The organism is Sinorhizobium sp. 22678 (assembly GCF_052044265.1).
Lineage (GTDB): Bacteria > Pseudomonadota > Alphaproteobacteria > Rhizobiales > Rhizobiaceae > Sinorhizobium > Sinorhizobium meliloti_A.
Genome location: NZ_JBQEMS010000021.1, coordinates 1 through 55882 on the forward strand (window position 1 = coordinate 1; position 55882 = coordinate 55882).

Annotated in this window: 53 protein-coding genes, 1 tRNA gene and 1 pseudogene; 26 read left to right on the forward strand and 29 right to left on the reverse strand. The window is 63.6% G+C overall.

The features are described from left to right. Positions 1-431, reverse strand: a 431-nt coding sequence (locus tag ACTJKL_RS24675) for an IS110 family transposase (RefSeq protein WP_440854047.1), incomplete at its 3' end; no start/stop codon positions are given. Positions 432-612: 181 nt separating this feature from the next. Next, positions 613-1428, reverse strand: a complete 816-nt coding sequence (locus tag ACTJKL_RS24680; protein WP_440854048.1) for an alpha/beta hydrolase — start codon at positions 1426-1428, stop codon at positions 613-615. Positions 1429-1567: 139 nt separating this feature from the next. Here ACTJKL_RS24680 and ACTJKL_RS24685 point away from each other — a divergent pair, with 139 nt between their 5' ends. Continuing rightward, positions 1568-2476: a LysR family transcriptional regulator gene (locus ACTJKL_RS24685; protein WP_100669741.1), complete on the forward strand. Its 909-nt coding sequence runs from the start codon at positions 1568-1570 to the stop codon at positions 2474-2476. Between the two features lie 10 nt (positions 2477-2486). On the opposite strand, the gene ACTJKL_RS24690 is transcribed toward ACTJKL_RS24685, so the two are convergent. After that, entirely contained in the window at positions 2487-2891 is a 405-nt protein-coding gene (locus ACTJKL_RS24690; protein ID WP_198516588.1) for a winged helix-turn-helix transcriptional regulator, read from the reverse strand. Positions 2892-2978: 87 nt separating this feature from the next. Here ACTJKL_RS24690 and ACTJKL_RS24695 point away from each other — a divergent pair, with 87 nt between their 5' ends. After that, positions 2979-3296 (forward strand): DMT family transporter, encoded by a 318-nt coding sequence (locus ACTJKL_RS24695; protein WP_440854049.1) that lies wholly within the window; start codon positions 2979-2981, stop codon positions 3294-3296. A 64-nt stretch (positions 3297-3360) separates the two neighbouring features. Here the strand turns inward: ACTJKL_RS24695 and ACTJKL_RS24700 are convergent, their stop codons facing one another. The 3 genes from ACTJKL_RS24700 to dapD all read right to left on the reverse strand — a co-directional run bounded on the left by ACTJKL_RS24700 (position 3361) and on the right by dapD (position 6652). Beyond that, a complete protein-coding gene (locus ACTJKL_RS24700; RefSeq protein WP_440854050.1) occupies positions 3361-5253 on the reverse strand; it encodes a DEAD/DEAH box helicase in 1893 nt (630 codons plus the stop codon). 152 nt (positions 5254-5405) lie between these two features. Next, positions 5406-5792: a DUF805 domain-containing protein gene (locus tag ACTJKL_RS24705; RefSeq protein WP_440854051.1), complete on the reverse strand. Its 387-nt coding sequence runs from the start codon at positions 5790-5792 to the stop codon at positions 5406-5408. Positions 5793-5794: 2 nt separating this feature from the next. After that, positions 5795-6652: a 2,3,4,5-tetrahydropyridine-2,6-dicarboxylate N-succinyltransferase gene (gene dapD / locus ACTJKL_RS24710; protein WP_440854052.1), complete on the reverse strand. Its 858-nt coding sequence runs from the start codon at positions 6650-6652 to the stop codon at positions 5795-5797. Positions 6653-6946: 294 nt separating this feature from the next. On the opposite strand from dapD, the gene ACTJKL_RS24715 reads away from it, so the two are divergent. Then, complete coding sequence (locus ACTJKL_RS24715; RefSeq protein WP_440854053.1) at positions 6947-7846, forward strand: LOG family protein; 900 nt, start codon at positions 6947-6949, stop codon at positions 7844-7846. On the opposite strand, the gene ACTJKL_RS24720 is transcribed toward ACTJKL_RS24715, so the two are convergent. Continuing rightward, positions 7847-8560, reverse strand: a complete 714-nt coding sequence (locus ACTJKL_RS24720; RefSeq protein ID WP_100669737.1) for a pyrimidine 5'-nucleotidase — start codon at positions 8558-8560, stop codon at positions 7847-7849. A gap of 102 nt (positions 8561-8662) precedes the next feature. Between ACTJKL_RS24720 and ACTJKL_RS24725 the strand changes: the two genes are divergently transcribed. From ACTJKL_RS24725 to ACTJKL_RS24735, 3 genes are read left to right on the forward strand one after another with little or no spacing between them, the layout of a single operon-like run. Further along, positions 8663-9577, forward strand: coding sequence for an EamA family transporter (locus ACTJKL_RS24725; protein WP_411922640.1), 915 nt, complete (start codon positions 8663-8665; stop codon positions 9575-9577). A gap of 58 nt (positions 9578-9635) precedes the next feature. After that, positions 9636-10763, forward strand: a complete 1128-nt coding sequence (locus ACTJKL_RS24730) for a bifunctional transcriptional activator/DNA repair enzyme AdaA (RefSeq protein ID WP_440854054.1) — start codon at positions 9636-9638, stop codon at positions 10761-10763. 37 nt (positions 10764-10800) lie between these two features. Then, complete coding sequence (locus ACTJKL_RS24735) at positions 10801-11571, forward strand: isocitrate lyase/PEP mutase family protein (protein WP_324762805.1); 771 nt, start codon at positions 10801-10803, stop codon at positions 11569-11571. Positions 11572-11675: 104 nt separating this feature from the next. Here ACTJKL_RS24735 and argB read toward each other — a convergent pair whose 3' ends face one another. Further along, complete coding sequence (gene argB, locus ACTJKL_RS24740) at positions 11676-12563, reverse strand: acetylglutamate kinase (protein ID WP_018094040.1); 888 nt, start codon at positions 12561-12563, stop codon at positions 11676-11678. Positions 12564-12851: 288 nt separating this feature from the next. On the opposite strand from argB, the gene ACTJKL_RS24745 reads away from it, so the two are divergent. Continuing rightward, on the forward strand, positions 12852-13565 hold the full coding sequence (locus ACTJKL_RS24745) for an anti-sigma factor (RefSeq protein ID WP_275602590.1): 714 nt from the start codon (positions 12852-12854) through the stop codon (positions 13563-13565). Between the two features lie 419 nt (positions 13566-13984). Continuing rightward, on the forward strand, positions 13985-14479 hold the full coding sequence (gene msrB / locus ACTJKL_RS24750) for a peptide-methionine (R)-S-oxide reductase MsrB (RefSeq protein ID WP_411922637.1): 495 nt from the start codon (positions 13985-13987) through the stop codon (positions 14477-14479). Between the two features lie 73 nt (positions 14480-14552). Here the strand turns inward: msrB and ACTJKL_RS24755 are convergent, their stop codons facing one another. The 5 genes from ACTJKL_RS24755 to rpmH form a co-directional block, all read right to left on the reverse strand. After that, on the reverse strand, positions 14553-15092 hold the full coding sequence (locus ACTJKL_RS24755; RefSeq protein WP_100669731.1) for a DUF1269 domain-containing protein: 540 nt from the start codon (positions 15090-15092) through the stop codon (positions 14553-14555). A 127-nt stretch (positions 15093-15219) separates the two neighbouring features. Beyond that, positions 15220-15873: a ribosome biogenesis GTP-binding protein YihA/YsxC gene (yihA, locus tag ACTJKL_RS24760; RefSeq protein WP_440854055.1), complete on the reverse strand. Its 654-nt coding sequence runs from the start codon at positions 15871-15873 to the stop codon at positions 15220-15222. A 165-nt stretch (positions 15874-16038) separates the two neighbouring features. Beyond that, on the reverse strand, positions 16039-17823 hold the full coding sequence (gene yidC / locus ACTJKL_RS24765) for a membrane protein insertase YidC (RefSeq protein WP_198516586.1): 1785 nt from the start codon (positions 17821-17823) through the stop codon (positions 16039-16041). Beyond that, a complete protein-coding gene (gene rnpA, locus ACTJKL_RS24770) occupies positions 17823-18221 on the reverse strand; it encodes a ribonuclease P protein component (RefSeq protein ID WP_018094046.1) in 399 nt (132 codons plus the stop codon). Before rnpA ends, yidC begins: the two co-directional genes overlap by 1 nt. A 21-nt stretch (positions 18222-18242) precedes the next feature. Beyond that, the gene (rpmH, locus tag ACTJKL_RS24775) at positions 18243-18377 is read right to left on the reverse strand and encodes a 50S ribosomal protein L34 (RefSeq protein WP_003531576.1); all 135 of its coding nucleotides are present in this window, start codon (positions 18375-18377) and stop codon (positions 18243-18245) included. A 307-nt stretch (positions 18378-18684) separates the two neighbouring features. Here rpmH and ACTJKL_RS24780 point away from each other — a divergent pair, with 307 nt between their 5' ends. From ACTJKL_RS24780 to ACTJKL_RS24805, 6 genes are all read left to right on the forward strand, one after another. After that, a complete protein-coding gene (locus ACTJKL_RS24780) occupies positions 18685-20682 on the forward strand; it encodes a methyl-accepting chemotaxis protein (RefSeq protein ID WP_338277865.1) in 1998 nt (665 codons plus the stop codon). A 243-nt stretch (positions 20683-20925) separates the two neighbouring features. Further along, positions 20926-21726: a TVP38/TMEM64 family protein gene (locus tag ACTJKL_RS24785; RefSeq protein WP_100669728.1), complete on the forward strand. Its 801-nt coding sequence runs from the start codon at positions 20926-20928 to the stop codon at positions 21724-21726. A gap of 22 nt (positions 21727-21748) precedes the next feature. Then, positions 21749-23170, forward strand: a complete 1422-nt coding sequence (locus ACTJKL_RS24790; RefSeq protein WP_440854056.1) for a dihydrolipoyl dehydrogenase family protein — start codon at positions 21749-21751, stop codon at positions 23168-23170. A 21-nt stretch (positions 23171-23191) separates the two neighbouring features. Next, the gene (locus ACTJKL_RS24795) at positions 23192-24673 is read left to right on the forward strand and encodes a sensor histidine kinase (RefSeq protein WP_275596869.1); all 1482 of its coding nucleotides are present in this window, start codon (positions 23192-23194) and stop codon (positions 24671-24673) included. Between the two features lie 119 nt (positions 24674-24792). After that, a tRNA-Arg gene (locus tag ACTJKL_RS24800) sits at positions 24793-24869 on the forward strand. A gap of 58 nt (positions 24870-24927) precedes the next feature. Continuing rightward, a complete protein-coding gene (locus tag ACTJKL_RS24805; protein WP_440854057.1) occupies positions 24928-25296 on the forward strand; it encodes a VOC family protein in 369 nt (122 codons plus the stop codon). Positions 25297-25471: 175 nt separating this feature from the next. Here the strand turns inward: ACTJKL_RS24805 and ACTJKL_RS24810 are convergent, their stop codons facing one another. Beyond that, complete coding sequence (locus ACTJKL_RS24810) at positions 25472-26170, reverse strand: TetR/AcrR family transcriptional regulator (protein ID WP_440854058.1); 699 nt, start codon at positions 26168-26170, stop codon at positions 25472-25474. A 194-nt stretch (positions 26171-26364) separates the two neighbouring features. Here ACTJKL_RS24810 and ACTJKL_RS24815 point away from each other — a divergent pair, with 194 nt between their 5' ends. From ACTJKL_RS24815 to ACTJKL_RS24825, 3 genes and pseudogenes are all read left to right on the forward strand, one after another. Further along, complete coding sequence (locus tag ACTJKL_RS24815; protein WP_440854059.1) at positions 26365-26853, forward strand: RidA family protein; 489 nt, start codon at positions 26365-26367, stop codon at positions 26851-26853. A gap of 193 nt (positions 26854-27046) precedes the next feature. Further along, positions 27047-27664, forward strand: a complete 618-nt coding sequence (locus ACTJKL_RS24820) for a hypothetical protein (protein WP_275596862.1) — start codon at positions 27047-27049, stop codon at positions 27662-27664. 91 nt (positions 27665-27755) lie between these two features. After that, a pseudogene (locus ACTJKL_RS24825) lies at positions 27756-28896 on the forward strand (alpha-hydroxy acid oxidase). Positions 28897-29167: 271 nt separating this feature from the next. On the opposite strand, the gene ACTJKL_RS24830 reads toward ACTJKL_RS24825, so the two are convergent. From ACTJKL_RS24830 to ACTJKL_RS24870, 9 genes are all read right to left on the reverse strand, one after another. Further along, positions 29168-29638 (reverse strand): aminoacyl-tRNA deacylase, encoded by a 471-nt coding sequence (locus ACTJKL_RS24830; RefSeq protein ID WP_275596860.1) that lies wholly within the window; start codon positions 29636-29638, stop codon positions 29168-29170. A 183-nt stretch (positions 29639-29821) separates the two neighbouring features. Next, positions 29822-30499, reverse strand: a complete 678-nt coding sequence (locus ACTJKL_RS24835; RefSeq protein WP_100669712.1) for a methyltransferase family protein — start codon at positions 30497-30499, stop codon at positions 29822-29824. A 464-nt stretch (positions 30500-30963) separates the two neighbouring features. Beyond that, positions 30964-31395: a DUF1810 domain-containing protein gene (locus ACTJKL_RS24840; protein WP_379937044.1), complete on the reverse strand. Its 432-nt coding sequence runs from the start codon at positions 31393-31395 to the stop codon at positions 30964-30966. A 22-nt stretch (positions 31396-31417) separates the two neighbouring features. Then, positions 31418-32404: an aldo/keto reductase gene (locus ACTJKL_RS24845; RefSeq protein WP_440854060.1), complete on the reverse strand. Its 987-nt coding sequence runs from the start codon at positions 32402-32404 to the stop codon at positions 31418-31420. An 84-nt stretch (positions 32405-32488) separates the two neighbouring features. Further along, positions 32489-33073: an IMPACT family protein gene (locus ACTJKL_RS24850; RefSeq protein ID WP_379937043.1), complete on the reverse strand. Its 585-nt coding sequence runs from the start codon at positions 33071-33073 to the stop codon at positions 32489-32491. A gap of 194 nt (positions 33074-33267) precedes the next feature. Then, positions 33268-36969 carry a trifunctional transcriptional regulator/proline dehydrogenase/L-glutamate gamma-semialdehyde dehydrogenase gene (gene putA, locus ACTJKL_RS24855; RefSeq protein WP_440854061.1) on the reverse strand — a complete coding sequence of 1234 codons (3702 nt, stop codon included), beginning with the start codon at positions 36967-36969 and terminating at the stop codon, positions 33268-33270. A 182-nt stretch (positions 36970-37151) separates the two neighbouring features. After that, positions 37152-37466, reverse strand: coding sequence for a YkgJ family cysteine cluster protein (locus tag ACTJKL_RS24860; protein WP_440854062.1), 315 nt, complete (start codon positions 37464-37466; stop codon positions 37152-37154). A 58-nt stretch (positions 37467-37524) separates the two neighbouring features. Further along, on the reverse strand, positions 37525-38331 hold the full coding sequence (spdA, locus tag ACTJKL_RS24865) for a 2', 3'cyclic nucleotide phosphodiesterase SpdA (protein WP_440854087.1): 807 nt from the start codon (positions 38329-38331) through the stop codon (positions 37525-37527). Between the two features lie 111 nt (positions 38332-38442). Beyond that, on the reverse strand, positions 38443-38916 hold the full coding sequence (locus ACTJKL_RS24870; RefSeq protein WP_440854063.1) for a sel1 repeat family protein: 474 nt from the start codon (positions 38914-38916) through the stop codon (positions 38443-38445). 197 nt (positions 38917-39113) lie between these two features. On the opposite strand from ACTJKL_RS24870, the gene ACTJKL_RS24875 reads away from it, so the two are divergent. Further along, complete coding sequence (locus ACTJKL_RS24875; protein ID WP_440854064.1) at positions 39114-39728, forward strand: FecR family protein; 615 nt, start codon at positions 39114-39116, stop codon at positions 39726-39728. A 37-nt stretch (positions 39729-39765) separates the two neighbouring features. On the opposite strand, the gene cyaD1 is transcribed toward ACTJKL_RS24875, so the two are convergent. After that, positions 39766-41637: an adenylate cyclase CyaD1 gene (gene cyaD1 / locus ACTJKL_RS24880; RefSeq protein WP_440854065.1), complete on the reverse strand. Its 1872-nt coding sequence runs from the start codon at positions 41635-41637 to the stop codon at positions 39766-39768. Between the two features lie 61 nt (positions 41638-41698). Continuing rightward, positions 41699-42403, reverse strand: a complete 705-nt coding sequence (locus ACTJKL_RS24885; protein ID WP_018094076.1) for a Crp/Fnr family transcriptional regulator — start codon at positions 42401-42403, stop codon at positions 41699-41701. A 235-nt stretch (positions 42404-42638) separates the two neighbouring features. Here ACTJKL_RS24885 and ACTJKL_RS24890 point away from each other — a divergent pair, with 235 nt between their 5' ends. After that, entirely contained in the window at positions 42639-43076 is a 438-nt protein-coding gene (locus ACTJKL_RS24890; RefSeq protein ID WP_440854066.1) for a DoxX family protein, read from the forward strand. A 68-nt stretch (positions 43077-43144) separates the two neighbouring features. Here ACTJKL_RS24890 and ACTJKL_RS24895 read toward each other — a convergent pair whose 3' ends face one another. Then, positions 43145-43573: an RbsD/FucU family protein gene (locus ACTJKL_RS24895; protein ID WP_018094078.1), complete on the reverse strand. Its 429-nt coding sequence runs from the start codon at positions 43571-43573 to the stop codon at positions 43145-43147. 3 nt (positions 43574-43576) lie between these two features. After that, positions 43577-44806 (reverse strand): ROK family transcriptional regulator, encoded by a 1230-nt coding sequence (locus ACTJKL_RS24900; RefSeq protein ID WP_440854067.1) that lies wholly within the window; start codon positions 44804-44806, stop codon positions 43577-43579. A 358-nt stretch (positions 44807-45164) separates the two neighbouring features. On the opposite strand from ACTJKL_RS24900, the gene ACTJKL_RS24905 reads away from it, so the two are divergent. The 7 genes from ACTJKL_RS24905 to ACTJKL_RS24935 all read left to right on the forward strand — a co-directional run bounded on the left by ACTJKL_RS24905 (position 45165) and on the right by ACTJKL_RS24935 (position 51882). Continuing rightward, positions 45165-46190 (forward strand): sugar ABC transporter substrate-binding protein, encoded by a 1026-nt coding sequence (locus tag ACTJKL_RS24905; protein WP_018094081.1) that lies wholly within the window; start codon positions 45165-45167, stop codon positions 46188-46190. Between the two features lie 280 nt (positions 46191-46470). Further along, positions 46471-47553: an ABC transporter permease gene (locus ACTJKL_RS24910; protein ID WP_275596851.1), complete on the forward strand. Its 1083-nt coding sequence runs from the start codon at positions 46471-46473 to the stop codon at positions 47551-47553. Further along, positions 47553-48335 carry an ATP-binding cassette domain-containing protein gene (locus ACTJKL_RS24915; protein WP_411922615.1) on the forward strand — a complete coding sequence of 261 codons (783 nt, stop codon included), beginning with the start codon at positions 47553-47555 and terminating at the stop codon, positions 48333-48335. The genes ACTJKL_RS24910 and ACTJKL_RS24915 overlap by 1 nt, the downstream gene beginning before the upstream one ends. Further along, the gene (locus tag ACTJKL_RS24920) at positions 48332-48952 is read left to right on the forward strand and encodes a nucleoside triphosphate hydrolase (RefSeq protein ID WP_275596850.1); all 621 of its coding nucleotides are present in this window, start codon (positions 48332-48334) and stop codon (positions 48950-48952) included. Before ACTJKL_RS24915 ends, ACTJKL_RS24920 begins: the two co-directional genes overlap by 4 nt. Before the next feature lie 188 nt (positions 48953-49140). Next, positions 49141-50184, forward strand: a complete 1044-nt coding sequence (gene pyrC, locus ACTJKL_RS24925; RefSeq protein ID WP_411922614.1) for a dihydroorotase — start codon at positions 49141-49143, stop codon at positions 50182-50184. A gap of 17 nt (positions 50185-50201) precedes the next feature. After that, positions 50202-50900, forward strand: coding sequence for an orotate phosphoribosyltransferase (locus tag ACTJKL_RS24930; protein ID WP_100669699.1), 699 nt, complete (start codon positions 50202-50204; stop codon positions 50898-50900). A gap of 55 nt (positions 50901-50955) precedes the next feature. Then, positions 50956-51882, forward strand: coding sequence for a carbohydrate kinase family protein (locus ACTJKL_RS24935; RefSeq protein WP_440854068.1), 927 nt, complete (start codon positions 50956-50958; stop codon positions 51880-51882). A 137-nt stretch (positions 51883-52019) separates the two neighbouring features. On the opposite strand, the gene pgi is transcribed toward ACTJKL_RS24935, so the two are convergent. Together pgi and ACTJKL_RS24945 are read right to left on the reverse strand one after the other, a co-directional pair. Next, positions 52020-53645 (reverse strand): glucose-6-phosphate isomerase, encoded by a 1626-nt coding sequence (gene pgi / locus ACTJKL_RS24940; protein WP_440854069.1) that lies wholly within the window; start codon positions 53643-53645, stop codon positions 52020-52022. 316 nt (positions 53646-53961) lie between these two features. Continuing rightward, complete coding sequence (locus ACTJKL_RS24945) at positions 53962-55662, reverse strand: long-chain fatty acid--CoA ligase (RefSeq protein ID WP_440854070.1); 1701 nt, start codon at positions 55660-55662, stop codon at positions 53962-53964. Positions 55663-55882 lie beyond the last annotated feature (220 nt).

Genomic DNA, 55882 nt, shown 5'->3' on the forward strand with positions numbered 1-55882 from the left:
TTCTTTGTCATCGTGCGTAGCCGCACGTAGAACATCCGTTCGCGAAGGGCGACGCGAAGCTCTCGCGCCTTGTCTCCAGGAGCCCATGCCTCGGGCACGAGATCGGCCCGAAGAAGATGCGCCAGCACCGTCGCATCGACCTTGTCCGTCTTGATCTTCGCATCGGCGATCGCCTTCACTTTCAGCGGATGCGCCAGCACGACATCGTCACAGATGTCATCGAGCCAGTCGTACATCACCATCCAGTTGCGGGTGGCTTCCACCACCGCATGGCTGTTCTCCCGATAGCGCTCGAGAAACGACCCGAGCGACTGACGATCGTTCTTCACTCGCCCGGATCGTAGTGTCTTGCCGGTGGAATCTTGCACGACAAGGTGGCTGTAGCTTTTGTGGTAATCTACGCCAATGTGATAATCATAAGGTGCAGTCACGCTTTGCTCTCCTTCCATGAGTTCGCGAAAACCCAAGTAAGGTAGGCCAAACGGCGCAAGGCGTGACTGTCCCAAGATCATCTGCATCTCAGAAATCCGTTCTCTCAATGCTGGGCGCGGCCTCTTTCATGCCACCTCCTCGCCGGTTGGGAGCCCGGCTCTGTGCTTACTGTTTTATCTGTTACTCTTTGGCCGGCTTCGCTCCCGCCTGCTTGAAAAAGCGGGAAAAGATGCCGGATAGGATTTCTTCGTGCGATGGCAAGATTTCCTGCGCCGCACCGCCGACAGGCAGCCATGAGGCACGCCCCGGCAGCACATGCGTTTCCACCGGAACGCCGGCCTTGCGGAGACGCTCGGCATAGGCTTCGGCCTCGTCGCGCATCGGACACTCCTCGCTGGTGACGACGAGGGCCGGAACGAGACCGCCGAGCCGGCTGCAATGGCCCGGCGCCGCATAGGGATGCGTGAGCCCGCTGCGCTCGCCGAGATATTGTTGCCAGCCTTCGGCGATCGATTGCACCGAACTCTGCGGACAGAACTTGCGAAACGAAGCCGTTGCCAGGCATGGGTCGAGCAGCGGCGACAGCAGGATCTGGCCTTTGAGGTCGCTCAGAAACTGATCGCGCGCCATCAGCGCCAGGCCGGCCGCAAGATTGCCGCCCGCCTCTTCGCCGGCGACGAACAGCATCGACTTCTTGTGCGCGAACTGCGGACAGCGGCTGCGCATCGACGAAAGCATCGCATAGGCGCAGTCGAGTGCCGCCGGAAACGGGTTCATGCACGCGGAAGGATATTCCGGCGAGATGACGACCGCGCCCGCGGCCGCCAGGGAATTGGCCACGTTTTCGCCCGCCGCGATCGAATCGTCGACGAAGCCGCCGCCATGGAGATGCAGTACGATCGGCGGCGGCGCGAGCAGCGATGCGCCGCGGTAGACACGGGCGCGGCACGAGCCTTTGCTCGTCTGCATCGTCTCTTCCGTAAATTGCGCGTTCATCTCTCTTGTCTCCGCCACGGGTGAATCCCTAGATGAGGGACAACTCGCGATGTTTGCAGCATATCATTGTCTTTCGTCTGGAATAGTCCGCGGGTTGTGATTACACTATTCGGTATTTCGAACAATTCGGTTATTGAAAATGGACCAACTCACGGCCATGCGCGCCTTTCTTCGGGTTGTGGAGACCGGCAATTTTACCCGTGCCTCCGCCTCCCTCAACATGCCGAAGGCGACCGTCACCAATCTCATCCAGGGACTGGAGGCGCATTTGCGCACGAAACTGCTCAATCGTACCACGCGGCGCGTCCTGGTGACGCCGGACGGTGCGCTTTATTACGAACGCGCCGCACGGCTGCTTTCCGATCTCGACGAACTGGACGGTAGCCTCTCGACGGCCCAGAGCCTGCCGAAGGGCCGGCTGAGAGTCGAGACGGCAAGCGCCTTCGCCAATCTGGTAATCATTCCGGCGCTGCCCGAGTTCCACGAGAAGTACCCTGATATCCAGATCGATCTCGGGGTTTCCGACCGAACGATCGACTATCTCGCGGAGAACGTCGATTGCGCCATACGTGCCGGTACCCTGACGGATCAGTCGCTGATCGCCAGGCGCATCACGGAGATGAAGTTCGTCGCCTGCGCCTCGCGGGATTTTCTCGAGCGGCACCCGGTGCCGCAGCACCCTTCCGATCTGGAGAAGAATTGCTACGTGGTCGGCTATTTTCTGCCGAAGACCGGTCAGCAGATGCCGTTCCATTTCCGGCGCGGAAACGAGGAGATCGAGGTCAGTGGACGCTATACGGTGGCTGCGAACGAATCGACCACCTATCTTGCCGCCGCCCGGGCGGGATTGGGCGTCATCCAGGCGCCGCTCTTCATGGTGCGCGAGGACCTTCGCAGCGGGACGATGGTTCCGGTTCTGCCCGACTGGCAGGTCGAGCCGATGCCGATCTATCTCGTCTATCCGCCGAACCGTCATTTGAGCAGCCGTTTGCGCGTTTTCGCCGATTGGGTCGTGAAGGTCATGGCGCAGTCGCAGAACGGGGAGTGACGACCCGTTCTCACCTGTTCGTCTGCGCGTCGTAGCGCTCGCGCGCGGCGTCGAGCTTCCCGAAATGCGTCTCCGCCCAGCGGTCGAGCACGACCAGCGCTTCGCTCAGCGAGCGGCCCACCTCGCTCAGCCGATATTCGACATGCGGCGGCACGGTCCCCTTGTCCTCGCGGATCACCAGCCCGTTTCGCTCCAGTTCCTTCAGCGTCTGCGTCAGCATCTTCTGCGAGACGTCACCGAGCCTGCGCATGAGCGCGGCGTTGCGCATCGGGCCGGACTCCAGCGCGGAGATGATCAGCATCGCCCATTTGCTGGCCACGAGCTCCAGCGCGTGACGCGAGGAACATGTCGGATCGAAAACACTGGGCGTCGATTGCATGGCGGTCGGGGGCGTGGAAGCCGGGTTCGCAGACATTTTGACGGTTACCAAAAGGTGCGTAATTGCACTTCAGTGCCCATGCTACAAGATTGACGCCAGAGTTCAAATCATTGGAGAACAGGAATGGCGTGGATCATGCTTGTGGCGGCGAGCGCCGTCGAGATCGTCATGGGGCTTGCGCTCAAATATGCAGACGGCTGGACCCGGCCGGTTCCGAGCATCATCGGCGTGGGCGCAGCATTGGGCAGTGTCTATCTGCTCACCATCGCGATGCGCGACCTGCCTGCCGGCACGGCCTATGCCGCATGGACCGGCATCGGTGCGGTCGGCATCACCGTGCTCGGCATGGTTCTCTTCGGCGATCCGGTGTCCTGGCTCAGGCTTGCCTGCATTGCCATCATCATCGTCGCCGTCGCAGGTCTGCGCTTCCTGGAGGCCTGATCCGTAGGGGGTTCATCTCAAGGTTTCCCGCCGCGATGCCGATCACCCGGCGGGAAATGCCATCTCAAGGCTGGCGCTTCTTGGCGTTGTTGCGCTTGGCACCAGGCTTGAAGTCGCCGGTTTTCTGCGCTTCGGGCTTGCCCTTCTTCTTGCTCCAGGGCTTCGCGCCTCGGCTGTCCGGATGCGCATCCTGCGCGACGGGAGGCTGCTTGTCGAACTTGCGCTTCGGCTTGAAGTCCTTGTGCTCGCGCTCCGATGCGGCCGCCGGCGGCCGCTTCCTCTCGAAGTCCGGCTTGTCCTGCCGCGGCCGGGAGGTGTCCGGGGCACCGGGAAGGGTTTTGACGCGAATACCCTTTTCCAGCAGCCGGTTCGGGCCGATCGCGGCAAGAAGGCGTTCTGCGCCGTCGGCCGTCATCTCGACATAGGTTTCCTCGGGCTGCATGCGGATCGCGCCGATATCGCGCTTGCTCAGCTTGCCGTAACGGCAAAGCATCGGGATCAGCCAGCGGGGCTCGGCGTTCTGCTTGCGCCCGACGGAGAGGGAAAACCACTGGCCGTCGGCGAAGTCGGCTCGCGGAGCGGGTTCGCTGTCGGCCGTGAAAGCCGGGCCGTCGCGACGGGGTTTCCTGCGATCGTCGTAGACGGCGACCTCCACGAGTTCCTCCGGAGCGGAACGGTTCGAGCGGAATTGCCGGACGAAGGCCGCGGCGATCTTTTCCGCCCCGTACCGGCTGATCAGCGTTTCGACGATCGCCTGTTCATCCTCGCGAGGCGCTTCGGCAAGGGCCGGATCGGCGGCGATGCGCTCGTCGTCGCGGCGTGCCACCTCGTCGGCAGACGGGGGCTTTGCCCAGGCGGCGGTAATCCGTGCGTTTTCAAGCAGCCGCTCGGCCTTGCGGCGGGCATTCACGGGCACGATCAGCGCGCTCACGCCTTTCTGGCCGGCGCGACCGGTCCGGCCGCTGCGATGCAGCAGCGTGTCGGAGTTGGTCGGCAGGTCGGCATGGATCACGAGCTCGAGGCCCGGAAGGTCGATCCCGCGCGCCGCAACGTCGGTCGCGATGCACACGCGGGCGCGGCCGTCGCGCATGGCCTGCAGTGCGTGGGTGCGTTCGTTCTGGCTGAGCTCGCCGGAGAGCGCCACGACCGAAAAGCCGCGATTGTTGAAGCGGGCGGTCAGATGGTTGACCGCGGCGCGCGTCGAGCAGAAGACGATCGCATTCCTCGCTTCGTAAAAGCGCAGCACGTTGATAATGGCATTCTCACGGTCGCTCGGCGCCACGAGCAGCGAGCGGTACTCGATGTCGCCATGCTGCTTCTGCTCGGAGGTGACGCCTATGCGGACGGCGTCGCGCTGGTAATTCTTGGCGAGCGTCGCGATCGAGCGCGGCACGGTGGCAGAGAACATCAGCGTGCGGCGATCCGCCGGCGACGCCTCGAGAATGAACTCCAGGTCCTCGCGGAAACCGAGGTCCAGCATCTCGTCGGCCTCGTCGAGTACGACGGCCTTCAGTCCCGATATATCGAGCGATCCACGGCGGATATGGTCGCAAAGCCGCCCCGGCGTGCCGACGACGATATGGGCGCCGCGTTCCAGCGTGCGCCGTTCGCTGCGCATGTCCATGCCGCCCACGCAGGAGGCGATGGTGGCCCCCGTCATCTCGTAAAGCCAGTCGAGCTCGCGCATGACCTGCAGCGCCAATTCGCGCGTCGGCGCGATGACAAGTGCAAGCGGTGCGCCGGCCTGCGCGAATTTCCTTGCCGAACCGATGAGCGTCGGCGCCAGTGCGAGGCCGAAGGCCACGGTCTTGCCGGAGCCGGTCTGGGCGGAGACGAGAGCGTCGGCGGTGCCGAGCGACGGATCCAGCATGGCTTGCTGAACCGGCGTCAGCGTCTCGTAACCGCGTTTTGCCAACGCCTCGGCGATCGCCGGCGCGATCCCTGCGAATTCTGTCATGTCTCTTCTTTCGGATTTCGGTTGTCGTCGGCGGAAGAGCGGACCTCGGTGCAGGCCGTCATCAGGCGTCGATTGCCGCGGCCAACGTGGTCGCGGCCCTATTCAGTTGCCGCGCTACATACTTGGTGAGCGTTGAAATGTACAGGGCGGAATCAATCTCCGGCCGGCGCGTTGCGGCGGCTGCCATATTCGTTTGCCCTGTTTGCGCCCGGCCAGAGGCAGAGACCGATGAAAACGATCGGGCTCAGAACCGGGATGAAGAGGCAGAGCGCCAGCGGACCGGGATAGCCGATATCGTGCAGGCGCTTGATCGCCAGCATGGCGATGGAGACGGTCGAAAGCACGCCGGAGAGGATCAGAGCCAGCGTCGAGAACGCGAGCGCCGCGTCGTCCACCTCGTTCTTCATCATCTGCGCCAGGAAGATGGAGCCGACGGCGAACCAGAAGAGCCAGGCGAGGAGAAAAGGCAGGCGGCCGATACGGCCGGAGGGGCTGAAGAACAGCCACGTCATGCTCGGCTGCCGCCCCTCCTTGGCCATCGTCAGTCCCGGAGCAGTTCGTTGATGCCGGTCTTGGAGCGGGTCTTCTCGTCGACCCGCTTGACGATCACGGCGCAATAGAGGTTCGGCGCCGGCTGCCCATTGGCCATGGTGGAGCCGGAAGCCATGGAGCCGGCGACGACGACGGAGTAGGGCGGCACTTCGCCATACATCACCTCGCCCGTCGCGCGGTCGACGATTTTCGTCGACTTGCCGATGAAGACGCCCATGCCGAGCACCGAACCTTCGCGGACGATGCAGCCTTCGACCACCTCGGAGCGGGCGCCGATGAAGCAATTGTCCTCGATGATGGTCGGCCCGGCCTGCATCGGCTCCAACACGCCGCCGATGCCGACGCCGCCGGAAAGATGCACGTTCTTGCCGATATGCGCGCAGGAGCCGACGGTCGCCCAGGTGTCGACCATCGTACCCTCGCCGACATAGGCGCCGAGATTGACGAAGGAGGGCATCAGCACCGCATTGGGTGCGATATAGGCGGAGCGGCGGACCACGCAGTTCGGAACGGCGCGGAACCCGGCCTTCTCGAATTCGTTGACGCTCCAGCCGTCGAATTTGGAGGGGACCTTGTCCCACCAGACGGCTTCACCCGGGCCGCCCTTGACGAGTTCCATCGGATTGAGGCGGAAGGAGAGGAGCACCGCCTTCTTGAGCCACTGGTTGACCGTCCAGGTGCCGTCCTCACCCCGTTGCGCGACGCGTACCTTGCCGCTGTCGAGCAGATTCAGCGCCGTTTCCACCGCGTCGCGAACCGCGCCGCGGGTGCCGGTGTTGACGGCGTCGCGTCCTTCGAAAGCGGTCTCGATCGTCTGCGAAAGGGAGGCGAGGTCGTGGTTCGTCATCGGAATTCCTTCGAGTTCGGCGTTGTGCTGCAAGCTCTACTGCATAATTCCCCGAATCGGAACCAGCTTCACGGATTATGCAGCGATTCAAGATGTCGCGCGGCTTCGCCGAAACCTGGCGCCCATGGAGCATGATCCTCAAAAAGTTGAAGGCCTTTTCGGCTCGCGCTCCTCAACGGGACTTGGCAAGTCTCGACTAATCCGGCAGTAGGGACGCCTCTATGACCGAGAAAGACCCGAAGGGACGCGTCCGGACGAGGTCTCGGGTGTTCGAAACGCGACGGGAAACGAAACATGGCACGCATGAAGAAGCGGACTCTGCGCCGCAAGGATGGGGTCTGGGATCCGCTGGCAGACAGCTCCCAGAGCAGGCAACGTGCATCGAGCGTGCCTTTGACGCCGCAATCGGCTTCGCCCACCTACCGTCTCGCCTATATCGACGACGATTTCCTGTGTCGTGAGGAACTGAGGCCCGTCCGCCTGCAGCTCGAGCTCCTGAAGACCGAGATGATGCTCGAGGAGCGCGGCATCAACTCCACCGTGGTGATGTTCGGCGGGGCGCGCATTCCGGAGCCCGGCGGCGAAGCCTGGGCCGCCAAGAACGTCATCCAGCGCAAGAATCTCGAGGCTGCGTCGGTCTATTATGACGAGGCGCGCAAGTTCGCGCGATTGTGCTCGGAGCAGTCGGCAAAGCTCGATTACAAGGAATATGTGGTGGTCACGGGCGGCGGTCCCGGCGTCATGGAGGCGGGAAACCGCGGCGCAGCCGATGTCGGCGCACCTTCGATCGGCCTGAACATCGTGCTTCCGCACGAGCAGGCGCCGAACCAGTTCGTCACGCCGGACCTGTCCTTCAATTTCCACTATTTCGCCATCCGCAAGATGCATTTCCTGCTGCGCGCCAAGGCGGTCACGGTCTTCCCCGGCGGCTTCGGCACGCTCGACGAGTTGTTCGAAACCATGACGCTGATGCAGACCGGCCGGCTCGCCCTGGTGCCCCTCATCCTCTTCGGCGAGAAGTTCTGGCGCAGCATCATCAATTTCGAGGCGCTGGCCGAGTTCGGAACCATCGCGCCCAACGACATCGACCTGTTGCACTTCGTGGAGACGGCCGAAGAGGCATGGGAGATCATTGCCGGGTTCTACGAGAAGGTCGACCCCCGCTCGGTCCCGATGGCGTCCGGACGGCGGTAGTTACGCGGTCGAAACCACACCGCGCAGGAAAGCCGCCAGATCTTCCGTGACGTAGTCGATCTGATCGTCCGCGTCGCTCGACGTTTCCCAGGCCTCGGCAAATTCGTATTCGAGATTGCGCGGCACGAGCAGCACGGTCTTCATGCCGAGCGCCTTCGGGACGACCAGGTTGCGCGGCAGATCCTCGAACATGACCGCATTCGCCGTGTCGATGCGGTGAAGGCCCATGAATTTGTCGTAGGTGTCGCCGGCGGGCTTCGGTATGAAGCCGGCGGCGACGATGTCGAAGATATCGTTGAAATGGTCGAGGATGCCGAGCGCCCGCGCGGTCATCTCCGCATGGGCGACGCTGCCGTTGGTGAAGATGAACTTGCGTCCGGGCAGCGCCTTGATCGCCTCGCCGAGCGCCGGGTCGGCCGGCACCACGCTGTAGTCGATGGCGTGGGCTCTTTCGAGGAAATCGTTGGGGTCGATGCCGTGATGAAGCATCAGGCCCTGAAGCGTGGTGCCGTGGTCGCGGTAGTATTCCTTCTGCAGCTTCTTCGCCTCCGCAGGCTCCAGCGACAGGAGTTCGGCAACATAGGCCGTCATGTTGCGGTCGATCTGTGAGAACAGATTGACGTGATGCGGATAGAGCGTGTTGTCGAGGTCGAAGACCCAGTCGGTGACATGGGCGAATTCGGCGTGGGTCGGCAGGCGGTCGAGCTTCTTCATGGCGGGTTTATGACACGGGCGGTCTTGCGAAGCAAAACGGTTTGTTCACCTGTGCCCCGATTGGCGATGGATTGTTTTCGGCCTGCGTGCTAGCGGGCAAATATGGAAACCTGGGTTCTCATCACCGTCGCCGCGGCCTTCCTTCAGAATGTCCGCTCCGCCATGCAGAAGCACCTGAAGGGCGTCATGGGCACCACCGGCGCGACCTTCGTGCGCTTCGGCTTCGGACTGCCTTTCGCGCTCCTCTACCTCGTCCTGCTTTGGCGCGCCGGCGGGCATCAGCTGCCGGTGCCCAACGGCACTTTCTATCTCTGGGCGGTGGTCGGCGGAATGGCGCAGATCGCCGCGACCTTCCTGCTCGTCCATCTCTTCTCCTTCCGCAATTTCGCGGTCGGCACGGCCTATTCCCGCACCGAGCCCGCACAGGCGGCGCTCTTCGGGCTGATCTTCCTCGGCGAAAAGGCGAGCCAGGGAGCGTTGGTTGCGATCGCCATTTCGGTGGTGGGCGTCATGCTGATCTCCGTCGCCCGAACGACGCTCAGCGCGCGCTCGCTGCTTGCATCGGTCTTCAGCCGCACGGCGGGCATGGGGCTGCTTTCCGGTACCTTCTTCGGTCTCTCGGCGGTGTCCTACCGCTCGGCCTCGCTGGCGCTGGAGCCGAGTCTGCCTCAGCCGGACTATGTGATCCAGGCGAGCTTCACGCTCGGCTTCGTCATCCTGCTTCAGACGATCGTCATGCTTTTGTGGATCGTCGCGCGTGAACGCGACGAACTGAAACGCATAGGCGCCGCCTGGAAGCCCGCTTTCGTCGTGGGCTTCGTCGGCGCCTCGGCCTCCTTCGGCTGGTTCGCGGCGATGACGCTGCAGCAGGCGGCGATCGTCAAGGTGGTCGCTCAGGTGGAGATGCTGTTCACCTTCGCCTCTTCCTTCTTCATCTTCCGGGAGTGGATCAACCGGCTCGAACTGCTCGGCTGCCTGCTCATCGTGCTCGGCGTGGTCATGCTGCTCGTCTTGTGAGGGCTCGGCAAGCGGCACGAATAGATGCCCGAATTTCGGCGGACGGCGCGTGTGGCTGATGCTACAAAGCAATATGCTTTTCGATCTGCCGAACGACGATATCCTTTACGATGCGCTGCTGGCCCGCAGTTCCGATTATGAGGGTCAGGCCTTCGTTTGCGTCAAGAGCACCGGCATCTTCTGCCGGCTCTCATGTCCCGCCCGCAAGCCGAAGCGGGAGAACACTTTGTTCTTCGACAGCATTTCCGCCTGCATCAATTCCGGCTTCCGGCCGTGCCAACGTTGCCGCCCGCTGGAAGATGCATCCGGGAAAGATCCGCTCGTCAAGGAGCTTATCGAGCTGCTCGACCGCCGGCCGGAGCATCGCTGGACGGAGGGCGATCTCGTGCGGCGCGGCTTCGATCCGTCGACAGTGCGGCGCGCCTTCAAGCGATCCCTCGGCGTCACCTTTCTCGATCTCGCCCGCCAGCGGCGAATGGGCGAGGCCGCACGCCAGCTCTCCGGCGGCGCCAGTGTCATCGAGGCGCAGATCGACGCAGGCTATGAATCGCCGAGCGGTTTTCGCGCCGCCTTCGGGCGGCTGATCGGACAGGCTCCCGCGAAATCGCAGGGGCGCGTGCTGCTCTTTGCCGACTGGATAGAGACGCCGCTAGGCCCCATGGTGGCGGTTGCCGACCAGACGCATCTTCACCTCATCGAGTTCCATGATCGCAAGGCCCTCCCGGCCGAAATGGAGAGTCTCAAGCGAAAGACGCACTCTGCGGTGGTGCCCGGCAGAACGCCGCCCATCGATCAGGTGGAGCGCGAGCTCAACGCCTATTTCGCCGGGCGCTCGGCCGATTTTCGCACACCGCTCGCCCTCGACGGCAGTGCCTTCGAGCGTCAGGTATGGGCAGAACTCGTTGCGATACCCGTGGGCGAGACACGCTCCTACAGCGACATCGCGCGGAAGGTCGCCACCCCGCAGGCGGTGCGTGCCGTGGCCAGGGCCAACGGCTCCAACTGCCTCGCAATCGTCGTGCCATGCCACCGTTGCATCGGCGCTGACGGATCGCTGACGGGCTATGGGGGCGGGCTCCGGCGCAAGCAATGGCTGCTTCGCCACGAGGGCAGAATGCGTCCTGTGGGGCTTTTCGGAGAGTGGGACCGGGAGATGCCTGCCCGGGCCGCCGCTCCAACGATGTAACGGATACGTTCAACCTGACGGACTGGGAGAAGATACGATGAGCCAGGAAGAAAGAGCGCTCGCCTTCGGGGCACTGCACCGGAAAGGCGATCCGGTGGTTCTGTACAACATCTGGGATGCAGGCAGCGCCCGGTGCGTGGCCGAGGCCGGCGCCAAGGCCCTCGCCACCGGGAGCTGGTCGGTCGCGGCGGCGCATGGATACGGAGACGGGCAGAAGCTGCCGCTGCCTCTGCTGCTCGAGACCGTGCGCGAGATCGTCGCGGCAACGGACCTGCCGCTCTCGGTGGACTTCGAGGGCGCCTATTCGGAGGACCCGGCCCAGGCCGCGGCCAATGTCGCGCAAGTCATCGATGCGGGCGGGATCGGCATCAATTTCGAGGACCAGATGGTTGGCAGGGGCGGCGTCCATCCGATCGACAAGCAGGCGGCTCGCATCCGCGCGATCCGCGAGATGGCGGAGCGACAGGGCATCGCACTGTTCGTCAACGCCCGCACCGACCTCTTCCTGCAGGAAAGCGATGCGGCGCGCCACGCGGCCCTGATGGAGGATGCGATCGCCCGCGCCGAGGCCTATGCGGATGCGGGCGCGAGCGGCTTCTTCGCACCGGGTCTCGCCGATCGGGACCTCATCGCCAGGCTCTGTGCGGCATCACCTTTGCCGGTCAACGTGATGATGATGCCGGGGGCGCCGGACATTGCCACGCTGGCGGCCGCCGGCGTCGGGCGGGTGAGCTATGGGCCGTTCCCATACCGGGAGATGATCGCCCGGCTGCGCGGCGAGGCGGAGAATGTTTACGGGACAAGGTAAGAGATTGGTCCCTCATCCCGCTGCCGCGACCCTTTCCCCGTCATGACGCGTCAAGACGGGGAGAAGGTTAGGGTAAGGGGCAGATCACGCAAACAAGGCGCGCCTCACGGCACGATCAGCGTGCCTGCGCCGTGCTCGGTGAAGATTTCGAGCAGCACCGAATGTGCCGTTTTGCCGTTGAGGATGACGACGCCCTGGACTCCGGCCTTGATCGCCTCGATGCAGGTCTCCACCTTCGGGATCATGCCGCCCGAGATGGTGCCGTCGGCGATCAGCGCCCGCGCCTCGGCGACCGAGAGCTGTTTGATGAGTTCGCCCTTCTTGTTGAGAACGCCCGGAACGTCGGTCAGGAAGAGAAGGCGCGTCGCATTGAGCGCGCCGGCGATGGCGCCGGCAAAAGTGTCCGCGTTGATGTTGTAGGTGTGGCCGTCCCGTCCCGGCGCCACAGGCGCAATCACCGGTATCATCTCGGAGCGGGCGAGCAGATCGAGAAGGGTGCGGTCGACTTCGACGACATCGCCAACGAAGCCGAGGTCGAGCACGCGCTCGATGTTGGAATCCGGGTCGCGGAAGGTCTTCTTCGCCTTTTCCGCAAAGACCATGTTGCCGTCCTTGCCGCAAAGGCCGATCGCCCATTCGCCCGTCTGGTTTATGAGCGCGACGATCTCTTTGTTGATCGACCCGGCAAGCACCATTTCGACGATTTCGACGGTCTTTTCGTCTGTGACGCGGAGCCCGCCCTCGAATTTGGACTCGATGCCCATCCGGTTGAGCATGGCGCCGATCTGAGGGCCGCCGCCGTGAACGACGATCGGGTTGACGCCGGACTGCTTCAGAAGCGCGATGTCGCTGGCAAAGGCGCGCCCGAGGTCGGCATTGCCCATGGCGTGACCGCCGTATTTGACGACGATCGTCTTGTTCTCGTAGCGCTGCATGTAGGGCAGGGCCTGGGCGAGCAGGCGGGCCTGAATTTCACTTTCTGATGCGGACATGGCGGATCCTCGAAAAATACCGGCTGCTGTTTAGCGCAACTCTCTGACGGATGGAATGATCCGGGCGCAACATAAAGCCATTGTGACGGCGGTCGCCTGGCTGAGCCGAAGTGCTCGCCGCGTGCGCGGCATGGCCGAGAAGCCGATTGACGGCGCTGGCGATTTGACTGATCCTGCTTTGATCCGGAAAGGACCGCCGCAGTCCCGAGAATAGGCGCATCGACGCCTGCCTGGAAGAGATCAAGGGAATCGTGCCGGCCTTCTAAAGCTGAGAGAGTGCAGGAAGCCATGACGACGCAGAAGCCCGAAAGCGGAGATTCCCGCCGCGACGAGGTGATCGCGGGAGAGTACGTGCTCGGCGCGCTGTCTGCCGAGGACCGTCGCAAGGCCGAGGCGCGCATGGCAACGGACCGAAACTTCGCCGCCATGGTCATCCGCTGGCAGAACAATCTTGCGGCCTTCGGCGACGCCTATGAATCGGTCGCGCCGCGCCGCAGGTTTCGCTCCTCCGAGCACGCGGTCTTCGAAGCGGGCCGGGGCGCAGACGACCCCCGCGGTATCTGGGGCTCGCTTCCCCTTTGGCGCAGCGTCGCGCTGGTATCGCTTTCGGCTGTCGTCGTAATGGCAGGCGCGGTGGCCGGACTTTTCAGCGATCGCCGGGGCGGTACGCAACTCGTTGCGAGCCTCGAAGCGCAAGGCAGCGCCATCAACCTCGTCACGCACTTCGAACCGGCTACGGGGCGCCTCAGACTGTCGCCGGCCGCCGCCGGACAGATGGAGGAGAAATCGCTCGAACTCTGGCTGATCAAAGGTGACGATCCGCCGGTCTCGCTCGGCGTGCTGCCGCCGTCCGGCGAGGGGGAAATCGTGCTCGAGCCGGGAATGCGAAGCCGGATTGCCAGCGGCTCCAGGCTCTCCGTCAGTGTCGAGCCCCTGGGCGGCTCGGCGACCGGCTCGCCCACCGGTGCGGTCATCGCGCAAGGCACCGCGCGCGCTTTCTAAGTCTCGTTCCACGCGGGCCACGCAGTCACGGCAGGAATGCCGCGACCGCTTTGAGCGCCGTGCGCCCGAGTGGACGCACAAAGTTTGAGTTCATGACGGCTGCTGCAACTCTGGTCGGTTTGTCGGCACAGCGGCGCTGTGGGAAACTTTCGGAGGACTGCAATCTCCCCTCTTCCTCATCCTGTGACGAGCACAGGAATGAGGAAATCCAACCGGCCGTGGCGGGTATCCCGAATCTCAACAAGCCTTAATTCAATTTATCGTATCGACGCATCGTGCTTTCCGGAAATCGATACCGATTTTCGGGCCGATGCGGTAAATTACGATATCAGGCCGGACCGGCTGCGGGAGGACGAGGCACTTCCGCCTCTCGCTCCAGATTCGGCCAATGCCAGTTGCATCGCCCGATGGAGGTTCCGATGATCAGCCGGCGCGACTTGCTGATGGCGGGCGCGGCCCTGGCCGCGGTGATCACCCTGCGCGGTCTGGTATGGCCCATGCGCGCCGTCGCCGGCGAAGCCTTCGAAATCACCAGGACCGACGCGGAGTGGCGGGCGCTGCTCGGCGAGGACCGCTATCGCATTCTGCGGGAGGAGGGCACGGAGCCGCCGTTCAGCAGCCCGCTCGACGATGAAAAGCGAAACGGCCTCTTTCACTGCGCGGGATGCGCCTTGCCCGTCTATTCCTCCGAGGCGAAATATGACAGCGGTACCGGCTGGCCGAGCTTCTGGCAGGCGCTTCCCGGCGCGATCGGCACACGCGAGGACGATACCCTGTTCATGACGAGGACCGAATGCCACTGCCGCCGCTGCGGCGGCCATCTCGGCCACATCTTCGACGACGGTCCGCCGCCGACCGGCAAGCGGCACTGCATCAACGGGCTCTCCCTGTCATTCGTACCGGAAACTGCCTGAGCGGGGCGATCTTCCCGCCGGCTCCGGCGAGAAGATCGTTGTGCGACGAGGGCCGATCGCCTTCGGCAACCGATCAGAATGTCCCCGCCTGCGGCGACGGCGTCTGCGCCTCGGAAAGGGCTGCCTGAAGCTTCTGTTCCTGCTCCGGCGAGAGCGATGTCTTCAGCACGCGGCCGCGCAGGCCGGAGAATTCGGCCAGCACCTTTTCCGGCTGCACCTTGCGCACCAGAACGAAGAGCGCCGAGGAATTGTTCGGGATGGTGTTGCCGAGCGACTTGATGAAGTCGTCGTCGATACCGTAATCGACAAGCGAGCCGGAAAGCGCACCGGCACCGGCGCCGATAGCGCCGCCGAGGGCGAAACCCGCGAGCGGATTGAGGAAGAGTAGCCCGACGAGCCCGCCCCAGAGGGAGCCGGAAAGGAGGCCGGACGTGGCTCCGACGGTGGTCAGGTTCATGCTCTGCTTCAGATGCACCTTGCCGTCGGCGTCGCGAACGACGACGACCGCATCTTCCAGATCGATCAGATACTCCTTCCTCAGGCTGTTGAGCTTCAAGAGGACCTTGTCGGCCTCATCCGTCGAATCGAATCCCACGACAATCAAATCGGACATGTCTCTCTCCTGATCCTTCGGGCAGACAATCTGCCGCCGCGAAGCAGAGATAGAGCGCTTTTCATGTCAGGGTAGTGACGGAGGTCGAAGACGAGGGGATCGCCCTTCAGCGGCGCCGTTTCGCGCCTCAGCGCGTCACGGCAAGCTCGATCGCCGCGCGGAGGTCCTCGATGCCTTCGCCCTTTTCCGACGATGTCGACAGCACTTCCGGAAAGGCCGCCGGCCGCTTCTTGACCTTTTCGAGGGTTTCCCCGACGAGGCGCGGCACGCCGGCCGCCTTGATCTTGTCCGTCTTGGTCAGCACGATCTGATAGGAAACCGCAGCCTTGTCGAGGAGTGCCAGCACGTCCTCGTCATTCTTCTTGATGCCGTGGCGCGCGTCGATCAGCACGTAGACGCGCTTCAGCGTCGAGCGGCCGCGCAGATAGTCGAACACCAGCTTCGTCCAGGCGTCGACCTGTTCCTTGGGAGCCTGCGCGTAGCCGTAGCCTGGCATGTCGACAAGCGCCATCGGCGGCAGGTCGTCGGCCTCGCCGGAATAGCCGTCCGGCACGAAATAGTTGAGTTCCTGGGTGCGGCCGGGCGTGTTCGATGTGCGCGCAAGGCCCTTATGGCCCACGAGCGCGTTGATCAGCGACGACTTGCCGACATTGGAGCGGCCGGCAAAGGCGATCTCCGTCGGTCCCTCCGGCGGCAGGAACTTCATCGACGGCACGCCGCGGATGAAGATCCACGGCCGGCCGAAGACGCTTGCGGCATTCTGCTTGTTCGTCCCGGACATGTTCTGGCGTTTCCTCTTTGGCCTCGGCATCAGGCTTTTGCAGAGGCTTGTCAAGCTTGAGAGCGCCCGGGCGGCGCCGGTGGCGCTCGGGAAATCGAAAAGAAAAGCCCCGGAACGCGTCGCACCGGGGCTTCCAACTCTTTCACTGCGCTTCCTGGAAGTGCTCTATTCCGCCGGTTTCGGTTTCTTCGAGAAGAGCGACTTCAGATTGTCGAAGAGTTCGACCTTGACGCCCTGACGCTTCATGATGATGCCCTGCTGCAGGATCGACAGCGTGTTGTTCCAGGCCCAGTAGATCACGAGACCGGCCGGGAACGATGCCAGCATGAAGGTGAAGACCACCGGCATCCAGGTGAAGAGCATCGCCTGGGTCGGGTCCGGCGGCGTCGGGTTCATGCGCATCTGCAGGAACATGGTGATGCCCATGATGATCGGCCAGACGCCGAGATGCAGGAAGGACGGAGCATCGAAGGGCAGGAGGCCGAAGAGATTGACGATCGTCGTCGGATCGGGCGCGGAGAGATCCTGAATCCAGCCGAAGAAGGGCGCATGCCGCATCTCGATGGTGACGTAGATCACCTTGTACAGCGCGAAGAACACCGGGATCTGGATGAGGATCGGCCAGCAGCCCGCCAGCGGGTTGATCTTCTCTTCCTTGTAGAGCTGCATCATCGCCTGCTGCAGCCCCATCCTGTCGTCGCCGAATTTCTTCTTCAGCTCCTCCATCTTCGGCTGAACCTTCTTCATGTTCGCCATCGATGCGTATTGCTTGTTGGCGAGCGGGAAGAAGATGAGCTTGACGACGATCGTGGTGATCAGGATCGCGATGCCGAAATTGCCGAAGAGACGGAAGAAGAAATCCATCATTTTGAACATCGGCTTGGTGATGAAGTAGAACCAGCCCCAGTCGATCAGCTTGTCGAAGTTGGGGATGGAATAGGCCACTTCGTAATTGTCGACGACCGGGACTTCCTTGGCACCGGCGAAGACGAGGTTCTTCAGCTCCACGGACTGGCCGGGGGCAACCGTCACCGCATCGCTCTTGTAGTCGCTCTGGTAACGGGGGCGCCCGTCGGCGAAATGCGAGAACCGGATGTCGAAGGGCGTCGCCTGCGGCGGCACGATCGTCGCGGCCCAGTATTTATCGGTGATGCCCAGCCATCCGCCGGTCGACTTACCCGGTTCGACGGGCTCGTCGTCTTCGACCTTGGAATAGCCGACTTCCTGGAGGCCATGCTCTCCCGCAACGCCGACGAAGCCCTCGTGGAGCACGTAGATGCTCGGAGTCGTCGGCTTGTTGAAGCGCGTGACGCGGCCGTAGGAAGACAGGGAGACCGGCGCGGCGGTCTCGTTCTTGATGCTGTCGACCACCTGGAACATGTAGCGGTCGTCGACCGAGATGGTCCGGACAAAGGTGATGCCCTTGTCGTTCGTGTAGCTCAGCGTCACCGGCGTCGAGGGGGTGAGCTTGTCGCCGCCCGAAAGCGTCCATGTGGTCTGCGGCCCCGGAACCGATCCGGTCGCGTCCGATCCGATATAGCCGATTTCCGTGAAATAGCCGTCGGCGGTCTCCGCCGGGCTGAAGAGCGTGATGACCGGACTCTTCGGGTCGACGGTTTCGTGGTAGCCCTTGAGTTTCAGGTCGTCGAAGCGTGCGCCGGTCAGGTTGATGGAGCCGGAAAGCGCCGGCGTGTCGATCGCCACGCGGGCCGATTTGCCGATTGCCTGATCGCGGCTTTCGCCTGCGCTCGGGATCGCACCGCCGGGCAGCGCCTGTCCAGGTGCAGCCGGCTGAGCGCCTGGCTGTTGCTGGGTCTGTTGCGCCTGCTGCGCCTGTTCCGCGGCAATGCGGTCCTTTTCCATCTTCGGGCTGACATAGAAGAACTGCCAGGCGATAAGGATCAGCACGGAAAGGGCGATCGCCACGAAATAATTGCGGTTGTTTTCCATCATGATTTCCTGGAACCGGCCGGCGGCCGCTTCTGTTTCGGCTTGTTTTCGATGCGATCCCGAAGCGCCCGAGTCAATGCGTCGAAAGGGGCATTCAGGAGATCGCGCCGGGCGACAATCACATAGTCGTGTCCGGGTTTCATTGCAAACCCGGCCGAAAGCCGCACGGCTTCCTTGAGGCGTCGGCGCATTCGGTTTCGCTCGACGGCATTGCCGTGTTTCTTGGTAACGGTGAAGCCGACGCGGGCTTCTCCCTCCGGATCGTTCCGGTCGAGAACTTCGAGGAGAAATAGCGGGCCTCTGCGGCTTTCTCCAGCCCGGACCGCCAAAAACTGCGGACGGCTTTTCAGCCGCCCGACAGCCGTCTTGTCTTTATCTGTCGTCATTTGCCCGGACATAAGGTTTCGGGCAGATTCGGCTTACGCCGAAAGACGCTTGCGGCCACGAGCCCGGCGGGCTGTGAGGACCTTGCGCCCACCCTTGGTGGACATACGTGCACGGAAGCCGTGACGGCGCTTGCGAACAAGCTTGGACGGTTGGTAGGTACGCTTCATTTATTTAAATACCGCGGTGTGCGGTCCTTCTTGGGTTTGCATGATGCAAGAGCGTTTACGCGCCGGGCATGGCTCCGCCAACGGGCGGCTCCACCGGACGTGCGCGGCTTATAGGGACAAAAACCCGATAGAGTCAATTCCCAGACGCCGGCGGCGTGCTCATGATTAGCCGCATGACACCCTAAAATGAGTGGGCCCGATGGGTGCTTTGTTAACCACGCGCATTTTAGCATTTACTCAGTAGCGTGTAAGCCGTGAGTTACTTTCCCGTTTTAGGCGAGTATGCGGCTGGGGACAGGGACAGGACATGAAAATTCGTGGAAAGATAAACCTCATCGTCGGCATCATGAGTCTGCTGGCGATAGCGATCACCGGCATGTCGTTGCTGATCGTGAGCGAGTACAACCAACGGCTCGGTGAATACCAGAACGCATCCGACCGGGCCTTCAAGGGCGAGAGGCTCAATCGCCTGGTAACGGCGGTGGTGATGGAGGCGCGGGGCATTTATGCGGCGCCGACGGTCGAGAAGGCAAAGCCTTTTGCCGAGGGAATTCTCAAGAACCTCGACAAGATCGACGCGCTGCTCACCGAGTGGCGGCCGCTGGTGCCGGCCGACGTCCTGCCCGCCTTCGATACCCTCGTCCAGCGCGCGGAGGAATTCAAGACGTTCCGAAGCGAGACGGCTCGCCTCGGCACGCAGGTCGCGCCGCAAGCGGCCAACGAGCAGGGCAACAACGAGGCGAACCGGGCCAACCGCAAGGCGTTCCAGGCGGAAATCGACGTGGTCGTCGACGAGAACCTTGCCTCGCTTCACACGATCACCGCGGATCTTGCCGACTACAAGCGCTCGATCGTGCTGATCGTCCTTGCAACGGCAGCGCTCGGCATGCTGGCCGGCATCGGCGCCGCCTTCTATATTGCGACCAATCACCTCAGCCGCCCGATTCTCGATCTGACGGGCAAGATGAAGCTGCTTGCCGGCGGCGATCTCTCGGTTGATGTGCCCTTCGCCGGGCGCAAGGACGAGATCGGCGACATGGCGGCGGCGGTCGAAGTCTTCAAGCAGAACAGCCTCGCCGTGCGAGAGCTCAACGCCCAGGAAGAGGTCCTGCGCGAAAAGAGCGCGGACCTGCAGTCGAGCATCGCCACGGTCGTCGCGGCGGCTGCGGCAGGGGACTTCACCAGGCGCATCGGCAAGGACTACGACAACGACGACCTCAACCGTTTTGCGGCGAGCGTCAACGAACTGGTCAACAGCGTCGATACGGGCATCGCCGAGACCCGGAGGGTCATTGCGAGCCTGGCGACGGGCGACCTCACGCAAAGCATGAAGGGCCAGTTCCAGGGCGCCTTCGCCGAGTTGCAGACGAACGTCAACGATACCTTGCAGACCCTGCAGAAGACCCTGCGCGAGGTCCGCATGACGACGGACTCGATCAACGGGAACTCTACGGAATTGCGCAGTGCCGCCGACGACCTGTCCAAGCGGACTGAACAGCAGGCCGCCGCGCTGGAGGAAACTTCGGCGGCGCTCGACGAGATAACCGCCGCGGTTCGCAATTCTACGGAGCGGGCCCAGGAAGCGACCGTCATGGTCACGGAGGCGAAGGACAGCGCAGCGGAGTCGGCATCGGTCGTCCGCAACGCCATCGATGCCATGGGCCGGATCGAACAGGCCTCGAGCGAGATCGGGCAGATCACCAACGTCATCGACGAGATCGCCTTCCAGACGAACCTGCTGGCCCTCAATGCCGGCGTCGAGGCGGCGCGCGCGGGGGATGCCGGCAAGGGTTTCGCGGTCGTTGCCCAGGAGGTCCGCGAACTCGCCCAGCGTGCAGCCAGCGCTGCCAAGGATATCAAGTCGCTGATTTCTAAATCGGGCGGCGAAGTGGCCACCGGCGTCAAGCTCGTCCAGGCGACGGGAGCCGCACTCGGTCAGATCGAGACGCGCGTCCTCAAGATCAACGATCACATCCATTCGATCGCGACGGCCGCACGCGAGCAGGCCACGGGTCTCGGCGAGGTCAGCACCGCCGTCAACCAGATGGATCAGGTCACCCAGCGCAACGCCGCCATGGTGGAGGAGGCGAACGCCGCCACGCATAAGCTGTCCGCCGAGGCCGACAATCTCGCCAACCTCATCGCCTACTTCAAGGTCGAGCGCGAGGCGGTGCGTACGGTCGCGCCGGCAAGGGAAGCGAGCCGCCCGGTGGCCTCGCCCGCCCGCCGCATGATGGGCACGGTCGCGCGCGCATTCGGCAACGGCTCCGCTGCGGTCGCTCGCGACGATTGGGAAGAGTTCTGAGGGCCTGCTGCAGCACTGCAGTCGCCCAGTGACCAGCTTCGTTCGCGGTGACCCGTCGGTCGCCGCGAGCGGCATTTCCGAGATGAGCCTGCCCTCCGGAAGGGGCCGCAGGCACTTTCACGCCGGCGTGACTTGCCGCGGCGACCCGGTCACGCCGTCGTTTGTCGACGCGACGATTCGTTATTGGTTCCGGGGGTGAATTCCTTCTAATTCAGGGGCAGAATCTCACCGAAGGCAAATCGCATGAGCCATGGTATCAGCAACGGGGCGGAAGAAGGACCGGCTCTCGAACCCTCGTCGAGCCGGCGAGACCTTCAGCCTGTTCCGCATCGCTCTCCCTGGCGCTTCCTGCCGATTTCGCTTCTGCTTGCGGGCGGCGTCCTGAGCTATGCCTACGGCCTGCAGGACTATGTTTCGCTGTCTGCGCTCGCCGACCAGCGCGAGACGCTCGCCGCCCATGTCGCCGCCCATCCGGTCAGTTCGGTTCTCGTCTTCTTCGCGATTTATGTCGCGGTGGTGGTCTTCTCCATTCCGGCGGCATCGGTGCTCACGATCTCCGCGGGCTTCCTTTTCGGCTGCCTTGCCGGCGCAGCCATTACGGTTCTTGCCGCCACACTCGGGGCTTGCCTGCTATTCATCGCCGCGCGCGGCGCCTTCAGCGACATCCTGAGGCGCCGTGCCGGCGGCGTCCTGGAGCGCCTTGCCGATGGATTCCGGGACAACGCCTTTCTTTATCTCCTGATCCTGCGCCTCGCGCCGATCTTTCCTTTCTTCCTGATCAATATCGCGCCTGCCTTCTTCGAGGTGAAGCTGCGCACCTATGCGCTCGCGACGGTGATCGGCATCGTGCCGGGCACTCTCGCCTATACCTGGCTCGGCCGCGGCCTCGGCGACGTGATCGCTTTTGCTGCTGCAAGCGGCCGTGAACTCGTCCTTGCCGATTTCGCCACCAGAGATATTTCGCTGGCCCTCGTCGCCCTCGCATCGATTGCTGCATTGCCTCTGGCATTCAGGCTAATACAGTCGCGCCGCAAAGGTGCATGACGGAGGCGGAGGGCCTAGCCGCGTGGCGAATATACTGACACCCGACATCTGCGTGATCGGCGGCGGTGCCGCCGGGCTCTCCGTGGCCGCCGGGGCGGCCGCTTTCGGCGTGCCCGTCGTTCTGGTCGAGCACGGCCGGATGGGCGGCGATTGCCTGAATTACGGCTGCGTGCCGTCAAAGGCTCTTATCGCAGCGGCCAAACATGCGGAAGCGATCCGCAAGGCTGCGGAATTCGGCATTGCCTCGGCGGAACCGATCGTCGACCATGAGCGGCTGACGGCGCGCATACAGTCCGTCATCGAAGGCATCGCGCCGCATGATTCCGTAGAGCGCTTCACCAGCCTCGGCGTCGAGGTGATCAAGGAAACGGCCCGCTTCGTAGACGACCGCACCGTCGTTGCCGGCGACCATCTGATCCGCGCCCGCCGCTTTGTGATCGCCGCCGGCTCCTCCCCCGCCATTCCCCCGATCCCCGGACTTGCGGAGACGCCGTTTCTCACCAACGAAACGCTCTTCGGCCTGAAACGCCTGCCGCGACATCTCGTCGTCATCGGCGCGGGCGCGGTCGGCCTGGAGATGGCCGCGGCTCACCGCCGGTTGGGCGCCGATGTGACGGTCGTGGACAGGGCCGCGGCTCTATCCGGCCAGGATCCCGAGCTGGCGGCGATCGTGCTCGACGGGCTGCGTGCGGAAGGCATGCTCCTGCACGAGCGCACGGAGATCCGCTCGGCGGAGCAAACGGAGACGGGCGTCCGGCTTTTCTGCGAGAACGAGAGCGGCCCTTTCGAGATCGAAGGGAGCGACCTGCTGGTGGCTGCCGGTCGTGCCCCCAATCACGGACCGCTCGATCTCGATGCGGCCGGCATCCGCCACGGGCCGAAGCACATAGAGGTCGGGGCGGACCTGCGGACGAGCAACCGCCGCGTCTATGCGGTCGGAGAAGCGGCGGGCGGCCTCTTCACGCATCAGGCGAGTTATCACGCCCGGCTGGTGCTGCAGCAGATCCTGTTCCGCCTGCCGGGACGCGAGAGGACGGCCATCGTTCCGCAGGTGATCTTCACCGCGCCCGAACTGGCGCAGGTGGGGCTGACGGAGGAGCGCGCGCGGGAGACCGCCCCGGGGAGCAGAACCGTGCGCCTGGACTTTTCCGCGAATGATCGCGCCCGCACCGACGGATTGGATCGAGGGTTGACAAAGATCGTCGTCGGCAGGCGCGGGCGGGTGCTCGGCGCCGCCATTGCAGGCCCTGGAGCGGGGGAGATGATCGGTCTCTGGGCCTTCGCGGTCGCCAACCGCCTGACCCTCAGGCATTTCCAGACTTATGTCGCACCCTATCCGACTCTCTCGGAGATTGGAAAACAGGCGGCTATCTCCTATTATTCCCCCATGGCGCGAAATCGCCTTCTGCGGACCGCGATCCGGTTTCTGCGGAATTTCGGCTGATCCAGGGAATCTTTTGGGCTTATGGTAGAAGACGCGCGTCCGGCCAATGCGAGTGCGGCACCTCGAGCGGCGGTCGGCTTTCTTGGCGGGCTTTCCGGCAAATTGCTGCTGCTGACGGTCGCCTTTGTGATGCTGGCCGAGGTACTGATCTTCGTGCCTTCCGTCGCCAATATGCGCATTCGCTGGCTTCAGGACCGCCTGAACACCGTGGCGGCGGCCGCCGTCGTGGTCGACGGGCTTCAGAATGTCGAGCTGCCCCGCGCCGTGCAGCGCGAGACCCTGATGGCGACCGGGACCAAGGCCATCGTCATCCGCCGCAAGGACGCCTCCCGGATGATCGCCAGCGTCGACATGCCCCCCGCGATCGACGGCGAATACGACATAGCCAACTTCACGGCTCTGGGCGCGATCCGGGACGCCTTCGACACGCTCATCTTCGGCGGCAACCGGGTGGTGCGCGTCTATGGCCCGCTGGGCGAAGGCGAGGCGACGATCGAGCTGGTGATGAAGGACGCCAAGCTGCGCACGGCCATGCTCGTCTATTCGCGCAACGTCTTCCTCCTGTCGATCGTCATCTCGCTGATCACCGCGGCGCTGATCTTCCTGGCCATCAATCGCATGCTGATTCTCCCGATCAGGCGGCTGACCAAGAGCATGCAGGAGTTTTCGGACGAGCCGTCGAGCCCCGAGCGCGTGCTGGTGCCGCCGAAAGGCAAGGACGAACTGGCGGTCGCCGGTCAGCACCTGGCGAGCATGCAGCGCGAATTGCAGAGAACCCTGAAGCAGCAGAAGAGCCTTGCGGAGCTCGGCCTCGCCGTTTCCAAGATCAACCACGACATGCGCAACATCCTGTCCTCCGCGCAACTCATTTCCGATCGCCTGGCCGACGTGGACGATCCCGTGGTCAAGCGCTTCGCGCCGACATTGCTTCGGACCATCGACCGCGCTGTCGGCTATACGCGCGAAGTGCTCTCCTACGGCCGCACGACGGAGGCCGAGCCGCATCGCCGTTTCCTGGCGCTGCGGCCGCTGGTCGAGGACGTAGCCGAACTGCTCGCCGTCGATCGCCAGGACGGTATCGAGTTCGAGATACAGATCCGCGACGACATCGAGGTCGACGCGGACAGCGAGCAGCTGTTCCGCATCGTCCACAATATCTGTCGCAACGCCGTCGAGGCGCTGGCCAATTACAAGCCGGAGGATGGTTCCGAGCGGCGGATCTCGGTTTCGGCGTTGCGTACCGGCAGCGTGGTGACGATTTCGATCGACGACACAGGGCCCGGCATGCCTGCCAAGGCACGCGAAAATCTCTTCGCCGCCTTCCGCGGCTCGGCGCGCTCCGGCGGAACGGGCCTGGGTCTGGCAATCGCCCGCGAACTGGTGCTCGCCCATGGCGGAACGATCGCGCTCGTCGAAAAGCCCACTCCCGGCACGCTGTTTCGCATAGAACTGCCGGACCGCCCGGTGCGGCTCGATGCCTTCCGCGCCAAGGGACGTTCCTGATATTCCGTCCCTTCCCGGCATCGTCGTAAAAATGAAATTTTTTCCCGAAGGCGCTTGCAATCGCCGAAAGGACGCTTTAGAGGATCGCCACGCAAGCGGTGGTCACCGCTTCCAGGCACGCACCCGTAGCTCAGCTGGATAGAGCACCAGACTACGAATCTGGGGGTCAGGAGTTCGAATCTCTTCGGGTGCGCCATTCTTTTCAATCATCTCCGCCCTCTTCATTCTCCGAATAGGTCTGTGGGGAAAGTGCCATGAAATTCGTGAACCCTCTGCCTTTTGTGGCTGACATCGGCCGTGCGAAAAGGTTCTACTCTGAAGTGTTACAGCTTCGGATACTGGAAGATCATGGCGACTTTGTCCGTTTCGACGATGGGTTTGCCATTCACGAAGGCACCTCATTGCACCGAACAGTTTTTGGAGAGTGCCGGGACGAAGATGCTTCCTATGGGCGGCGGAATCTCGTTCTCTATTTTGAGGACGAAGATCTCGACGCGGCGTTCAAGCGTATCGCTGAGCATGTCGACCTCATTCACGAGGTCAGGCGACAATTTTGGGGGCAACGCGTGTTCAGGTTCTTCGACCCGGATGGGCACATAATCGAAATCGGAGAGCCGATGTGACGACCGTCACGGCCGAAATCCAAATGGCCGTTACCGTCCGCTTCTTGCCCGTTCACGTCCAAGGGAGTCGACGCGAATTTTCCACCCGAAACAGTCACTCAGGCCGCCCGCGGAACTCTCTGTCCAACATCCATTCACATGATCATGCCGCAACGGCCTCAGCAAACCCGAACGCTCATTGTCTCGGCGCGAGGCCGTCTAGCAGGAAGTCGAGGCCCTTCCGGAAGGCGCCGTCCCAATCATTGTCCAGCAGCAGACGGGAGCGTCCGATCGTCGCGTAGTGTTCGTTGAGGCATGTAAGGCGCTGCTGTGCCGCGGCCCTGTCATCGTCCGAGACGTCGAAGCTCGCCCGGGTGACGGTGGCGCCCATCACATAGTTCCAGAGCGACCATATCGCGACGTTCAGATCTGCGTCGGCTACACCGGCTCCGGACAAGGTTCTGCCCAGCAGTTCCAGGCGGCCGAGGATGTTCGGGCCGAGCGCCCGGCGCGGCAGCAGAGATGCCGACCAGGGATGGCGCAGCATGCTGGCGCGCCAGTCCTCGAGCATGTGAACGACTTCTCCGCGCCAGTCCTGAGACCCGACCGTTTGTGGCGGTCTCCGGTATTCGAGCACCGAGTCCAGTGCCAGATCGAAGACATCCTCCTTGTTGTCGACGTGCCAGTACAGGCTCATCACGCCCGAGCCGAGTCGATCGGCCAGCCGACGCATCGTCAATCCGTCTATTCCCTGAGCGTCCAGCAGCTCTACCGCGGTCGCCACGATACGCTGCCGGGAGAGAGAGGGTTCACTGCGCGTCTCCTGCGCGGGCGGTGGCGATACGCCTGTCCGCTGAGGCCGTTTGCTCCGGGCGCCGCTGCGTTTGGCCGTCATCCGTCTTCCTTGCTGATCAGAATGCCGATTTAAGCCGACAAGGCGACGAAAGTCGATCCTGAACGGTTGACTCGTACTATGTACGATGCGAGTGAATGGTACACCGTACGATTCATCAGGTCATGCGGCAGCAAAAGTTCAATCCCGAAGGCGGCGAGGCCCATTGCGCGCAGCCCCGGACCCGAGAGAAAAACATGTCACGCGCAATCACGCATCTGCTTATCGGAGGGCTGATCATCATGACCACGGGCGTCCCCATTGCCACGACAGCGAATGAGAATGACCTCAAGCTGACCATCGTCAATCCGCAAAACCTCTACGACCCGACGCCGAACGGCTACAGCACGGCAGTGATCGCGCCCAGCGAGGGCCGGTTGGCCTATATTTCCGGGCAGGGCGGCCAGGACAGCAGCGGAGCCTTGTCGCCGGACTTCGCTGTCCAGGTCGAGCAGGCCTATGCAAATCTGCGCACGGCCCTCGATGCGCTCGGTGCCAGGCCGGATCAGGTCGCCAAGCTCACGGTCTTCGTCGTCGATCACGACATGTCCAAGCTTGAGGTGCTGAGCAGCAACGTCAAGAAAATGTTCGGCGCGGCGCTGCCGGCGCAGACTTTGGTTCCCGTTCCCAAGCTTGCAATCGACCCCATGCTCTTCGAAGTCGAAGCCGTTGTCGTTCTCAAATAGTCGCGACGAGATATCAGGCGCGTGCCAACGGGGGCGGGTGGGATGGGTAGAAATGCCGAACGCCGCCGACCTAGACGGATCGGCAGCGTCTCGAAAGTCCCGCGTTCGATGCGGTCCTTGTGACCCGCGACAGAGCTTTTACTCGGGTTGCGGAGCCCCTGAAGACGGACGACTGGACGGACCAAAAACTGAAATGAACCGGATCGAGAAGCTGCCGCCTGCCTTTGAACGCTTCGACAAGATGCTGGGCGTGCTCGATTTCGCGGTCTTCGAGAACGCAGGCGGTACGGAGGAGGAGGTGCTTTCGGCAGTTCCGCAGGCGTTGCGCCACTTCCATAGGTTCGATGCCGGGAAGCTGCGCGCTCTGGGAAGCCGGCGCATCACCGAAAAGGCATTCTTCGGCGACTGGTACGACCCGGACAGCGGCAACCTGCTGAGGCTCGGCCGCTATAAGACCGCCGACGGATCGCAGCTGACGGATCCGGTCTTGAGCTCGCTTGAGGGTGTGAAGATCATCTCGGGTGCAAGCGCCTGCCCCGAAACCGGCGGGCAGTTCGCCTACGCTTTCTCCAGTCCGCCCTATCCGCTCGACGCCAGGCCAGGCGAGGTGCAGGCGGTGTTCGAGGAGATCAGGGACTTCATATTGCCGCCGCACCGCGCGAGCGAAATTCTCGACTGGTCCGACATGCGGCTGCCGGAGGTCTCGGACTATTTCGATGACGGCGCCGAATGGTGGGGCGTCTTCCTCTTCAGTGTCCACATACCATCCATGCGGCGCCTCACCATCATTGCCGGCTCGACGACGGACTGAGCGCCGGATTCCCGCCGGGGCTCGTTTGATTTCCTCATTCCGCTCTATCGAAAAAGTGCTATTGATTCCGCCGTTCGGGTCCGAGGGGCAGATGCGTCTGAAAGATTGTTATAATTTCCACGATTTCCGTCGGATGGCAAAGCAGCGCCTGCCGTCGCCGATCTTCAACTACATCGATGGCGCGGCCGATGACGAGGTCACCTACCGGCGCAATACGACTGCGTTCGAGGGCTGCGATCTGGTTCCGAATGTCCTGCGCGGCGTCGGCGATATCGACATGTCGGTGACGGTGATGGGCCAAAGGCTGGCGATGCCCGTCTATTGCTCGCCGACCGCGCTTCAGCGTCTGTTCCACCATCAGGGCGAACGCGCGGTGGCGGCAGCGGCGGCGAAGTTCGGCACGATGTTCGGCGTCTCCTCGCTCGGCACCGTCAGTCTGGAAGAGGCCCGGCGGATCTGCGACGGCCCGCAGGTCTACCAGTTCTACTTCCACAAGGATCGTGGGTTGAACCGCGAGATGATGGGGCGCGCCAAGCAGGCCGGCATCGAGGTGATGATGCTGACGGTGGACAGCATCACCGGGGGCAATCGCGAGCGCGACAAGCGCACGGGGTTTGCCATTCCTTTCAAGCTCAATCTCGCCGGCATCACGCAATTTGCGATCAAGCCCTTTTGGGCGGTCAATTACGTTCGCCATGAGCCTTTCAGGCTGCCGCAGCTGGAAAACCATGTCGATATGGGCCGCGGCGCGATGTCGATAAGCCGCTACTTCACCGAGATGTCCGTCGATGTCCTGGGACGACGTCGCCGAGATGGTGCAGCACTGGGGCGGCCAGTTTTGTCTGAAAGGCGTGATTTCGGTCGAGGATGCCAAGCGCGCGGTCGAGATCGGCTGCACCGGAATCGTGCTCTCCAATCACGGCGGGCGCCAGCTTGACGGTTCACGCACCGCATTCGACCAGCTTGACGAGATCGTTCAGGCCGTTGGAGACAGGATAGATGTGATGATGGACGGCGGCGTGCAGCGCGGCACCCATGTGCTCAAGGCGCTCTCGCTGGGAGCGAAGGCGGTCGGGCTTGGCCGCTACTATCTCTTCCCGCTCGCTGCGGCAGGACAGGCCGGCGTCGAACGGGCGCTGGAACTGATGCGCATAGAGATCGAACGCGGCATGAAGCTGATGGGCTGCTCGTCGGTCGACGAGCTTACAAAGGAAAACCTGCGTTTCCGGTGAGAATGCACCTTGCATTGCCGCGGCGCATGCGGATGACGCAGGCGGACTGAAGCCTGCCTCGTAAAAATTTTTCCGAATCATCTCACCCTTTCAAGGGCAAGCGGCTTTTTCGGGCGCTCGCGAGAACATCTCCCGGCATATGCGACCTTCACCGCAAGGGTCAGGAGCAGGGGATGCTCATTCCCGCGGGAAGCGCGTCCTGCATCGCCATATCCACGACGGTATCGCCCAGTGAACCCCGATCGGGCCCGCCGCCGATAAGCGGCTCGGCTCATGACGGGTGGCTGAACCGGGCGACCCGCGCATCCTTCGTCAGGTTGCGAAAATTGGTGCCGCTCATATGCACGAGCGTCCTGTGGTCGCCGCCCTCGAAATAGACATCGTTTGCCCTGTCGAGGCTCTCGTCGAGAATGACCGGCACGCCATAGGCCTCCCCGATCGGCGGGACGGCTCCGGTCTCGCAATCGTTGAAGAGCTCGCTGACCTCCTCCTCCGAGGCGAGGCCGAGACGGCGGTTCATGACGTCCTGCAGCGTGGAGAGCTCGACCCGATGCGTGGCCGGAACGACGGCGAGCGCATAGCCCATCTCGTGGTGAACCACCACGGATTTGGCGAGCCTGTTGCCCGGCACATGGGCGGCTTCGGCAGTCTGACTGGTGGTTGCGGTACGGTGATGCGCGAGGGTGTCGTAGGTGATCCCTTCGCCGTCGATATAGTCCTGAAGTCTCCTGGCGATCGTCATCGTAGGCGCCTCTCCTATCCTGCTGCAGTCTTCCCAAGCCGTTTGGACTCAAGAAAAAATGCAGCGCTTCAAAGTGCTACAGCAGCTTTCGGGCGTCCGGCAGGACGCGGGGCACTGTAGTGACGCGGAAGATGACATTCTCCTCTCATCATCGGAGGAGTCAACGGCCAACGGCCGGGTCGGCTACCACACGTAGGGCACGAGCCGGTAGCGCACGCGTTCCGCATAGGCGTCGTAGCCGGCGAGCCCGGTACGCAGCGCCTTTTCCTCTATGCCGATCCGGATCGCGAGCAATGCCGCCAGTCCGAGTGCCACGAGCAGCCCCCACCAGGAGCCCAGGAACAAAGAGGTTGCGGCGACGAAGAGAAGACTGCCCGTATAGAAGGGATGACGGACGTAACGATAGGGTCCCGTGGTGATCACGCTTTGCGCACGCTCGGTCTGCACCTTGACGACCGGAGATGCGAAGCTGTTTTCGCGCAATGTCCGATAGCTGAATCCGATGGAGAGGACGAGGAGCAGCGCACCCAGAGCCTGCACCCAGACCGGCATGGAAGACCATTTGAATCTCGCTGCATCGAGCGCCATGAAGGCGAAGCCGGCGACAAGGAACAGGAGGATCACCGAAAGGAGCACCTTGTCGGCCAGGGGCTGGCCTTCCTGGATTGGGGCAGCCAGCCTTTCCTTGAGCAGCGCGGGATCGTGCCGGGCAAGGAGCAGCCCGACGAGGAACGAAAGCGCAAGCATGAGGAACAGGTAGCTCCACGCCGCGGGCCAGGCGAGCGTTCCGGCGGAAAGAAAGAGAACGGCTCCGATGAATCCGAACCAGACGATCGTCTGTACGGTCAGCCTGACAAGCATGAGCAAGCTCCTGCATAGTTTGTGCGATGAAGGGCGCTTTAGAGCGATGGACTCCTGGAGATAGTGTTCCGGCCAGCGCTCGCAACTCTCATCTCAGGCGGGTGAAGTGGGATTGAACGGGGCGCGCGCGACGTTCCATCGGGCGCCCGCCGGCGTTCACACACTTGTGCTTCGCGCGGAACTTAAAGCCGCATAACGGATTCCCATATTAGATCCGCTGCACCTTCACTTGGGCCTCGACCGGTTCAGGATCAAGGCATGCGGCAATGCGAAGCACTACAGCCCCTTGCACGTCGAACAGGACGTGCGGTGCTGGAGCAGCACTCGCCGTCCGCAAAGGAGGGACGCGATGTATCGCTATATGATGAAGGAACTGATGCTCATCATCGCCGGCCTGACGGTCTGTGCGGTGCTGTTCCTGCTCGTCCTTTCGCAGGGAGCGGCCGCGTCCTTTTGAGCGCGGTTCAGCTCTTCCCGAGAATCTCGATCGTCCTCTTGTCCCGGACGCCGTCGAAGTAAAGGTCGAGCGCCCGGGTGAAGGCGTCGACATCAGGCGCCGCCGCTTCGAAGAGCGTCATCGATGAGCAAAACTTCAAATCGTCCGGCCGCCCGAAGATCTCAAGAGCGTTGCGCCCCCTGACCCCATTGACCGCTTCCGTGCATTCGAGAATACGTCGGCCGAGAAGCGGATGTTCGACATAGGCGCGCGCCTCGCCGAGGCCTGAGAGCGCATAAAACCGGGCCGTCGGCGAATGGCCGAGGCCCGCGATCTGCGGAAAGATGAACCACATCCAGTGGGTCCGCTTGGCCCCGGCACGAAGCTCCGCAAGCGCAGCCGGATAGGTGCTTTCCTGCGCCGCGACGAAGCGTTCGAGATCGAATGCCTCCCTCGTCATCACCCTCTCACCGGTTCATCCATCACCAGCGCTGATGAACATGAACCTTGACGAGCCGCTCGTAAAGCGCCGCGATTGCCGCGAGCGTCGCGCCGTCGATCGGCGCAAGGGCGCTGGCGGCGGCGTTCGACTGCGCCTGCGCGGCATTGCGGGCTCCGGGGATAACGACGGAAACGGCGTCCTGCGCGAGGATCCAGCGCAAGGCGAATTGCGCCATCGGCACATTGGCGGGCACCAGCGTACGAAGCTCGTCGACCGCCTGCAGCGCCACGTCGAAGGGCACGCCGGCAAAGGTCTCCCCAACGTCGAAGGCTTCGCCGTCACGATTGAAGTTGCGGTGGTCGTCTGGAGCAAAGACCGTATCTTTGCCGATCTTGCCCGAAAGCAAGCCGGACGCCAGCGGCACGCGCACGATGACGCCGACATTCTTTTTTTTCGCCTCGGCGAAGAATAGGTCCTGCGGCCGCTGGCGGAAGATGTTGTAGATGATCTGGACCGTGGCGACGCCCGGATATTCGATAGCCTTCAGGGCCTCTTCGACTTTCTCGACCGAGACGCCGTAATGGCGGATCTTGCCCTTGGTGACCAGCCCATCGAGCGCGCCGAAGACCTCGGGCCGATAGTAGACCTCCGGCGGTGGGCAGTGGAGCTGGACGAGATCAAGCGTTTCGACGCCGAGATTTGCGAGGCTGCGGTCGATGAAGGCCTCGATATTGCCGCCTGTATAGCCCTCCACCACGTGCGGATTGAGCCGGCGTCCTGCCTTCGTGGCGACGAATGGTTTCTCCCCGCCCCGTTCCCGCAGCACCGCGGCGATGATGTTTTCGGAACGCCCGTCGCCATAGACGTCTGCGGTGTCGATGAAGGTGACGCCGCTGTCGAGGGCGGCATTGAGCGCGCGCTTGCCATCCTCCTCGCTGACGTCGCCCCAGGAGCCGCCGATTTGCCAGGCGCCGAAACCGATCTCCGAAATCGTGGCGCCCGTTCGTCCCAAGATCCTTGTTTTCATCGAAGCTATCCTATCCATTGTGCTGCCGGAACTTCAGCTCCGGGTGGTTGGCATAACTATGACGAGAGTGGCGCAGATGAAAGCTCAGTCGCAGAGTGTCACGAGCGCCTTGCCGCGACTGAGATCGCTCACCAGAGCGAGCACGTCGTCTAATGCGTCTTGCCGTATCTCGACCGACAGCACCGCACCGGTGCCGGTGAAACTCTCGGAGGCGATCGACACGCCGCGCGCTGCCAGCCGCGCCTTGATGAGCGCGAGATCGGCGAAGTCGCAGGCGATCTCGGCGCGCTGACGCTCGATGAGCTCGATCTTCTCCGCCGCCCGCAGGCAGAGCGCCGCCGTGCCGCCATAGGCCCGGACCAATCCGCCGCTGCCGAGCAGAATGCCGCCGAACCAGCGCGTCACGACGACGGCGACGCGATCCAGCGACTGGCCGTCGATCGCCGCAAGGATCGGCTTGCCCGCCGTCCCGCTTGGCTCGCCGTCGTCGCTGAAGCGATAGCTCTGGCCGACCCGCCAGGCCCAGCAATTGTGATTGGCCGCAGTGTCCGAGTGGGCGGCAATGAAGGTCTTGGCCGATGGTTCGTCCTCGATCGGCCCGGCAATCGCGAGAAAGCGGCTCTTCTTGATTTCCTGTGTCGAGGTCTCGATGCGTTGGAGCGTGAACATCCGCTTTGTCCCGATTCTTCCAGCGGTCATAGCGGACGGATGGCGCACCGTCATCGTCAAGGTCACCCCTCCCCAACCCCTCTCCACAAGGGGGAGGGGCTGGGGAGGGGCAAATCGGGCGTTCAGACCGGGTAGATTGTCGACAATCATCCCGGTCCAAAATGTCGACCATCAACCCGGTTGAACAGGAGCGTTCAGCCGATCGCCATCAGGCTGGCATTGCCGCCGGCTGCCGCCGTGTTGATCGAGGCGGAAACCTCTTCCACGAGCCAGTTCAGGCAATAGGCGTCCGGGTTGCGGGCGATTTCCTCGCTCGATGCGGCCTGGACGAGCAGGAGCGGGCCGGGCAGGGCGGCGATGGCCTTGTTGACGGCGCGGACGCGCTCGGCGTCACCTTCGACCAGCGCACCGGCGAAGGGGCCGTCGGCAGCCCAGTCCTTTGACCAGGAGACGCGCAGGCCAACCGTTTGCGGCACGTTTTTCAGCGAAGCCTGCAGACCGGAGGCGGCATCGATCGCGACGCTGTTGCCGGTCGCGAGCGCGGCGGCGAGCTGGTGGTACAGCCCGCTCTCCGTCGCCGGCACGAGGAGGATGCGGCCGCGCGCATGGAGGGTATAGAGGTTGCGTTCGCCGACCGGGCCGGGCAGTTCCAGGTCGAGGCCAAGGGCCGAGCTGCTGCCGGCGTTGCGGGCCGCTTCGGCCTCCGCGCGCGCGCCTTTGCCGTCGAGCCACTTGGCGAAATCGAGAAGGACCGGATCCGTGTGCACCGAGCTGTGCTGCGGCGGAACCGGTGGGGTGGTAACCAGGCGGCCGAGATAAAGCGGACCGCCGGCCTTGGGACCGGTACCGGAAAGACCGCGCCCGCCGAAGGGCTGAACGCCCACCACCGCGCCGATGATGTTGCGGTTGATGTAGAGGTTGCCGGCCTTGATACGGCTTGTCACATGCGCGATCGTCTCGTCGAGGCGCGTGTGGAGCCCGAAGGTGAGGCCATAGCCGGTGGCGTTGATGTCGTCCACCAGCCGGTCGAGATCGTCGCGCCGGTAGCGGATGACGTGCAGCACCGGCCCGAAGACCTCGCGTTGAAGATCGGAAAGCTTCTCGAGTTCGATGATCGTCGGCGGCACGAAGGTGCCCACTCCGGTCTCCGAGGCAAGCCCGATCTGCTCGACCTTGCGGCCGAGCCCGCGCATCCGCTCTATGTGCTTCTCGATGTTGTCCTTCGCCTCTGACGTGATGACCGGCCCGACATCCACGGAAAGACGATCGGTGCGGCCGATATGCAATTCGTGCAGCGCGCCCTTCAGCATCGTCAAGATGCGGTCGGCCACATCCTCCTGCAGGCACAGCACACGCAGCGCCGAGCAGCGCTGGCCGGCACTGTCGAAGGCTGATGTGATCACGTCGCCGACCACCTGCTCGGCAAGCGCCGAGGAGTCGACGATCATCGCATTCTGGCCTCCGGTTTCGGCGATCAGCGGGATCGGCCGGCCGGCAGGCGAAAGGCGGTCGGCAAGCTGTGCCTGGATCAGCCGCGCGACTTCCGTCGACCCGGTGAACATCACACCCGCAGTCTCGGCTGCGGCGACCAGCGCCGCACCCACGCGTCCGTCGCCCGGAAGAAGCTGCAGCGCGCTTGCCGGGATGCCGGCCTCATGCAGGATGCGCACACCCTCGGCGGCGATCAGCGGCGTCTCTTCCGCGGGTTTGGCGAGCACGGGATTGCCGGCCACGAGTGCGGCGGCGATCTGCCCGGTGAAGATCGCCAGCGGGAAGTTCCACGGGCTGATGCAGACGATCGGCCCGAGCGGCCCGTGGCCGGGGCCGAGCGTGCGCCGCGTCTGTTCGGCATAGTAGCGCAGGAAATCGATCGCCTCGCGCACCTCGGCAATGGCGTTCAGCGCCGATTTGCCTGCCTCGCGGATGATCAGCCCGAGAAGCGTGGGCATGCGGGCCTGCATCAGCTCGGCGGCGCGGTCGAGGCAGGCGGCCCGTTCGGACGGCGGGACGGCCGCCCAATCCGGCGCCGCTTCGGCGGCAAGGCGCACGGCGCGCCGTGCGTCCTCTTCCGAGGTCTCGGTCACCGAGCCTGCGACGTCGCGATGATCTCCGGGATTTAGAACCGTGCGCGTCTCGCCGGCAGCGGGACCGGTAGCGAGCCGCGGTACGGCGGTCCACTTCATGGCCGCGCTTTCCCTCAGCGCTTCCGTAAGCGACGCAAGCGTTTCCTCGTTGGAAAGGTCGAGGCCTGCGGAATTGGTCCGCGCATCGCCGAAGAGCTCGGCCGGCAAGGCGATCCTGTCGTGCTTGGCGCCGACGACCGGCATGGCGCGGACGACTTCGACGGGATCGGCGATCAGTTCGTCGATCGAAACCTTCGGGTCGTTGATGCGATGCACGAAGGAGGAGTTGGCGCCGTTTTCGAGCAGGCGCCGGACCAGATAGGCAAGCAGCGTCTCATGGGTGCCGACAGGCGCATAGATGCGGCAGGGACGATCGAGCTTGCGGCGGCCGACGACCTCTTCGTAAAGAGGCTCGCCCATGCCGTGCAGGCACTGGAATTCGTATTTGCCCACCTGAAAGTCCCTGCCTGCCATGTGATAGATGGCGGCGAGCGTCTGGGCATTGTGTGTCGCGAATTGCGGGAAGACCACATCGGTCGCGGCAAGCAGCTTGGCTGCGCAGGCGATATAGGAGACGTCGGTGTGGATCTTGCGCGTGAAGACCGGGAAATCCGCGAGCCCGTCGAGCTGCGCCCGCTTGATCTCGGCATCCCAATAGGCGCCCTTCACGAGCCGCACCATGATGCGCCGCCCGGAGCGCCGGGCGAGATCGATGATGAAGTCCAGAACGAAGGGGCAGCGCTTGCCGTAGGCCTGGACGACGAAGCCCATGCCGTTCCAGCCGGAGAGCTCGCCGTCGAGGCAGAGCTCCTCGAGGAGATCGAGCGACAGTTCCAGCCGGTCGGCTTCCTCGGCGTCGACGTTGAGGCCGATATCGTAATTCCTGGCGAGGAGTGCGAGCGCCTTTACCTTCGGCAGCAGTTCGCCCATCACGCGCGCGGCCTGCGCGCGGCTATAGCGGGGATGCAGCGCCGAGAGCTTGATCGAGATGCCGGGGCCTTCATAGATGCCGCGGCCGGCGGAGGCTTTGCCGATCGCGTGAATGGCGCTCTCGTAATCCCTGTAATACCGTTCCGCGTCGGCGGCCGTGGTCGCGGCCTCGCCGAGCATGTCGTAGGAGTAGCGGAAGCCCTTTTCCTCGAGTTCCTTCGAACGCTTCAGCGCTTCCTGGATCGTCTCGCCGGTAACGAACTGTTCGCCCATCATCCGCATGGCCATGTCGACGCCGCGCCGGATCACCGGCTCGCCGCAACGCGAGATGAGACGTGTGAGCGCCGCCGACAAGCTGCGGTCGTTGACCGTCGAGGTCAGCTTGCCGGTTACGACGAGGCCCCAGGTCGCGGCATTGACGAAGAGCGAACGGCTGCCGCCGAGATGCGATTTCCAGTTGCCGTCGGCGATCTTGTCGCGGATCAGCGCGTCACGCGTCGCCGTGTCGGGAATGCGCAGCAGCGCTTCCGCAAGGCACATGAGTGCCACGCCTTCCTGGCTGGAAAGCGAATATTCCTGCACCAGGCCCTCGACGCCGGAGCCGCTGTGCTTGCCGCGCAGCGCCTCGATCAGCTTGCGGGCCGTTCGTGCGGCCGCATCCCGTGTTTCCTTCGATTGCGTGGCCGCTTCGAGAAGCGGCGGCAGGCATTCCGTTTCCGGGCGGCGGTACGCGGCCGTGATCGCCTGGCGCAGCGTGCTCTGTGGCCGGACCGGCGGTGCGAAGTCGGCGAACGGCGCCGGGGCGACCTCGACGGGGGTTTTTTGAAGCGGGTTCGGGCTCATTGAACGCTGTCCTCCACGGAATGGTAGCGGGCGCTATCGACGCCCTGATGTCGTGGCAGAAAATACGCGTGCCATCGCCGAACATCCATCCGGCAAATTAGCATTATGACCGAATGTTTCTCCACGACAGGCCAGACAAAAGGAGGACTATACGGAGTGCAGGCCAATGTTCCGGACGAAAATCAGCATGCAGTCCCGAAAAGTTGCTCCCGCGCCATCAGGCACTCGTCATCCCCCGGCATGCAGGTGCGACAGACGATGGGGCGTATATCGTAGACCTTGCAGGCGACGGAACGGCCGAGCTTGCCCTCAAGCGCCGTGCAGCGGCCGCTCTCGCAACGCATGCCGCCGAGATCCGCAGCCACATAATTTGCCGGTATGCGCTCGAGCTCTTCCTCCGTCTCGAGCGAAAAACGCGGCCAGTCGGCCGAATAGGCGCAGCAGGCGCCGCAGCTCTGGCAGTCGAAATTCTGATTGGCGGGAACGGAATGGCTCATGGCATCAGCCTATCACGAAGCGGGTGGCGCCGGAATGCCTGCCGCTCGCGCCGGAAGGTCACGTCCCCACCGCGTCGCGCCTAGCTATCTCGTAGTCTTCCGTATGCACGAGCACGCCGTCGCCGGTCACCAGCGCTATGCCGTAGGCCGCCGGCTCGTCCACCGAAAGAGATGCGTCCGCCGTGTCGAAGGGCATCGGCTGCTGGTGCACGGGGCTTTTGAAGATCGAGAAGGGAATGCCGCGACTGGAGCCGCTGATGGTGCGGTGAACATGACCGGCGAAGATATGACGAACATTGCCGTGCCGCTTCACCAGGGCGTAGAAGTCGTCTTCGTTGATGAGGCGGATCATGTCCATACCGGCAAAGCCGCTGACATGCGGCGGGTGGTGCATGAAGACGAGCGCCGGCCGGCCGCCGGCCTCTTCGAGTTGCCGGCCGAGCCAGGCAAGCCGCCTGTCGCATAGGTGACCGGCGTGACTCACCGGATAATCGTAGGGCGGTGCAAACAGCGTATCGAGCAGGATCGCGCGGCAATCGGCGAAATCGAGCACCTGCTGGACGAAGCCGTTCACGTCGACCGCCGTTTCGGCGAAGACGTCGAGAAACACTTCGCGCCGGTCGTGATTGCCGATCATGAGTGCCGCCGGTGGGGTGAGTTCGCCGAGAAGGGCCTTCAGCCGCTCGTAGGAAGCGCGGTCCGCCCGATGCGTCAGATCGCCGGCGAAGATCACCCGGTCGGCATCCGCATGATAGCGGTTGACGTGGGCGATGCCGTTTGCGAGCCGCCGATACGGGTCCAGCCCGATGATCGTCTCGCCTTCGGGCACCATGTGGAGATCGGAGAAAATGATGAGCTTCGTCATGTGCGTCCCGCGTTGATGTCTCACGGGTCACGCTCCTGCGCCTGCTCGCAGGCGTCAAGCGGCATTTTCGGGCGGGTCGGACCTATGCGGAAGACCGGACTGCCGCCCCCATCACTGCAACCGCTCCGCGGTTGCCTGCGCGAAGCGCCGGACGGTCAGCAAATCGCCGGAGGATTTACCGGCCATGCCGCGCTCGGCGAGGAGATGGGCATAGCTTGCCATTGCCAGAGCGTGGCCGTTCGCGGCGGCTTCGGCGAGAATTCGTGCCGACTGCAGCTTCTGTCCAGCCTTGTCGAGAACGCGTGCGAGCTGGAACTGCGTCCGGGCGCCGCCGTTCTGATTATAGGCCTCGCGGCAGGCGGAAAGCGCCACTCCGATGCGGATGTTCTGCGTCGCAACGGCCGGGAAAGCCCTGTTGCGCTCGAGGTCGAATTCGCTACCGGCCTCGCGGTCGCATTGCTCGGCGGCGGTGAGATCGCTTGCACGCGCAGAGGAAGGCATGATCGCGAAGAGGGGCAGGAGCACGGCCGCCGCAAGCAGATGATGCAGGCCGGTGCGAAGGCTCGATTCAACGTATTTCGTCATGGTGCGCTCCCTCTTGCCCCCACATTCTAGGGTCGCTCCGACTCGGTATCTGTTCCGCGGGAAACAGCGGCGAAGGCGATGAAACGGTGAGTTCAGGCAGACCCCAAGATGCGTCTTGCATCGGGGACGCCTCGGTCTATCCTCGTGAGGAGCCGGAGGCCGAACAGGGAGCGCTGCGAAACCCAGCGGAGAAGCCGATGCGGCAGTTCGAGGTGAGGAGACGGATCTTTCTTGGCGGGGTGTTGCTTGCCGCCGTATCGGGCGGCCGTTCGACGGCAGCAGCTCCGGTCGTGGGCAAGGCCGCAAAGATCCGCGGCAACGTCCGCCGTCGGCAGGGCGGGGACGAGGAACGGCTGGCGATCGGCGGTGCGGTTCTCGACAAGGATTATGTCCTGACGAGCAGCAACAGCTTCGCCGATCTCGCGCTCAGCGAAACGCGTATCCTGCTGGGGCCGCAAACGGAACTGCTGATCGACAGCTACATCGCCGGCCAGGGGGGAACCCTGGAGCTGGGACTGGGCCGGATGGTCTTCGACCGGCCCGCAGGCTTGCCCAAGACGGACGTCGCGGTGCGCACCGCCTTCGGCATGATCGGCGTTCGCGGAACGAAATTCTTCTGCGGCCCGAGCCGAGCGGCTTTCGCGGTCTTCGTTGAACATGGTGTGGTATCCGTTCAGGGCGGCGGCATTACACGGACAGTTGCGGCCGGCCAGGGCGTCGACATCAGCCACCCGGGCGCCGCTCCCAGCGAACCGACGCGCTGGGGAGAGGTGCGGATTCGTCAAGCCTATGCGAGCGTCGGGTTGAGGTAGCGGCGATGGCCGGCATCCCGCGCTGCGGTGGCTGTCCTCATTCCGCTCGAAGGTGCTTGTTCAGCCCATCGCTCGCTACCGTAAATAGCTCCATCGATCCGAAGCCTCTGATATCGTGGCGTCCAAGGGATCTGAGCGCCGCATTCGACTGCGCAGCCGCCGCCGGGCCGATGCAGATGGCGGTGCCGAGAAACTTGTTCGCCTCCTGAAGGCGAGCGGCGAGGTTCACCGCATCGCCATGGGCGGTGTAGTCGAGCTTCCCTCCGGCGCCCACCTCTCCCAGTACCGCCGGCCCGGTTTCGATGCCGATGCGCGTCCTGCCGAAACCGTGTTCGGCAAATTGCGCACGTCCGCGCATCTCCTCGGTCAGGACATGGATCGCCACGGCGCAGCCGATCGCCTTGTCTACATGGTCGGGCAGGTCCTCTGGCGCGTTGAAGAGGGCGTGGACGGCATCCCCGACCACCTTGTCGACCATGCCGCCATGCCCGGCGACGAGCGCGTTCACCTCGGCGAAATAGACGTCGAGCAGGGCCACGAGTTCGCGGGGGCCAAGCTTTTGCGAAAGTGTCGAGAAACCCTCGATATCGGTGAAGAGCGCCGTCACCGGGCGTTCCTCACCGGCCATGCGCCCGCGATCGGGCTCATCTATGTAACGCGCCACCACGGACTGCGGCAGATATTGCGAGAATTTCCGCCGGGCGATCGCCTCTGCGCGCCGCGTGCGCGCAAACTGCAATGCGCTGGTGACGACGAGCACCGCAACCAGTGCCAATGATGTGCCGACTGCGTCGAAGAGCCAACCGGTGGAGGCATAGATCGCACCGGCAAAGGCGATGACGGCGAGCACCGTCGCAGCGCCCAGCATAAGGGATGCCATCGGGCGAAGCCTGGTTGCCGCATATGCTGCAGCGACTCCCGCTGCGAAGGCGAAGACCGCCTCGATCAATGGCAGATTGCTGCCACGGTAAGGCACGAACCCCGTCATGATCGCATTGGCGATATCGGCGTGGATCTGAACCGACGGCTGGAGCGGCATGGAGGCGGTGGGCCGAAGGCCGCCAAGGCTCGGCATGCTGCTGCCGATCAAGACGAGCCTTCCCGCCAAACGACTTTTCTCCAAGCGACCGGCGAGGATGTCGGCCGCAGAGATCGTGCGGGCGGCGATCGCCTCCTCGGAACTTGCGGGGAAGCGCAGGTTGCCGTTCTCGTCGAGGGGGATGATCGCGTGATCAAGCCTCAGCCAGGCGGGTTCTCCGCCGAGAACGGGCGTGCTGCTGTCGGCGGCGAGCCGCCCCGCTTCGATGCCGAGTGCCGGGTAGGCATCGTTGCCAAGTATGGCGAAAGCCTGAACGCGCCGGACCCGCGCGTCTTCGTCGCCGACGAGAAAAGCCGCCGTCGCAGCCCTCGCCTGGTCCATGAAGGCCGGGCAAGAGGTCTCTGCCCCTTCGATAAACCACTGCGCGGGGACGGCCAGCTGGCGCCGGAGGGCCAGAGGCGGCACGGGGCGCGGCCGTTCGAGAACGTGATCGGCCGCCAGGAAGCCGAGGGCCGCGGGTGCCCTGCCGATCGCCGCGGCGAGCGCGGCGTTTGCGGGCGAAGCCGGGTCGCAGGCGGAACTGAAAACGAAATCGACGGCGATCGTCTTCGGCCCGGCCGCGGCCAGGCGTGTAATCAGATCGGCGGTTGCGGCCCTGTCCCAGCTGCCGCCACGCGCTTCATAGGCCTTGCGGTCGACGTCGACGACGATGATGTCGGGCGACCTCGGCGAGGGGACCCATTGGGTGAGATTATCGAAAAAGAGCTCACGCTGGGTGTCGAGGATGGTTCCGGCAGAGAGATAGAGCAGCAGCGCCGCGGCAAGGCTGGCGATGATCCCTCCGGAAAGCGGGGTTATGCGGTGATGCATCCTCGGCCTTACGCTCAACCGCTCCAAGTTTTTGAAACCGCCCGCTTTCAGGCGAGCGGCGTCAATCCTCCTCCGGATCGGCGATGCTCAGCAGGCGGCCGACATTGCAGCAGATGATGCCGTCCGCTCGCTTGATCGCGCCGCTCTCCTCCAGCGACAGGATCGCGCGGTTCACCTTCGGCCGGCTCGCTCCGAGAATCGAGGCGATGTCCGTCTGGCTGAGCGTCAGCCGGAGATTGGCGCTTTGCGGCATCTCGCTGCCGTGGATCTGGCGGAGCGTCGCCAGGAAGAAGCGGGCGACGCGGGCGTTAAGATCGTAGAGCGCAATGGTTTCCAGCCGGTCCGTCGTGTCGCGCAATTGCGCGCAGAGGAAGCGGATCACCGCCTCGGCGGTCCTCGGCCTCTGCGTGATGAGGGCGAGGAAATCCTTCTTGCCGATCACATAGCCTTCGGCGTTGGTGACGGCCGTCGCATCCGCCGATCGCGGCTGTCCGTCGAGCAGCGCCATTTCGCCGAACAGCGCTCCTGCCTCGTGCTGCCGCAACATGAGTTCGCGGCCTTGCGGCGTGAACAGCGAAAGCTTGATGCGCCCGGAAACCACCACGATCATGTAGTCGCCTTGGTCGCCGCGTTGGAAAATGACCGTGCCCGCGGACCATTTGCGATAACTGGCGATGCCCGAGAGCTCGCACAGGGTTTCGCTGTCGAATTCTTCGAATATAGGGAAGGACCGCCAGAAGGCGGAACTCCGGATGACTTCAGCCATTGCGGTTACCCCTGCGTTCCCCTTTACGCGTCGGGGAGTTTTGACTCTGTTGCCTCATCTTGCAACAGAAAAGCGCTTGATCGGCCGGCCGAAGCCAAAGCGGTAAGGCATCAGTTGACGACGAATCGATTCCGTCTCTAGATTGTGAACGATCTGTCGCCGGGTGGGCGGCTAGAGGATTTCGAAAATCTTGTTATCTCTGCTGCCAACACGTTTTCCAACAGGAGCCTTGCGCATGTCCCAGAATGTCATCGTGCTCATCGGGCGCATTCTTCTCTCGATCATCTTCATCACCTCCGGTTTCGGCAAGCTCACCGACCCGTCGGCGACGGCCGGCATGATCACCGGTGCCGGTTGGCCTGCCGCAACGGCGCTCGCCTATCTCGCCGGTCTCTTCGAACTCGTTGCCGGTCTTGCGATCCTCGTCGGCTTTCAGACCCGCATCGCATCCTATCTGCTTGCCGCCTTCTGCGTGGTCACCGCCTTCGTCTTCCATAGCGGCGCAATCAACGTCCCGGACTTCCCGCCGGCTGCAAACGGGCTGCTGACGGTCTTCAACCAGATCATGATGATGAAGAACATCACGATCGCCGGCGCCTTCCTGGTGCTGGCAGGCTTCGGCCCGGGCGCGCTCGCGCTCGATGCCCGCACCGGAAACACGGTCGCCGCTTAACGCAGGCACCTCTGATCGAGAAGAACCCGCCGGCTCGCCGGCGGGTTCTTTGTTTAGGCGTCACCTTCTTAAGGATAGATGACGCCCTTGCGCAGGATGACGTTGCCGTAGAGCCGCGGCTCGCTGGTCTGCACCACCGCATGAGCAGCCTTCACCCGCTGATAAAAATCCGCTCCGAGCAAAGGAACGACCGGCTGTGTCGGCTCATGTTTCCGACAGCAGGCGATGATGTCCCGATGCACCGGGTCGAGCGCATCGCGGTCCTGTTTGACCGTTGCCCGAAAGATCGCCTCCGGCACGAAATCGTCGATCGGCAGGATGCTCAAGACGGCGTCGAGCACGGGGACAAGCGGGTGCCCGTCCAGCCGGATGAGCCGGCGCGCGTGCTCCAGCCCGGGGTAATTTCCGTCGACGAGTGCAATCTCGTCGCCGTGCCCCATCGCTCTCAATGTGGAGAGAAGCTCCGGGCTCAGAACGGGGCTTATTCCTTTCAGCAAGTGTCAAAGCTCCTTGAAGAGGACATTGGTGTCCAGAAGATAGCGGGAGAAGAGCGGCAGGCTTGCGCCGCCGATCGCGCGGGCGTGACTGCCGACGGTGCCTTCGACGAGGTCCGGAACCGTGACGCCCTGCAGGTCGAGCGTCTGGATGGCCTTGCGCGTCGCGGCAAGAAGGCGCGCCCGCACCCAGGGCGGAAAGCCGCCGTCGATCACGGCCGCCGAAAAATCGACGACGGAAACCGCGGAGACGACGGCTTGTGCAAGCGCCGCCGCCGCATCCTGGATCCATATTTCGAGCGGCTCGCCGAAATCGATCCAGTCGTCGGCCGAGTACCAGAGCGGCTCCGGGTCGATGCCGCGTTCGCGTAGCAGCTTTTCCAGGACGAAGACCGAGGCGATTTTCAGCAACTGCGTCGACTTGCCGTCCTTGCCGGCGACAGGCAGCGGGCCGACGGCGCCGGCGGTGCCGGTTCGGCCGGAAAAGAGGGCGGAGTTGATCACGACGCCGCCGCCGATAAAGGAGCCGATATAGAAATAGACGAAATCGGGGTAACTGGCGCCGACACCGAAGGCGAGTTCGGCGCCGCAGGCGCTGGTTCCGTCGTTCTGAAGAAACACCGGATGCCGGATGCGCGAGGCGACCGCCGCCTGCAGGTCGAAATCACGCCACCGGTCCATCTCTTCGCGCGGCGCGCCGACCTCCTCCGACCAGTTCCACAACTCGAACGGCGTAGCGATGCCGACGCCGGCGATGCGGCCGCGCTCGCCGGTGTCGAGCTGTCCCTCGAGCTTGCCGATGCCCCCGACGATGAAGCTGACGATCTCCTCGGGGAGCGGATAGGTATGGATCTGATGGAGGTGCAGCCGAATCGTGCCGAGGAAATCCATCAGCACCAGATCGGCGCTGCGCCGGCCGATCTTCACGCCGAAGGAATAGACCGCATCCGGATTGAGCCGCATGGGGATGGAGGGCTGTCCGACGCGGCCGCGCACCGGCGCGCCGCGGACGAGCAGCCCGTCGGCTTCGAGCGACCGCATGATGACGGAGGCGGTCTGCGCCGATAGACCGGAGCGGCGCGCGATCTCGGCCTTGGACAAACTGCCGTGACGGCGCACCAGCGACATGACCAGCCGTTCGTTATAGGCGCGCACGCGCGTTTGATTGGCCCCGCCGCTCGGGTCGATCACATCCGGCTGGGGCGGCCCCGTATAGGGGCCATCTGTCAGTGACATGCCACCGTTTCCTCCCATTGGTACCGTACGGTTCCTCTCCGATCCGGGTACGGCCATGCAGTACCTAAAGCTGTACCGCGACCGCACCCTGATCGCGGCACCCTGACGCCGCTCGGTTCGCGTGGGCCCTGTCCGCATTCGGCCCGCGATTGTCAATGCCCGATCCTCCCGATTGGACGGAAGCGACATTACGCGCAGAATGCCACAATGAGATAATAATTCAATTTGATTTATTTATTGACAGGCTGGATTTTTGATGCTTGATTGACCCTCGGAAGCGCCGTCTGCAGCCGAGGAGAATGTTGCAGCGGGTCCTGAAAGCCGGCGCGCCGGCATTTTTCATCCTTGGGAGGATTTAATGAAGAAGACAGTTCTTTCTGCCGCATTCGGCGCGCTCGCCATGGGCGTTGCTTTCGCATCGCCCTCGCAGGCAGCCGACGTGTCGGCATGCCTCATCACCAAAACCGACACCAATCCTTTCTTCGTGAAGATGAAGGAGGGCGCGGCCGCCAAGGCCAAGGAACTGGGCGTCACCCTCAAGTCCTATGCCGGCAAGATCGACGGTGATTCCGAAAGCCAGGTCGCTGCGATCGAGACCTGCATTGCCGATGGCGCCAAGGGTATCCTGATTGCCGCCTCCGATACCCAGGGTATCGTGCCCCAGGTCCAGAAGGCGCGGGATGCGGGTCTCTTGGTCATCGCGCTCGACACGCCGCTCGAACCCCTCAATGCCGCCGACGCCACTTTTGCGACGGACAACCTGCTCGCCGGCAAACTCATCGGCCAGTGGGCGGCTGCAACGCTCGGCGATGCCGCCAAGGAAGCCAAGGTGGCCTTCCTCGACCTGACGCCGTCGCAGCCCTCCGTCGACGTGTTGCGCGACCAGGGCTTCATGATCGGTTTCGGCATCGACCCCAAGGACCCGAACAAGATCGGCGACGAGGATGATCCGCGCATCGTCGGCCACGACATCACCAACGGCAACGAAGAGGGTGGCCGGACCGCGATGGAGAACCTCCTCCAGAAGGATCCGACCATCAACGTCGTCCACACGATCAACGAGCCGGCCGCCGCCGGCGCCTATGAGGCGCTGAAGTCCGTCGGCCGCGAGAAGGACGTGCTGATCGTTTCCGTCGACGGCGGCTGCCCGGGCGTCAAGAATGTCGCCGAGGGCGTGATCGGCGCGACGTCGCAGCAGTATCCGCTGATGATGGCGGCGCTCGGCATCGAGGCCATCAAGAAGTTCGCCGATACGGGCGAGAAGCCTACGCCAACCGAAGGCAAGGACTTCGTCGACACCGGCGTCGCGCTTGTCACCGACAAGCCGGTATCCGGCGTCGAGTCGATCGATACCAAGACCGGAATGGAGAAGTGCTGGGGCTGATCGGCCACGCGCACAGGCGTGAGGGGAAGGGCGGCCCCGGCCGCCCTTTCCGCAAGTGCCGAGGTCTTTGACAAGGCATCGAAAACCTGCGCAATTTTCAGGGCGGGGCGAGGAAAGCGCGAGATGCTTCTTGCCCGCGTTCCGCTCTGGCTTCTCAGAACCGATCGCGGCGCAAGCGGGATTGTCGTCGAGCGTTCTGAGGCTCGCCGCTTCGACCGGTGGGCCGCGCATCCTGCAGCAATGCACCCCCTCTTGAGCGGGGTTCACGGGAGGAGTCCCCATGGGCGAAACAAACACGGCCGCACAGCCATCCCAGGAATTCGAAAAGGTCCTGGCCGACAGTTCGACGGACGTAGCGTCTTTCGACGCGCATGATAAGACGCTGCTTCAGAAGCTGCAGCACTTCCTGCATTCGAGCCCGGCCGCGGTGCCGCTGATCGTGCTGGTTCTGTCGCTGATCGCCTTCGGGGTCATTCTCGGCGGCAAGTTCTTTTCCGCCTTCACCATGACGCTGATCCTGCAGCAGGTGGCAATCGTCGGTATCGTCGGTGCCGCTCAGACGCTCGTGATCCTGACCGCCGGTATCGATCTTTCGGTCGGCGCCATCATGGTGCTCTCATCCGTCATCATGGGGCAGTTCACCTTCCGCTACGGCTTCCCGCCGGTGCTCTCCGTCATCTGCGGTCTTGGGGTGGGGGCGCTCTGCGGCTACATCAACGGAACGCTCGTCGCGCGGATGAAGCTGCCGCCCTTTATCGTCACGCTCGGCATGTGGCAGATCGTGCTCGCCTCCAACTTCCTCTATTCCGCCAACGAGACGATCCGGGCTCAGGACATTTCCGCGAATGCCCCGATCCTGCAGTTCTTCGGCCAGAACTTCCGCGTCGGCAATGCCGTCTTCACCTATGGCGTCGTGGTGATGGTGCTCCTCGTCTGCCTTCTTTGGTACGTCCTGAACCGCACGGCCTGGGGGCGCTATGTCTATGCCGTGGGCGATGACCCCGAGGCTGCAAAGCTCGCCGGCGTCAACGTCACGCGCATGCTCATCTCCATCTATACGCTCTCCGGTCTCATCTGCGCCCTTGCCGGCTGGACCCTCATCGGCCGCATCGGCTCCGTCTCCCCGACAGCGGGGCAGTTTGCGAATATCGAATCGATCACCGCCGTGGTGATCGGCGGCATCTCGCTCTTCGGCGGCCGCGGCTCCATCATGGGCATGCTCTTCGGCGCGCTGATCGTCGGCGTCTTCTCGCTCGGCCTGCGCCTCATGGGCACCGACCCGCAATGGACCTATCTCCTGATCGGCTTGCTGATCATCATCGCCGTTGCAATCGACCAGTGGATCAGAAAGGTAGCAGCCTGATGGCACAGGAACCCATTCTCACCGCCCGTGGCCTCGTCAAGCGCTATGGCCGCGTGACTGCCCTCGATCGCGCCGACTTCGACCTCTATCCCGGTGAAATCCTGGCCGTTATCGGCGACAACGGCGCCGGCAAGTCCTCGATGATCAAGGCGATATCGGGCGCCGTCACGCCGGACGAGGGCGAGATCCGGCTGGAGGGCAGGCCCATCCAGTTCCGCTCGCCGATGGAGGCGAGACAAGCCGGCATCGAAACGGTCTATCAGAACCTCGCTTTGTCGCCGGCATTGTCGATCGCCGACAACATGTTCCTCGGCCGGGAAATCCGCAAGCCGGGAATCATGGGCAGGTGGTTCCGCTCGCTCGACCGGGCCGCCATGGAAAAGCAGGCGCGGGCGAAGCTCTCCGAGCTCGGTCTGATGACCATCCAGAACATCAACCAGGCGGTCGAGACGCTCTCGGGCGGACAACGCCAGGGCGTCGCGGTGGCACGCGCCGCCGCCTTCGGTTCCAAGGTCGTCATCATGGACGAGCCGACTGCGGCGCTCGGGGTGAAGGAGAGCCGCCGCGTGCTGGAGCTGATCCTCGACGTGCGTCGCCGCGGTCTGCCGATCGTGCTGATCTCGCACAACATGCCGCATGTCTTCGAAGTCGCGGACCGGATCCATATCCATCGTCTCGGCCGCCGCCTCTGCGTCATCAATCCCAAGGATTACACCATGTCCGATGCGGTGGCCTTCATGACCGGCGCGAAGGAGCCGCCGCGCGAGGCGATTGCGGCATGAGCGTCAAATCCCTTGCGGATGAAATCCTGAAGCGGGCGGTCGTTTCCGGCCGCTTCATCGTTGCCATCGCCGGTCCGCCCGGCGCCGGCAAGTCTACGCTTTCCGAAACGCTGGCGGAGGCGATCACGCAGGCGGGCGAAAAGGCGGCGGTGTTGCCCATGGACGGGTTTCACATGGACAATGCCGTTCTCGAAGAAAAAGGGCTGCTTGCCCGCAAGGGGGCACCCGAGACCTTCGACGTCCGATCCTTTCTCGCAACGCTTGCTGCCGTGCGCGCCGATGACGGCGAGGTTCTCGTTCCGGTCTTCGACCGCTCCCGCGAACTGGCGATCGCCTCGGCGAGGATCATCGCGCCCGAGACGCGTATCGTGCTTGCCGAGGGCAACTACCTGCTGCTGGAGGAAGCGCCCTGGAACGGCCTCGACGGCGCCTTTGATTATTCGATCTTCATAGATCCGGGTCTGGAGGTGATCGAGCGGCGGCTCCTGCAGCGCTGGTACGATCACGGCTATGACGAAGACGCGGCGCGCAGCAAGGCCTATGGCAACGACCTGCCCAATGCCCGCCGGGTCCTCGACAGCCGCAGGCCGGCGGATGTCGTGATCAGGGACTTTTAGAGTGCTCGGCATTCGTCCCGCAGTTTCCGGCCGCGGACTGCGGTGACCTTTCGAATCGCCATTGTCTTCGGCGGCGCAATGGTGTTATCGAGGCGCGGTTTCACCACATGAGTTGCCGCCCTTCGAGCGCACCGGTACGCCTGATGCCGGCCGCGCGGATCGGGCGCGAGCATCGGGAGAACGCTGATATGCAAGACCTCGTTATACGCCGCCCTGATGATTGGCATCTTCACCTGCGCGACGGCGGCATGCTGCGCGGCGTGATCGCCGATACGAGCCGCCATTTCGCGCGTGCCATCATCATGCCCAATCTGGTGCCGCCGGTGGTGACCTCGGCCGATGCGGCCGCCTATCGCGAGCGCATCCTCGCCGCCATTCCCGCAGGGGACCGGTTCGAGCCGCTGATGACGCTTTATCTTACCGAGGGCACCGATCCGGGCGATGTGGAAGCTGGGTTCAGGAGCGGCCTCGTCAAGGCGGTCAAGCTCTATCCGGCCGGCGCCACCACCAATTCGTCGAGCGGGGTCCGCGATATCGACAAGGCCATGCCGGTGCTCGAGCGCATGGCCGAGATCGGCCTGCCGCTCTGCGTCCATGGCGAGGTGACGACGGCCGAGGTCGATATTTTCGACCGTGAGGCAGTCTTCATCGAAACCGTTCTCGACCCGCTCCGCCGGCGACTGCCCGATCTCCGGATCACCATGGAGCATGTGACGACGAAGGACGGGGTCGATTATATCCGGGAGCACGCGGCCAATCTTGCCGGCTCCATCACCACCCATCACCTGATCATCAACCGCAACGCCATCCTCGTCGGCGGCATCAAGCCGCATTACTACTGTCTGCCGGTAGCGAAGCGCGAGGCGCATCGGCTGGCGCTTCGCCAGGCCGCGATCTCGGGCGACGTCCGCTTCTTCCTCGGAACGGACTCTGCCCCGCATGTCGACCCGCTCAAGGAATGCGCCTGCGGCTGTGCCGGCATCTACACATCGATCAACACCTTGAGCTGCCTCGCTCACGTCTTCGAGGAAGAGGGCGCGCTCGACCGGCTGGAAGCCTTCACCTCGCTGAACGGCCCAGCCTGGTACGGCCTGCCGGCAAACGAGGAAACGATCACGCTGCACAAGCAGGAGGAGACCGTCCGCTATCCCGCCAAGATCGAAACCGAGGCCGGCCCGGTCACGGTCTTCGACCCGATGTTTCCGCTTCATTGGGCCGTCGTCCAGCCCTGATTGCAGAAGGAGAATCCATGTTTTCGAATGCGTTCACCGATAAGGCGGTGATGGCCGATCTGGTCGCGAAGATGCTCTGGGAAATCAAGGCGGTGCATTTTCGCGCCGACGAGCCCTACAAGCTCTCTTCCGGCATGGCGAGCCCGGTCTATATCGACTGCCGCAAGCTGATCTCCTATCCGCGAATCCGTTCCGCGGTGATGGATTTCGCCGCTGCGACGATCCTGCGCGAAGCCGGCTTCGAGCGGTTCGACGTGGTGGCCGGCGGCGAGACTGCCGGCATTCCCTTCGCAGCCATGCTTGCCGAGCGTCTCGGCCTGCCGATGATCTACGTGCGCAAGGCGCCGAAGGGACATGGCCGCAACGCCCAGATCGAAGGCCATATGCCGGAGGGCGCGCGCGTCCTGGTCATCGAGGATCTGACGACCGCCGGCGGCTCGATGTTCAAGTTCATCGACGCGATCCGCGCGGCCGGCGGCGTCGTCGAGCACGGCATCGCGCTTTTCTACTACGACATCTTTCCGGAAGCCCGCGGCGACATGAAGTCGAAGGGCGTCGACCTGCACTACATCGCCACCTGGCGCAACGTGCTTGCCGTCGCGCGCGAACTGGCGCTGTTCGACGATAAGACGCTGAACGAGGTCGAAGCCTTCCTCAACGCTCCGCTCGACTGGTCGGGCCGTAACGGGGGCGTCAGCGCGCTCGCGGTCCAGTAGCGAAGGGCTTGGCGCGATTTGCCGGATCGATGAATATGTTTGGGGAGGAATGGACATGATCGTTTGCTGCGGAGAGGCCCTGATCGACATGCTGCCGCGGGAGACGACGGCGGGCGAGAGCGCCTTTGCGCCCTATGCGGGCGGCGCGATCTTCAACACGGCCGTCGCGCTCGGCCGGCTCGGCGTCCCCACAGGCTTCTTCACCGGCCTCTCGGACGATATGTTCGGCGACATCCTTCGCTCGACGCTTGAGGCCTCGAATGTCGATTTCGCTCCCTGCGCCACGCTGCCGCTGCACACGACGCTCGCCTTCGTGAAGCTCGTCGACGGGCATGCGAGCTACGCCTTCTTCGACGAGAACACGGCCGGTAGGATGATCACCACGGAGCACCTTCCGGCGCTCGGAGATTTCTGCGAGGCGCTGCATTTCGGCGCGATCAGCCTCATTCCCGAGCCCTGCGGCTCCACTTACGAGGCGCTGATGGCGCGGGAGCACGAAAAACGGGTGATCTCCTTCGATCCGAATATCCGCCCCGGCTTCATCAAAGACCGGGGGGCGCATGTCGGACGCATGAAGCGAATGGCCGCCATGTCCGATATCGTCAAGTTCTCCGACGAGGACCTCGCCTGGTTCGGCATGGAGGGCAGCCACGACGCGCTCGCGGCCGAATGGCTGAAACGCGGCCCGAAGCTGGTGCTGATCACCCGCGGCGCGGACGGCGCGGTCGGTTATACGGACGGCCACAAGGTCAAGGTCGCGAGCGAACGGGTCGAGGTCGTCGATACTGTCGGCGCGGGCGACACTTTCGACGCCGGTATACTGGCGTCGTTGAAGTTCAACGGCCTCCTGACCAAGGAGAAGGTGGCAAGCCTGACCGACGAGGCCATCCGTCAGGCCCTGACGCTCGGAGCGAAGGCGGCGGCCGTCACTGTTTCGCGCGCAGGCGCCAACCCGCCCTGGCGGCACGAACTCGGGCTGTGAGGTCGGTGCCGGCCACGCCGGGTCTCGGCGGGTCCAAGCAGCACGCGCGGCCGTCTATGCCCGCTCTGGCTTCCTCCATCTCCCCCGCAAGGGGGGAGAATCTGCGCGGCTGACCGATCACTCCGATCGGTCGTCGTTCAGCGTGCCGCCTTCAGCAGCGCAGCAACGAGTCCGGCGGTCGAGGAATCGTGTCCCTCGGTGCTTTCCTTGCCTTCGATGACGGGCAGCAGGCCGGTCGCCAGTTCCTTGCCGAGCTCGACGCCCCACTGGTCGAAGGAATTGATGTTGAAGAGCGCGCCTTCGACAAAGACGCGATGTTCGTAAAGCGCGATCAGACGGCCGAGCGCGAAGGGGTCGAGCTGATCGTAGACGATGGTCAGCGACGGCCGGTTTCCGGTGAAGACGCGGTGGGGTGCGATTTTGTCGGCCTTTGCCTCGTCCATTCCCTTGGAGGTCAGCTGCGCCTTGGCTTCCGCCAGCGTACGTCCTCTCATGAGGGCTTCCGACTGCGCCAGGCAGTTCGCCATCAGGAGCTGGTGCTGGTGGCGCAGGTCCTTTTCGTGGCCGTTCGCCGCGATCATGAACTCGGCGGGAATGATATCGGTTCCCTGGTGGATGAGCTGATAGAAGGCATGCTGGCCATTGGTGCCGGGCTCGCCCCAGACCACGGGACCGGTTGCGAATTCGACCGGCTGGCTGTCGAGCGTCACGCCCTTGCCGTTCGATTCCATGTCGAGCTGCTGCAGATAGGCCGGGAAGCGCGTCAGCCGCTGGTCGTAGGGCAGGATCGCCCGCGACGGATAGCCGAGAACGTTGCGATGATAGAAGCCGATGAGCCCGAGGAGCATGGGGACATTCCGGCGAAGCGGCGCGCTGCGGAAATGCTCGTCCATGGCGTGGCCGCCATCGAGGAAGCGGCCGAAATTCTCCTTGCCGATCGCGATCATCAGCGGCAGGCCGATCGCAGACCAGATGGAATAGCGCCCGCCGACCCAGTCCCAAAAGCCGAAGACGCGGGCGGCATCGATGCCGAAGGCGCCGACCTTATCCAGGGCGGTGGAGACGGCCGCGAAGTGATGACCCACCGCCGCCTCGCCGAGCTTGCCGGCGATGAAGGCGCGGGCAGTCGCCGCATTGGTCATCGTCTCGATCGTGGTGAAAGTCTTGGAGGCGACGATGAAGAGAGAGGTTTCGGGATCGAGGAGCTTCAGCGTGTCGGCGATGTGGGCGCCGTCGACGTTGGAAACGAAGTGCAGCCGCGGACCGTCATGGAAGGGGGCAAGCGCCAGCGTCGCCATGACAGGGCCGAGGTCGGAGCCCCCGATGCCTATATTGACGACGTCGGTGATTTTCTTGCCTGTGGCTCCTTTCAGGGCACCGGAGCGGACGTCGTCAGCGAACTTGCCCATGGCCTCCAGAACGGCATTGACGTCCGGCATGACGTCCTTGCCACCCACGAGAACCGGCCGGTTCGACCTGTTCCTGAGCGCCGTATGCAGAACCGCGCGCTCCTCGGTGATGTTGATGATATCGCCGCGGAACATCGCATCGCGCTTTTCCTCGACCTTCGCCGCCTTGGCGAGCGCTTCGAGGCCGTCGATCACCCGGTCGTTCACGGCGCATTTGGAATAGTCGAAGAGGAGGTCGTCGAACGCCGTGCTGAAGCGCGAGAAGCGGTTCGGATCGGCCGCGAAGGCGGCACGGATATCGGTCGCATCGGTTTCGCGTGCAGTGGCTTTCAGGTTTTCGACAAGCGCTTTCATCGCAGGGCTCCTTGCATCGCAACTGGGGCATGGGAATGAGGGCATTGGAATTTGGCTGCGATAGCTAGTCGGTTTAACCGCGGCAAATCAAGGGCAGGTGTGCGCTGCAGCGAAAAAAGGTGGCCGCATCGCTCCATCGGCAGGGCGGCGAAAACTTCCCCTCACTCCAACCTCTCCAGGCAGGCGGTCAGAGGGGACTCGGACGCGCACGCAGCGGCAAAATGGAACGGAGCCGGTGCCACGAGTCCCTTCTCCCCGTCCAGCGGGCAGAAGGTGGCCGGCAGGCCGGGTAAGGGGCGTTTTCGCGCCCAAGCCTTTACCCGCGAAGATCCTTGCGCAGGATCTTGCCGACGTTCGACTTGGGCAGTTCGGTGCGGAACTCCACGTGCCGCGGCCGCTTGTAGTTGGTGAGGTTGGCGGCGCAGTGGCGCTTGACCTCTTCTTCGGTGAGGTTCGGGTCCTTGCGCACGACGAAGAGCTTGACCGCTTCGCCGGAATGCGGGTCGGCAATACCGATTGCGGCGCATTCGAGGATGCCGGGATGGGTCGCCGCCACCTCTTCGATCTCGTTGGGGAAAACGTTGAACCCCGAGACGAGGATCATGTCCTTCTTCCGGTCGACGATCTTCGTCAGCCCCTCGGCGTCCATGAAGCCGACATCGCCGGTGCGGAAGAAGCCGTCCGGCGAAATGGCCCTGGCCGTTTCCTCAGGCCGCTGCCAGTAGCCCGCCATCACCTGGGGCCCGCGAATGCAGATCTCTCCGATTTCGCCAGCGGGGAGCGTGCGCCCGTCCTCGTCCCGGATCTCGACCTCCGTCGAAGGCAACGGCATGCCGATCGTGCCGGTGAAATCGTCGGTGTCGAGGCGGTTGGCGGTCGCTACCGGCGAGGTCTCGGAAAGGCCGTATCCTTCATGAATCGGGCAGCCGGTGAGCTCAAGCCAGCGCTCGGCGACGGGCCGCTGCACCGCCATGCCGCCCCCGAAGGTCAGGATCAGGGACGAGAAGTCGAGTTTGCGGAATTCGGGATTGTTCATCAACGCGTTGAAGAGCGTGTTCAGCCCCGGAAAAATGTTCGTCCTGTACCTGCCGAGCTCCTTGACGAAGGCGGGGATATCGCGCGGATTCGGTATCAGGATGTTGTTGCCGCCGGTTGCCAGCCCCATCAGCGAATTCACCGTGAGCGCGAAGATATGATAGAGCGGCAGCGCGCACATGAAGGTGAGACTCTCCGGGCGCGGTTTGCGCAGGAAGGCCGTGTTCAGCCACAGTTCCATCTGGGCCATGTTGGACAGGAGATTGGCGTGCGTCAGCGTTGCGCCCTTGGAAACACCGGTGGTGCCACCGGTATATTGCAGGAAGGCGACATCCCCCGGCGCCACGTTCGGCCGCTTGAAGCCGAGCGTCGCGCCCTTGGCAAGAACCGACTTGAAAGAAAGGTGACCTGGAATCGACCAGGCGGGGACCAGCTTCTTCACGCGGCGCACCACCAGATTGACGATTGTTCCCTTCGGACCAAGCATGTCGCCCATGCTGGCGACCACGACATGCTTGACCTTCGTGCGGGGCAGCACCTGCTCGACCGTATGGGCGAAGTTCTCGAGCACGAAGATCGCCTTGGCGCCGGCATCCACCAACTGGTGCTCCAGTTCGCGCGGCGTATAGAGCGGATTGACGTTGACGACGGTGAAGCCGGCTCGCAGGATTCCGTAGACGATGACGGGATTTTGAAGGATGTTGGGCATCATCACCGCAACCCGATCGCCGCTCGCGAGCCCCAGCGACTGGAGCCAGGCGCCGATTTTGGCCGAATGCGCATTGAGATCGGAGAAGGTCAGCGCCTTGCCCGTGCAGGTGAATGCGGGCCGCCAGGAATATTGCGCAACCGCGTGATCGAAGAATTCGCCGATGGAGCGGTAGGTGAGCGGGCCGATGTCGGCGGGCACGCCCGGCGGGTAGGATCCGAGCCAGATCTTCGCCGTACCGGAACCCGACTGCTGGGTGCTTGCTTCCGCCATGACCTTCCTCCCTCTGGTCGCCAATGAACGGCCGTCATCGCGGCAAAGAAAAATCCCTCCCGATCTTCCTCTCCGTCGAAGATGCTGCTTTTAGCTCGCCTCTTCAAGCCGTAATCCGGATTATATAACTTTGACGTAAACGTCAACAATCGGCAGGCATGCACCGGTTTGTGAAATATTGATGTGCCCTGCAGCACAGTTCTTGCAGGTGCAGCCGGCC

Coding starts and splice junctions, on each gene's coding strand:
- ACTJKL_RS24845 (WP_440854060.1), bottom strand. CDS start 32,404: ATGAAAACAAGGATCTTGGGACGAACGGGCGCCACGATTTCGGAGATC.
- ACTJKL_RS24685 (WP_100669741.1), top strand. CDS start 1,568: ATGGACCAACTCACGGCCATGCGCGCCTTTCTTCGGGTTGTGGAGACC.
- argB (WP_018094040.1), bottom strand. CDS start 12,563: ATGTCCGCATCAGAAAGTGAAATTCAGGCCCGCCTGCTCGCCCAGGCC.
- spdA (WP_440854087.1), bottom strand. CDS start 38,331: ATGACGAAGCTCATCATTTTCTCCGATCTCCACATGGTGCCCGAAGGC.
- dapD (WP_440854052.1), bottom strand. CDS start 6,652: ATGACGAACCACGACCTCGCCTCCCTTTCGCAGACGATCGAGACCGCT.
- ACTJKL_RS24805 (WP_440854057.1), top strand. CDS start 24,928: ATGAAATTCGTGAACCCTCTGCCTTTTGTGGCTGACATCGGCCGTGCG.
- cyaD1 (WP_440854065.1), bottom strand. CDS start 41,637: ATGCATCACCGCATAACCCCGCTTTCCGGAGGGATCATCGCCAGCCTT.
- ACTJKL_RS24875 (WP_440854064.1), top strand. CDS start 39,114: ATGCGGCAGTTCGAGGTGAGGAGACGGATCTTTCTTGGCGGGGTGTTG.
- ACTJKL_RS24715 (WP_440854053.1), top strand. CDS start 6,947: ATGGCACGCATGAAGAAGCGGACTCTGCGCCGCAAGGATGGGGTCTGG.
- ACTJKL_RS24885 (WP_018094076.1), bottom strand. CDS start 42,403: ATGGCTGAAGTCATCCGGAGTTCCGCCTTCTGGCGGTCCTTCCCTATA.
- ACTJKL_RS24830 (WP_275596860.1), bottom strand. CDS start 29,638: ATGACGATCGCCAGGAGACTTCAGGACTATATCGACGGCGAAGGGATC.
- ACTJKL_RS24905 (WP_018094081.1), top strand. CDS start 45,165: ATGAAGAAGACAGTTCTTTCTGCCGCATTCGGCGCGCTCGCCATGGGC.
- ACTJKL_RS24910 (WP_275596851.1), top strand. CDS start 46,471: ATGGGCGAAACAAACACGGCCGCACAGCCATCCCAGGAATTCGAAAAG.
- ACTJKL_RS24730 (WP_440854054.1), top strand. CDS start 9,636: ATGCTACAAAGCAATATGCTTTTCGATCTGCCGAACGACGATATCCTT.
- ACTJKL_RS24690 (WP_198516588.1), bottom strand. CDS start 2,891: ATGTCTGCGAACCCGGCTTCCACGCCCCCGACCGCCATGCAATCGACG.
- yidC (WP_198516586.1), bottom strand. CDS start 17,823: ATGGAAAACAACCGCAATTATTTCGTGGCGATCGCCCTTTCCGTGCTG.
- ACTJKL_RS24850 (WP_379937043.1), bottom strand. CDS start 33,073: ATGTTCACGCTCCAACGCATCGAGACCTCGACACAGGAAATCAAGAAG.
- ACTJKL_RS24890 (WP_440854066.1), top strand. CDS start 42,639: ATGTCCCAGAATGTCATCGTGCTCATCGGGCGCATTCTTCTCTCGATC.
- rpmH (WP_003531576.1), bottom strand. CDS start 18,377: ATGAAGCGTACCTACCAACCGTCCAAGCTTGTTCGCAAGCGCCGTCAC.
- ACTJKL_RS24780 (WP_338277865.1), top strand. CDS start 18,685: ATGAAAATTCGTGGAAAGATAAACCTCATCGTCGGCATCATGAGTCTG.
- ACTJKL_RS24900 (WP_440854067.1), bottom strand. CDS start 44,806: ATGTCACTGACAGATGGCCCCTATACGGGGCCGCCCCAGCCGGATGTG.
- ACTJKL_RS24835 (WP_100669712.1), bottom strand. CDS start 30,499: ATGCTTGTCAGGCTGACCGTACAGACGATCGTCTGGTTCGGATTCATC.
- pgi (WP_440854069.1), bottom strand. CDS start 53,645: ATGAAAGCGCTTGTCGAAAACCTGAAAGCCACTGCACGCGAAACCGAT.
- ACTJKL_RS24680 (WP_440854048.1), bottom strand. CDS start 1,428: ATGAACGCGCAATTTACGGAAGAGACGATGCAGACGAGCAAAGGCTCG.
- yihA (WP_440854055.1), bottom strand. CDS start 15,873: ATGTCCGGGACGAACAAGCAGAATGCCGCAAGCGTCTTCGGCCGGCCG.
- ACTJKL_RS24785 (WP_100669728.1), top strand. CDS start 20,926: ATGAGCCATGGTATCAGCAACGGGGCGGAAGAAGGACCGGCTCTCGAA.
- putA (WP_440854061.1), bottom strand. CDS start 36,969: ATGAGCCCGAACCCGCTTCAAAAAACCCCCGTCGAGGTCGCCCCGGCG.
- ACTJKL_RS24755 (WP_100669731.1), bottom strand. CDS start 15,092: ATGTCCGATTTGATTGTCGTGGGATTCGATTCGACGGATGAGGCCGAC.
- rnpA (WP_018094046.1), bottom strand. CDS start 18,221: ATGTCCGGGCAAATGACGACAGATAAAGACAAGACGGCTGTCGGGCGG.
- ACTJKL_RS24820 (WP_275596862.1), top strand. CDS start 27,047: ATGAACCGGATCGAGAAGCTGCCGCCTGCCTTTGAACGCTTCGACAAG.
- ACTJKL_RS24870 (WP_440854063.1), bottom strand. CDS start 38,916: ATGACGAAATACGTTGAATCGAGCCTTCGCACCGGCCTGCATCATCTG.
- ACTJKL_RS24745 (WP_275602590.1), top strand. CDS start 12,852: ATGACGACGCAGAAGCCCGAAAGCGGAGATTCCCGCCGCGACGAGGTG.
- ACTJKL_RS24720 (WP_100669737.1), bottom strand. CDS start 8,560: ATGAAGAAGCTCGACCGCCTGCCGACCCACGCCGAATTCGCCCATGTC.
- ACTJKL_RS24915 (WP_411922615.1), top strand. CDS start 47,553: ATGGCACAGGAACCCATTCTCACCGCCCGTGGCCTCGTCAAGCGCTAT.
- ACTJKL_RS24795 (WP_275596869.1), top strand. CDS start 23,192: ATGGTAGAAGACGCGCGTCCGGCCAATGCGAGTGCGGCACCTCGAGCG.
- ACTJKL_RS24810 (WP_440854058.1), bottom strand. CDS start 26,170: ATGACGGCCAAACGCAGCGGCGCCCGGAGCAAACGGCCTCAGCGGACA.
- ACTJKL_RS24860 (WP_440854062.1), bottom strand. CDS start 37,466: ATGAGCCATTCCGTTCCCGCCAATCAGAATTTCGACTGCCAGAGCTGC.
- msrB (WP_411922637.1), top strand. CDS start 13,985: ATGATCAGCCGGCGCGACTTGCTGATGGCGGGCGCGGCCCTGGCCGCG.
- pyrC (WP_411922614.1), top strand. CDS start 49,141: ATGCAAGACCTCGTTATACGCCGCCCTGATGATTGGCATCTTCACCTG.
- ACTJKL_RS24935 (WP_440854068.1), top strand. CDS start 50,956: ATGATCGTTTGCTGCGGAGAGGCCCTGATCGACATGCTGCCGCGGGAG.
- ACTJKL_RS24695 (WP_440854049.1), top strand. CDS start 2,979: ATGGCGTGGATCATGCTTGTGGCGGCGAGCGCCGTCGAGATCGTCATG.
- ACTJKL_RS24735 (WP_324762805.1), top strand. CDS start 10,801: ATGAGCCAGGAAGAAAGAGCGCTCGCCTTCGGGGCACTGCACCGGAAA.
- ACTJKL_RS24920 (WP_275596850.1), top strand. CDS start 48,332: ATGAGCGTCAAATCCCTTGCGGATGAAATCCTGAAGCGGGCGGTCGTT.
- ACTJKL_RS24815 (WP_440854059.1), top strand. CDS start 26,365: ATGTCACGCGCAATCACGCATCTGCTTATCGGAGGGCTGATCATCATG.
- ACTJKL_RS24930 (WP_100669699.1), top strand. CDS start 50,202: ATGTTTTCGAATGCGTTCACCGATAAGGCGGTGATGGCCGATCTGGTC.
- ACTJKL_RS24945 (WP_440854070.1), bottom strand. CDS start 55,662: ATGGCGGAAGCAAGCACCCAGCAGTCGGGTTCCGGTACGGCGAAGATC.
- ACTJKL_RS24840 (WP_379937044.1), bottom strand. CDS start 31,395: ATGACGAGGGAGGCATTCGATCTCGAACGCTTCGTCGCGGCGCAGGAA.
- ACTJKL_RS24705 (WP_440854051.1), bottom strand. CDS start 5,792: ATGGCCAAGGAGGGGCGGCAGCCGAGCATGACGTGGCTGTTCTTCAGC.
- ACTJKL_RS24700 (WP_440854050.1), bottom strand. CDS start 5,253: ATGACAGAATTCGCAGGGATCGCGCCGGCGATCGCCGAGGCGTTGGCA.
- ACTJKL_RS24725 (WP_411922640.1), top strand. CDS start 8,663: ATGGAAACCTGGGTTCTCATCACCGTCGCCGCGGCCTTCCTTCAGAAT.